This window comes from Mycobacterium sp. 5-140-3-2 (assembly GCF_035666375.1).
Lineage (GTDB): Bacteria > Actinomycetota > Actinomycetes > Mycobacteriales > Mycobacteriaceae > Mycobacterium > Mycobacterium intracellulare.
Genome location: NZ_CP142025.1, coordinates 2518294 through 2574424, shown reverse-complemented (window position 1 = coordinate 2574424; position 56131 = coordinate 2518294). Strand labels below are relative to the sequence as shown.

Here is a 56131-nt window from a genome sequence, read left to right as displayed (position 1 = left end):
GCAAACGTCATCTTCACGACGTTCTTGTACGTCTCGCCAGTGCAGATCATCCCGTCGTGATACCACACCGGAACGCCACGCCACTTCCACTCTTCAATTACGTCGGGGACGGCCTCCTTGATCAGTTGCCGGATCCGGGCGAGCGTCTCGCCGCGCCAATCCCCCAGTTCCTCGATCCTGGCATCGATCAACGAGGCGGGAGATTTGGCCGCGGCGTCGTGCTTGGAGTTGGTCATCGCGGTTCGCTTTCGTTCAGGCTGTCGCTCGCCGGACCGTATCAGGGGAGGTGAATCGCCGGTCGGGTGCAACGACCCCGTGTCCAGCGGCGAGTTCGACCGCAAGTAGTCTGCCGTCGACCAACATGACCGACACACATCCCTTCGACGAAGCCGTCCGCCTCGACACCGTCAGCGCGGACGTCCGACGCGGTCGCACGCACGCGGAGTGGGCCAACATGGTCGGGCCATTCGGCGGGATCACGGCCGCCGTCATGCTGGCCGCCGTCGAAGGGCAGCCCGACCGCATCGGCGAGCCGCTCGCCCTGACCGTCAACTTCGCCGCACCGATCGCCGACGGCGACTTCGACATCGCGCTTCGGGCCGCGCGCACCAACCGCACCAACCAGCATTGGATTGTCGAGCTCAGCCAGGATGGGGTGGTCAAGACCACGGCGACCGCGATCTTCGCGATCCGGCGCGAGAGCTGGGCCGACACGGAAGCGCACCCGCCGAGCGCGCCGGCCCCGGAGCAGTTGTCCGCCGTCGATCCGGGCCTCGTGCGATGGACCGGCCTCTACGACACGCGCTACGTCGAGGGGGCGATGCCCGGCAAAGGCGGGGACCCCAGCCCCTCTTCGACCACCACGCTGTGGGTGCGCGACCGCGCGCGCCGCCCGGTCGACTACGCGGCGCTCGCGGCGCTGTGCGACATCTTCTACCCGCGGGTGTTCCTGCGTCACGGCGGCTTCCTCCCGTCCGGAACGATCTCACTGACCACGTACTTTCACGCCGATCAGCAGCTACTCGAGGCCGTCGGAGACGACTTCGTGCTGGCCACCGCCCACGCCAACCGCTTCGCAAACGGCTATTTCGATCAGAGCGCGCAGGTGTGGACCCGGGCGGGCGGACTGCTGGCCACCACACATCAGATCGTCTACTTCAAGGGCTGACAGGTTTACACTTCGCCAGTGAAACGTCACGCCGGGGCCCTTACGGGCAGAATCGAGCCGCAATGACAGAGCGCGCGGAAAACCTGGTCACCGACGGCTTGCCCGCGATCGAGTCCATCAAGCAGCTCAAAGCGCGCTACTGCCGCTACCTGGACACCAAGGATTGGGCGGCCTGGCGAACGATCTTTGCCGACGACTTCGTCAGTGACACCTCCGAAGCGGGCGGCAAGGTGATCGCCGGCGCCGACGACTTCGTCGCCTTTACCCGCCAGGCCCTGGGCCGACCCACCCAGGCCACCGCGCACCAGGTGCACACCCCCGAAATCGAGCTCACGTCGGCAACGACGGCGCGTGGGATATGGGCGCTGCAAGACGTCGTTCGGTTCGGGCCCGGGGCAACCTTGGTCGGCTACGGCCATTACCACGAAACCTATGAAAACGTCGCGGGCCGCTGGCTTATCAAGAGCTCCAAGCTAACTCGGCTCCGCGAGGACATCGTGACCCCGCTATTCTCGATTTACGTGTCCCCCCGAATCCGCACGGCGATCGCCAAAATCGCCGGCCGGCTGATGGATCGGTGACGCGTCGTGGCTGTCGACACCGTTCTGGTCACGGGCGCATTCGGACAAGTCGGTAGGCGCTGCACGCAGCTCCTGCTCGACCGGGGGCACACCGTCGTCGCGATGGATCTGCGCAACGACAACACCGTGGCCGTCGAGAAAGAACTGGCCGCCGCGGGCCAATCCGGGACGCTGATCCCCGCCTACACCGATCTATTGGACGCCGACGCGGTGCGTGATCTGGTCGCGGCCCACCGTCCCGGGGCCGTCGTCCACCTGGCCGCCATCGTCTCTCCGCCGTCGTATCGCAACCCTGCATTGGCCCGGCGCGTCAACGTCGGCGGCACCGAGAATCTCTTGGCCGCCTGCGCCACGCTCCCCCGCCCACCGCTGTTCCTCATGGCGTCCAGCGCAGCGGTGTACGGATCGCGGAATCCCTTCCGCCAGCCCGAGCGGATCACCCCGGATACCCCGGTGAATCCCATCGATCAATACGGCCAGGACAAGGTGCTTGCCGAGGCGGCGATCCGTGCCAGTGGCCTGCCCTACGCGCTCTACCGGCTCGCGGGTGTCATCTCGCCGGACACCCAGGCCGGTATCAACGGTGACTATCTCGTCCTGATGCGGTCGATGCCGAGCGATAACCGCATTCACGCGGTGGATGCGCGCGACGTGGCACTGGCGTTCGCCAACGGCGTCGACCGCGAAACGGCCATCTCCGGCAAGGTGTTGCTCATCGGCGGCAACGAGACGTATGTGATGCTGCAGCACCGGCTGCAAGACGACCTCATGACCGCGGCGGGGCTGGGCCCGCTCGGCCCCTCGGCCGGCCTGCCCGGCGACCCGGGCGACGATCGCGGCTGGAGTTTCACCGGCTGGTACGACACCACCGAAGCGCAGGCGCTGCTCGAGTTTCAAGAGCATGACTGGCAGCAGACGGTGGCCTGGCTCGCCGACTCGCAGGGCCCTGTGCGCAACGTGCTGCGGCTGCTTGGCCCGCTATTGCGGCCGATTCTGCGCGCCGTCTTCGTGGTGCAGCGCCGGCTGGAAGGGCGCGGCCCCTACGCCGACCCCTGGGGATTGATCGAAAAGAAGTACGGCACGGCGGCATTGGCCAGCGTCGACTAGCGCGACGCAAACCAGACGGCGGCCTTACGGATCGAGTCCTCGACGGGTTCGGGCGTCCATCCCAGTTCGCGGGTGGCCTTGGAGTGGTCCAGCGGCGACATCAGTTCGGCCATCCGGATTCCCGCGTAGGCGAACGGCAGGTCGCGGCCCAGCAGCCAAGCCGCCGCGTCGTTCACCCGCGCCCCGGCCCGCAGCACCGACATCGGGATGCCGATGCGCGGCGATCGCCTTCCGACGGCGGTGGCGGCGATCTCATGCAGCTCCCGGATGCTCATGTACCTGTCGGACACGATGTAGCGTTCGCCGTCGCGCGCGTGCTCGGCGGCGAGAAGCATTGCCCGGGCGGCGTCTTCGATGCCCACCACTTCGGACGAGTAATCGAAATAGAACGGAAAACGGCCCTTGGCGACCAGGGCGAGCAGCGCACCGTGCGGGGTCGGCGCCCAGTCGCCCGGCCCGTAGGTGGTGGAGATGCACATCGCCACGCCCGGCAGGCCCTTGTCCCGCGCGTACGACAGCAGCAGGTCTTCGCCGGCCACCCGCGCTTCGATGTAGGCGCCGCCCTGATCCCAGTTGTGCGGGTCCTCCTCGGTGACCGGCTTGCCGTCGCTGATCGCCAAAGAGCCTGTGGTGCTGGTGTATACGAACCGCTTAAGGTCGGCGCCCAGAGCCGCGTCCAGAACATGGCGCAGGCCCTCGACATTGGTGCGGAACAGCGGCGCCGGATCACGCAGCCACATTCTGGCGTCGACGACGCAGTAGTAGACGACGTCGCAGCCCGCCATCGCGGCGCGCAGCGCGGCGTCGTCGAACACGTCGCCGTAGCAGCGCTCGACGTCGAGATCGTCGATGCCCGCGGTGGAGCTGGTGTGGCGCAACATGACTCGCACGTCTTCACCCGCCGCCACCAGTTGCCGTGTGACATGTGATCCCAGAAACCCGCTCGCGCCGATCACCAGCTTCTTGTCGGCCACTAGCGGTCTATCCATGCCATTTGCGCCTCGGCGTGATGCCCTCCCACGGGTGGGGTGAGGCGGTCGAGCCGCGCCAGTTGGTCCGGGGTCAGCTCTAGCGCGTCGGCCCCGACGTTTTCTTCCAGGCGGGTGACCCGTTTGGTGCCCGGGATGGGCACGATGTCGGGCCCTTTCGCGAGCAGCCACGCCAATGCGACCTGGGCCGCCGTGGCGCCGACGTCAGCGCCGATCTCGCGCACTTCGTCCGCGCATCGCAGGTTGTGCTGGAAGTTCTCGTCGAAGAACCGCGGATTGGTCTTGCGGTAGTCGCTGTCGGGGAGCTCCTCGGTGGAGCGGACCGTACCGGTGAGGAAGCCGCGGCCCAGCGGTGAGTAGGCGACGAAACCGATGCCCAGCTCGCGCAGCAACGGCAAGATCGCCGGTTCTTGGTCGCGCGTCCACAGCGAATACTCCGATTGGACGGCCGTGACGGGATGCACCGCGTGCGCGCGGCGGATGGTGTCGACGCCGACTTCGGAAAGGCCGATGTGCCGGATCTTCCCTTCGGAAACCAGCTCGGCCAGCGCGGACATCGTTTCTTCGATCGGGGTCTGTCGGTCGAGGCGATGCTGGTAGTACAGATCGATGTAATCGGTTTCCAGCCGCCGCAGCGAACCGTCCACGGCCAGGCGGATATTGGCGGGGCTGCTGTCGAGCCCGTCACGGCCGGTATGCGAGATGAGACCGAACTTGGTTGCCACCACCACCTGATCGCGACGGCCCCGCAGGGCACGCGCCAGAAGTTCCTCGTTGACGTAAGGGCCGTAAACCTCGGCGGTGTCGATCAGGGTGACACCCAGGTCGATGGCGCGATGGACGGTGCGGATCGATTCGGCGTCGTCGCTTCCGGCGCCGGCATAGGCGACCGACATTCCCATCGCGCCCAGTCCCAGGCGCCCGACCCGCAGCTCACCGAGTTGAGCCTGTTTCATGGCCCTTCTCCTCTTCTTGACGTGGTTCAGCGAGGCCTCGCTGAGCGCTGGACGGTACCGTGGCGCTGTGTCCCGCGTCGAGCTTCCCCCGATCTGATGGGCGGCGCAATCAGCCCGCGCCCGGCCCGCGATCTGGCGGTTGACTATTACCGCGTATCCGGAGTGGTGCTGATCGTGCTGGGACACTGGCTGGCCGGGTCGGTGACCTACCACGACGGACAGTTCGGCCGGCAGAACCCGCTCGTCGACATGCCCTGGACCCAGTGGCTGACCTGGCCCTTCCAAGCGGTTCCGACGTTCTTTTTGGTGGCGGGTTACGCCGGCGCGGTGTCGTGGACGCATCGGCGCGACACCGGCGGAGTCTCGCGCCAGACCTGGTTACAACACCGGCTGGCCCGGGTGCTCGGGCCGACCGCGGCGTACACCGCGTTGGTGTCGGTGGCGGTGGTTGTGCTGGGCGCGTGCGGTGTCGCGGGTTCGGTGCTCGAGTACGCCGGCTGGGCGGTGGCGATGCACCTCTGGTTCCTGGCGGTGTATCTGGTGGTGGTGTCGCTGACGCCGGTTGGGATTGCCGCACACCGCCGTTGGGGCCTTCGGGCGCCCGCGGCGCTCGTGTTGGGGGTCGCGGTCGTCGATGCCGCCAGGCTCAGCACTCACGTGCACTACCTCGACTGGCTGAACTACCTGTTGGGCTGGGGAGCCCTGTATCAGCTCGGAATCGCCTGGCGCGGTGGGCTATTGACGGGCCGCAGGCCCTGGTTGCTGGCCGGTGCCTCGGCGGCGGGGCTGGCGGGGTTGATCTGGCTGCGAGTCTATCCGGTCAGCATGATCGGCGTTCCCGGCCAGACCATCGACAACACGACACCGCCTACCGTGGCGCTGATGGGCTTTGGTGGCGCGCAAACGGGCATCGTCATGGCGCTCGCGCCCATGCTCAACCGCGCGCTGCGCGCGGCCCGCGTCGAGCGGGCTCTGTCCATCGCCAACAACAACATCATGGCCCTCTATCTGTGGCACATGATTCCCGTCGTGATCGTGGCGATCGTCGGGTATCCGGCCGGACTCTTGCCGCAACCCCCGGAAGGAAGTGCCGCCTGGTGGCTGGCCCGGCTGGAATGGGTGGCCATCCTCAGCGTCGTGACGGCAGCCGAGATCGCGCTGTTATGGTGGGCGCGAAGGGTTTTCGCCGCTCCCCTGCCACTGCTCGGTGTCCCGCTCAGCGAGCGCCGGGCCGAGCCCGTGATGCTCACCGGCGCCGCGATGACCGCCTACGCCCTGGCCGTGGTCGCCGCCAAGGGCTTCGCCCCAGACGGGCGGTTTCCGTGGGTGATCGCGGTGGTCTTCGCCGCCGGGGCGCTCTTCGCGGCGTTGCGCCCCACGGCCCGGCGCACGAACGCTACATGACGACGCCGGCAATCAGATTTGGCGGTGCTGCAGCCGCGCGATGATCCAGAACGGCAGCGCCACGAAAACCGTACCCCCGATGAGGTTGCCGACGGTGGTGATGCCGATGTTGGTGAGCAAGCCGTGCGCGCCGAACCCCCAGCCGATCGCGCCGCGGGGCGCGGTCGGATGGAAGAGGTTGAGCAACAACGGAAGACCGAGGAATCCGACATTGGCAATCACGTGCTGGGTGCCGCCGATCACGAATGCGAACGGGCCATAGAACGCGAACGTCATCCTCGCGACGTCGCTGCGGGCCTTGAAGAACATGCACATCGAGGTCTGCAGGAACCACGTGCAGACGACGGCGAGCAGGAGCGCGGTCCAGAAGGGCTGGCCCGCCTTGAGGGTGCCGACGGTCGCGGCGCGCTCGGCAAAGGCGCCCAGGTAGGGACCGCCGGCCGCGGCGCAAATGGTGACGAATATCAGTGCGCCGGCGATGTTTCCGACGAGTCCGACGGTCACCAGGAGGGCGTAGTTACCGACGCTGAGTGTGCGTTTGAGCACGGCGAGGAAACCGGCGGCCATGTCCGCGGTGATCAGCGACATGCCCGACACCAGGATGAGGACGAAGGACATGCCGAACGCCAGGCCCATCAACAGGCTCGCCACCCCGGGCGTCTTGACGCCGGTACTGACCACCAGGGCCAGCAGTGCCCCGAACGCCACCATCACGCCACCGACCAGGGAGCGCATCAAAAAGGCCCACGGATGCGCGGCTTTTTCCACTGCCATGGCCGCTACCCGATCCACCATCGCTCCCACCGTCAGCGGCTCGAAGGGATCCTCGGGGGCGCGGTCAGTGGTGACGACGCCGGTGGGCAACGCGGTGACCGTGCCCGCCGTTGCCGAGCTCGGCAGCGGCTGCGCTGGAGCGTTGATGGTCATCCGTGTTCGCCTTTCCGTAAGGTGTTGATCGCGTGGAGGACTCCAGAGACGTGGTCCTCGGTGAGGCGCTCGCCGTCGAAGACGTGGCTGAGCAGGATCTTGAGGTCGAGCATCTGTTGCAGGTAGACCAGGCACGGGGGGCATTCGTCGAGGTGCTTGGCCACGATCGGTCCCCATTGCCGCGGGTCGGAGTCGACGAGGTCGTCAACCAGGCGGACGAAGTCGACGCAATCGATGGCGGGGACGGTGTTGTCGTGAACGGTCATCGTTGATACCGCTTTTCCAGTTCGTTTCGGAGATTTCCGCGGGCGCGGTACAGCAGCGCCCGCTGCGCCTCGGAGGTCAGATCGAGGAGCTCGGCCGCCTCGTCGGCGGGGGCGCCGACGATGTCGCGCAGGATGACCAGTTGCCGTTGCCGCTCGGGCAAGGCGTCCAGCGCCGCACGGACGTACCCGACGAGTTCGCTTTGGACCGTGTGATCTTCCGGCAGAAAGCGCCGCGACGGCGGCTCGCGCCAGTGTCCGGCATCGGGGTGGCCGTCGGGGTGCATGCGGCCCGATAGGGGGTCAGCATCCGCGGTCGCCAGCATCTCGTGATGACGGATCCGCGATTCCCGGCGCCGGTGGCGCGACGCGGTGTGCTTGACAATCCCGAACAGCCAGGTGCTCACCGACGAGCGCCCCTGGAACGAATCCGGCGATTGCAGCACCTGCACCCACGCCTCCTGCACGGCTTCTTCGGCGACGGCCGGCGAATCCACCATGGTCCGGGCGAAATTCACCATGGGGCGGTGGTAGTCGCGCACCAGGCTGGCCAGCGGAACCCCGCCGACCAGCCGTTGTGATCGGGTGCCCTCGGGCGGCACCGCCACCGGGGTCACCATCGGTCCATGCTCAGGCGCATCGGGCCAACTCCCAGCGCAGCTGGCCCTCGGACGGCGACTGGACGGGGATGAACGCGGCCTCCCGGTAGCGGCGACTCACCGAGGTCCGGCTCGCATATCCCTTCCCACCAGCGGTTCGCATCTCCAAATCAGTGCTGGCGCTGGATAATTCGGCCGCGGTGAGCCTCAGCGACAGCAGCTCCTTCTTGACCGGCGACCGGGGGCCGCCCACCGCGGCGGCCAAGTGGGCCAACGTCGCCTCGGCGTCGGTGAGCCTTTCGCAGACGCGGTCGACGTCGGTGCCGAACACCGCGTTGACACCGCCGAGCCCCAGCCTGGCGTGGTCGATTGCCGCCCTGGCCAGCCCCAGACACATCGCCGACTGCAGCACAAGGAAAGTCGGGCGGACCGCGTGCAAAAAGCCTTCGAAATCGCGCGACAGCACCTGGCCGTCGGGCACGTGAGCGCCGTCCAGGTTCAGATACGACGAGGCCGTGCTCCCCATGGCCAACAGCTCGAAGTGCTCACCCAGGAGCACCCCGGGTGTGTCCAACGTCATCGCGACGATCAATCTCTCGCCGGCATCGGTGCGCACCGCCGTCACCATGGTCGAGTCGGGGTAGAGGTTGCTGGCCCACCTGATCGGGCCGGACACCCGGTAGCCGCCGGCTACCGGTGTGGCGGTCAACTCCACGCTGCCACAGCCCGCGGCCTCTTTGAAGGCCGCGGCCATGCCGGTGACTCCCAGCACGGTTCCCGAAAGCAGCCGGTCGGCGGCGGCCGCGCCGAACGGTGTTGCGGCCGTCAGCAAATACTCGACCGCCATGCGATGGGCCCACAGCGAAAAGCCTGTGCTCATGCACGTCCCCGAGATCAACCGGATCACCTCGGCCATCGCCGGGAGCCGGCCGTCGGCGTTGGCCGGGGCGCCGATGCCGAGCAGACCGGCCTCCCCCAGCGCCGTGAAGCTGCGACGGGACCGGTGCTCGCCGCCGTCCAATGCCGCGGCGTGGGCCCGAATGTCTTCCAACAGGCCGACATCCAGCCGGCCGGCCGCGGGATCCAGGGTCGCCGTCATTTCGCCACCTCCTGCGCCTGCTCGGCGGAGTGTTGCCACGCGTAATCGAGGAACTTGCCGTCGAATGTGACGACGACTCTGTCGCCCTGGGGGTGCGGACGGCGCTGCACGCTGAGCTGAAAGTTGATCGCGCTCATGATGCCGTCCCCGAATTCTTCATGGATGAGTTCTTTGATCGCCGGACCGTAGACCGCCAGCGCCTCGTGGAACCGGTAGATCGTCGGATCTTTCGCTATGGTCGCATCGGATCCCCGGTGCGGCATCATTTGCAGAACGGCCACCGCCTCCTCGTCGAGGCCGAGGAGCGATGCCACCGCCCGGGCGTCGCCGGCCGAGAGCGGATGCTGCCCGAGCAGCGCGGCGACGGTCCATGCCGGGTCCTTGCCGATGGTTTCGGCGATTTTCGCCCAGCTCAGTCCGTGCTTGACGCGGGCGAGCCTGATCGTCTCGGCAAGGTCGGATTTGGTCAATGTTTTTGCCATGGTTCTGGTTTGAGGTTGCGATGCTTATCCGGCGCGCAGCGTCGATTCGAGGCTCACCGGGTTGCGAAACGTGTTCACGACCGGCGACCACGCGATGGCGTTGTCGTGGATCTCCTTGAGCGTGGCTTCGTCGGCGTCGCCGGCGAGGCTCACCGTGCAACGGACCGCGCTGAACCCGAGGCGCTTTCGTTCGGGGGTGTCCCCCACGCCCCACACCGCGGAGATGTCGATGTCGCCTTCCATCTCGACCTCGATTTTGGTGAGGGTCACGCCACGATGTGTGGCGTTGGCCAACAGCCCCACGGACACGCACGAGCCCAGCGCGGCCAGGGCGGTTTCGGAGGGGTTGGGTGCCGAGTCGTCACCGAGCAGCGCGGGCGGCTCCCCCACCAGCATCGGCGCCAGGTCGCGGACGTAGGTCATGTTGCGAAATCCGGTCTCACACACCGTCTTGGCCTTGAGCGTTTTCTTGCCGGTCTCGGGGTTGGCCTTGGCGTTACACGACAGCCGGTCGAGGCCTTCGGCGTCGATGACGAGCGCGTCGGTCATGGGTGTTCTCCGTTTCTCGCTGATTGTGCGGTTTCACGGAATTAGTGTTTGGCGGGCACCGATGCGTGACGGCGGGTGGGATTGATTTACCCGCGCGCCACGAAACGTCACATGGGTGAAACGCGGCGGCCCTCAGCGGCCGTCACGGCGCGGCGAAGTTTGCTCAGCGGAACAGGCTTTGCCCGATGTAGTGGCCTTCAGCGGGCGCGGGAGGAACCGCGAAGATAGCTGATCCGATGTGGCGGATGTATTCGTTGAGTAGGTCGTGGGCGCCCAGGCGGTTCTGGAGGCGGATAAAATCTTGCGGATCGTTTTGGTAGGAGATGAACAGCAGACCGGCGTTGAGTTGGCCGTTGGCGTCCAGACCGTCCGTGTAGTTGTAGGACCGCCGGCGGATCATGATGCCGTCGTTGTTTTCGCGGGCGGCCAGGCCGACGTGGGACATCGGATCGATGAGCGGGTTGCCGTCGGCGCCCTTGGCGGTGAAGTCGGGTGTATCGAATTCGGCCTTGCCGCTCAGCGGTGCGCCTTCGTCCTTGGTTCGGCCGAAGATCCTCTGCTGGTTGCCGATCCGGTCGACGTCCCATGTTTCGAGCAGCATTCGGATCTTGCGGACGACCTGGTAGGTCCCGCCGTTCATCCAGGGCTGGTCGCTGTTATCGGCCCAGACGAATTTGTGGTATTCGGCATCGGTGGCGACATTGCGGGTTCCGTCTTTGAATCCCAACAGGTTTCGCGGCGTGTGCTGGCCCGGCCCTGCTGAGGCGCGGCCGAATCCCAGCACCGCCCAGAACGGGGAGACGATGTTGCGTCCGAGCCGGGCCAAGTTGCGCACGGCGTGGTAGCAGACCTGGGGGTCGTCGGCGCACGCCTGCACGGACAGGTCGCCGCCGTGCAGGCGGGGATCGAGGTTGTCCCCGTTGAGCGGTGGCAGGTCGGTGAATTTGGTGGGGCGTCGCGCGGCCAGTCCGAATCGGTCACCGAACAGTGCCGGGCCCAGGCCGATGGTGACGGTCAGGCTGGCCGGGCTCAGCCCGTAAGCCTCTCCCGTGTCGGCGGGTGGCTGCACATCGACCTGCGGCTGCACGGTACCGACCGGCTTCCCCTGCTGCAGGATTGCGGCCGCGGCCGACCATCGCGCCAAGAGGGTTTGCAGCTCGGCGCGGCCGGCGCCGGCGGCCAGGGAGAACGACATGAACATGGCGTAACGCTGTGGCGGGGTGTCGATTCCGCCCTGGTGCGCCTGCCCGTAGAACGGGTAACTGCGACGCAGGTCGACGGTGTCGTCGTCATCGCCGCGCTGTCCGGCCGCCATCGCGTGCCCGGCGAGGCCTCCCCCGACGGCGCCGAGGGCCGCGCCGCCGAGCCCGGCCAGCATGGCGCCGCCGAGCGCGCGCCGGCGCGACACCGCTGCCGAGTCCGGCTGTGCCCCAATGCCGTCCGGGCCGTCGTCGGCCAAACCGGTGCTGTCGTCGGTCACGATCAGCCGCCCGCGACGACTTTTTGGGCGACGGTGGACAGGCTCTGATGGAGCGGCTGGATGACCGCGGTCAGCTTGGGCGCATCGCTGGCCTTCAGCGCGGGGGTGTAGGTCCGGTAGCCGCCCAGGGCGGTGGGGTCGCGGTACCCGTCGAGCGTGGCGAGCACGTTGCGAAACTGCTGATCGATCTGCTTGACGAGATTGGCGTCGATCCTGTCCAGGCCCGGGCGCAGCGACGCGTACGCCTGCTGGGCGCCTTCGATGTTGCCCGAAAAGTCCATCAGGTCAATGTGACTGAACGCCTCTTCCTCGCCGGTGATCTTGGTGTTCTGGATCTCTTCGATCAGGTCGCTGGCGCCGTTGGCCAAGTCCTCGGGTTTATACGTCAGGGTGGTGATGATGCCGTTCAATTTGCCGACGTTGCCGACCAATTCCGTGCTGAACGCCTTCGTTGCGGGGGTGATCGCACCGCCCTGCCACAGGTCACGCTCGATGGCGTGGAAACCCCTCCACCCGACCCTGGCGTCGACCGGGGTGGACTCGCGCATGTCGATCAGATAGTCGAGGCTGCCGGCATTGTCACCGACCGCATAGCCTGGCAGCACGAAGCCCTCGACGGTGGACTCCGAACGCTCCCAGAACAACCGGGCTTTGGCGTAGGACGTCTTCGCGGCGTCGAGGTCGCCCGACTGCACCGCGGCGTCGAGGACCTTCACGCCGTCGTTGAGTTGGGCGATCTGATTGACGACGTAGGCCGCATAGTCCTTGGTGCCCTGGCTGAGGATGCTGGCCACGGTGCCCGTCGGCGTCGCCGGCGCGGTACCCGTCACCGTCAGGGTCTGGTATTCGGTGCTCGCCCCCGGGCAATAGAGCTGGTAGGCGCCGCCGTCCAGTGTGACGGTGAACGACACCGGGTCCAGGCCCGGCGCAAGGTTCTCCTTCTCGCCGATAATCCGCTGGTCCCTGAGCAACTCGACTTCGTTGATCCCGGGGGCGTTCGCGTTGGCCACCGTGAAGGTCACCGGGCCGGCGGGCACGGTGGCGGTGTCCAGCGCGCAGCCGTCCTTGCCGGCGTCGTTGGTCATGGTGACCTTGACGGCGCTGGTGCCACCCGGCCTCGGTTGCGCCGCGGGGCCCGAGTTAGTGCCCGGGTGGCTGCAGCCGGTCGTAGCCGACAGTATGCCGGCTACCAAAGCCATTGCTGCCAAACGCATCTCAAAGATGTGGTGCCTCGCGGTACGCTTCACCATCAATCGTTCCCTCTCGTGTTGCCGGCGTGCCGGCGCCGCATCGAGGCTATAGCGCCGAGACCGCAGAGCAGGGCGAAACCGCCGAGCGCCAACGGAAGCCAGACATTCCAGAGCTGCCGGTCCGCGCGATTGCGTCCGCTGGTGGCGATCTCGGCCGCGGTCGAGTGGTCTTCGGCGCAGGACGTGGACCAGTCGGTCGCCAGCCCGCCCAGACTGACGGTCTTGGCGCCGGTCAGCCCGCCGCCGGTCAAGATCGCCGTGCGGTTGCTCGTCGCTTGCGCACTTACCACGACATCACCCCGGGCGAGCACGGTGTACACCGTGGTCGTCGACCATTGACCCTGAAACGGCCCTGGAGTGCGGCCGACCCCGAGACCGACGGGCAGCCGACCCCCCGTCATGCTCAGCAACTGATCCAGCGTGACGTCCGGCGCACCGTCGGCACCGGCGGCCTCGGAAGCCTGCCATACCTGTACGGGCACGCCGTCCACGGTTTGGTGGTCCGCCGGGACGAGCACGACGCTGTGGACGGTCGCGGCGCCCGCGGGGGCCACGGTCAGCTCGCGTCCGTGCGGCCCGGTCCCCATCGACACCGCGGCGGTGTGGCCCGAACGGTCGGTGACGGTGCGCGGCCGCGCGTTCGGCGACGAGCCACCGGCGGGCGCCATGATCGCCAGCCCCGCCGCCGCGACGAGCAGCAGCGTCGAGGCGGTCGCCAGCAGCCGGCTCCGGGCTCGCGGGGCGGCGGCGACGCCGGCGGGCCACAGGAACACGATGAGCACTGGCACGGTATACAGCAGCCAGCCCAGCACCTCGATCAGGCGCGGGTCGGCGGGGATGCCGAATACGCCGGCGGTCACCGCGCCCAGGACGGAATTGCTCGGTATCCACCCGGACAGGTCGAGCACCTGCTGCTGGCCGATGCTTACCCAGCCCGCCTCGTGTGCGGTGCGCAGGCCGCCCACCACCAGCCCGGCGGCGATCAGCACCAAGAACACCCCGGTCACCCGGAAGAATCGGCCGAGGTTGAGTCGCACGCCACCGAAGTACAGGCCCACGCCGAGCCCGATCGCCGTCGCGATGCCCGCGGCGCCGCCGAGCAGGGCGAACCACCGGTTGCCGTGCGACGTCTCGGCGGCGGCCAGCAGGAACACCGACGTCTCGAAGCCCTCCTTGAGGACGGCGAGAAACGCCATCGCGGCCAGCGCCAGCGCGCCGCCACGATGGACCGCCCGCCCGGCGTCGCGCTCGAGTTCGCCCTTGAGCTGCGCGGCGTTGCCGTTCATCCAGATGATCATCGACGTCACGAACACCACGGCGATGGCGTTGATGACGGTTTCCATCATCTCTTGCTGGACCTGCGGCAGGCTCGCGGCGAACAGGTCGAGGCCGACACCCACCGCGACGCTGAGCACCACGGCCACCGCCACGCCGGCGAACATCGGCCGGATCGTCTGGCCGTTGCGCTTGAGGAAGGCGGCGACGATGCTCACGATGAGCGAAGCCTCGAGGCCTTCGCGGAGGCCGATGAGGAACGTGCCTACAAATACGCCGAATACGCCCTGCATGCGCCCTGTTTCTGTCCCGCCGATCTGCGGCTTAGCGTAGCCGACCCGAAAGGCCCCTGGCGGCCTGGCCGTTCGGGCGCCGAGGTCAGCGGGCCGGATGCGTCACGAAGTCGATGAGTTCCTCGACCCGGCTGATCAGCGCCGGCTCCAGATCGTTCCAGTCGCGTACCCGCGAACGGATATGCCGCCACGCCCGGGCGATGTCGGCCTGATCGGCGTGCGGCAGGCGCAGCGCCTGGCACGCGCCGTGTTTCCAGTCCACCTGCCGCGGCACGTCCGGCCAGGCGGCCAGCCCCAGCCGCTGCGGCTTCACGGCCTGCCAGATGTCGACGTACGGGTGACCGACGACGAGGGTCTCGGCGCCACCCGGGCCCCGCCGCACCGCGTCGGCGATGCGGGCTTCCTTGGAGCCGGTGACAAGGTGGTCGACGAGCACTCCGAGACGCCGCCCCGGCCCGGGAGCGAATTCGGCGACGATGTCCACCAAATCGTCGACGCCGCCGAGTTGCTCGACGACGACACCTTCGATCTTCAAGTCCTCGCCCCACACCTGCGCGATGAGTTCGGCGTCGTGACGGCCCTCGACATAGATTCGGCTGGCGCGGGCGACCCGGGCCCGGGCACCGGGCACCGCGACCGAACCCGACGCCGTCCTGGTCGCGGCGGCGGGCGCCGCCCGTCGCGGCGCGGTGAGGATGACGGGCCGGCCTTCGAGCAAATACCCAGGGCCCAAAGGAAAGCCGCGCACATGACCTCGCCGGTCTTCCAGATCCACCCGACCGTATTCGACGCGCACCACCGCGCCCACGTAGCCGGATTCGACGTCCTCGACAACCAGGCCCAGGTCGGCCGGGTGTTCGGTCGACCGCGGCTTGCGTCGCCCCGCGGCCAGCACATCGGTCCCATAACGATCCACCACGCGGCAATCCTAGAAAGCCTTGCGGCCAAACAGTGTTACGGCGCGCCAGGGGGTGTGGCGATAGTCGGCAAGATCACTCTCGGCGCACCAGCGCGGGCACGCCGCAAAAACCTGCGTTTAACTGTGTGGCGTTACCTGGCTGATCGCGTCGGCGATGGTACGTTGCTAGCTAAGGCAAGCACTGCCGCTCATGCGCAACTTGCGGCGGTTAGCGAGGTGGACGTATGGACTTGTCGCATTGGGTGACAAGCATTGTCGCGTTTGTGCGGGCCGGCTACCCTACCGGCATGCCGGCCCCCGGTCACGTGCCGTTGGTGGCCCTGACGCGCCGACGACTCTGCGGCCACGACATCAGCGCCATCGCAAGCGATCTCATCGCGCGTCGCGTCTGGCCGACCAACCCGATCGACATCGGGGTGGAGATCACCCGGATCACCAACCAGCTGCCGACACCCGAGGACGTCGAGCGTGTCCAGCGTCGCGTTCATGTGATGCGATGCTCGCGCGGGTAGCCACGTCCGAATTCAGCGCCCTCATGTTGATTTAGGCACCGGGCCGCCGCACGCGGCGAGATAGTCGGCGTAGTTCCAGGTCTGCAGAAACTGTTGGCCCGCTTGCAATCCTCGTTGGTAGAGGGCCTCACGCTGCTGCACGGTGATGTCGAAGTCGATCGGGCTGACTTCGTCGGCGGCCACGAAGACGGTGCGCCGGACGGTGCAGGGATCGTCAATGTAGGCGTTGTCCTGGTTACTCACCAGCGTCTCTATCGCGGCGAGCCCCAACGACACCGGGCCGTGGACGGGATGCGTGGGCGGGATGCCGGGACGTGCCGACAGCCGGATTCCGAATGTGGGCCACCGTGGTTGGCCATCCGGCCGGTCAAACAACTGCACCGGAAAGTCCGACAGCAATCCGCCGTCCACCCATGTGGCGCCGGCGACCCGAACCGGTTCGAACACGTACGGGATGGCCGACGACGCGTGCACCGCGCGCGCGACCGAAAAGTCATCGGGGTCGATGCCATACGTGCTGAGGTCCCAGGGGATTCGCACCAGCCGGCGCCGTGACAGGTCGCTGGCCGTCACCACCAGGGACCACGCGAACTGTTCGGGCTGTTCGCCGGTGCGCAGGTCGCCAAACGTCCGCACGCCCAGATCACCGAGCAGCCCGGCGAGCAGCTGCTCGAGATAGGCCCCCCGATACACACCGTCCGACGTCAGCAGGGACAGGGCGCCGCCGATCAGTGGAACCCGCCCGATCAGGTTGCGGTCGAGGAACTTCCGGTAATCGATGGAGCGCATCATGTCGGCCAACCGGCTGATCGGCTCACCGGCGACCTGCAGGGCGGCCACCAGCGAGGCGACGATCGCGCCCGCGCTGCTTCCCGCGACCCGGGGAAACCGGTACCCGGCCTGGTCGAGCGCGTCCACCGCTCCCACCAGTCCGATCCCCCGGACACCGCCGCCTTCGCACACCAGGTCGGCACGCACGTCACTCACTGCCACCAGCCTAGCCGGACCGGGCGGGGCTGTCCCGGCGCGGCACGCCGAAAACCGCGAGCACGATCAACACAGTCGGCGACCATCCACGCCGAAGAAATGCACGTGTCCCGGCTCCGGGCGCAGGCGCACCCTGCTGCCCCTTGCCGGTGGATTGCGTCCGTCGGCGCGCGCCACGATCGGCGCATCGATTACCTTGCCGGAGCCGGTGATTCGCCCGTACAGGTAGGCGTCCGCACCCAGTTCTTCCACCACGTCGACCTCCATTTCGACACCGAGGCCGCCCACCTCGAAGTGTTCGGGACGGACCCCGACGACGACCTCCCCCGCGGCACCGGCGATCTCCCGCGGCACCGCGACGGGCCAATCACCAAGCGACACGGCGGAATCCACAAGCGGCAGGGTGAACAAATTCATTGCCGGCGACCCGATGAAACCCGCCACAAAGACGTTGGCCGGGTTTCGGTAGAGCTCCCGGGGCGGGGCGAACTGCTGCAGCACGCCGTCGCGCAGCACGGCGACGCGGTCACCCATGGTCATCGCCTCGACCTGATCGTGGGTGACGTAGACGGTCGTCGTACCCAGCCGCCGTTGCAATGCGGCGATCTGGTTGCGGGTCTGCACCCGCAGTTTCGCATCGAGATTGGACAGCGGTTCGTCCATCAGGAACACCTGCGGCCGGCGCACGATCGCGCGCCCCATCGCCACTCGCTGACGCTGGCCGCCGGACAGGTCCTTCGGTTTGCGATCGAGAAACGGTTGCAGGTCAAGCAATTTCGCCGCGTCCAACACCCGTTCACGGATCTGCGCCTTCGGGGTTTTGGCGATCTTCATGGCAAAGCCCATGTTTTCGGCCACCGTCATGTGCGGGTAGAGCGCATAGTTCTGAAAGACCATCGCGACGTCGCGGTTCTTGGGATCGACACGGGTGACGTCCCGGTCACCGATCCGAATGCGTCCGGAGTCCACGGTTTCCAGCCCGGCCACCATCCGCAGCGAGGTGGTCTTGCCGCATCCGGATGGCCCCACCAGAACGACGAACTCGCCGTCGCCGACAACGAGATCCAGGTTGTCCAGCGCCGGGCGATCCGCTCCGGGATAGCGCCGCGTCGCCTGCTCGAAGCTCACCGAGGCCACGATCAGCCACCCATCCCGGTGACCGCGATGCCGCGGACAAACGAGCGTTGCGCGAACGCGTAGATGACGACCAACGGCAGCATGATGAGTATCGAGGTTGCCATCAGGACCGGCCACCGGGCAACGTATTCACCCTTCATCCGGACCAGCCCCAGCGTCAGCGTGGCCAGGCTGTTGCGCTGAATCATCAACAAGGGCCAGAGAAAATCGTTCCAGACGTTGACCCAGGTGAGCACCGCGAGCACCATGACCGCCGGCCGGGCGTGGGGCAGCAGGATGCGCCAATAGACCTGCCATGGCGAACAACCGTCGAGTATCGCCGCCTCCTCCAGATCGGTCGGTAGGGTCCGGAAGAATTGCCGCATCAGGTACGTGCCGAACGCGCTACCGAAGAAGCCCGGCACGATCATTGCCCACGGAGTGTCGACCCATCCCAGGGTCCGCATGACGAGGAACTGCGGGATCACCGTCACCGTCAACGGCACCATCAACGTCCCCAAATACACCACAAACAGCGCGTCGCGGCCGCGGAAATCCAGTCGCGCGAACGCATATCCGGCCAGCGAGCAAAAGAACACGTGCCCCGCGGTGACGCACCCCGCGTACAGCACGGTGTTGAAGAACATCCGCCCGAACGGCAGCAGCGCGAACACTTCGGTGTAGTTGGACCACCGCGGGTGCGCCGGCAGCAGGGTGGGCTCGCTGACCTCGCCCTCGGTTTTCAGCGAGCCCGACACCGCCCACGCGATCGGGAACAGCGCGCACCAGGCGATGCCGAGCAGCGCGGCATAGACCATGCCGCCGCGCAACGCGGTGCGCCTGATGACCCCCTCACTTAAGCCCACGCGAAGTCTCCAAAGAACGTCGATGGCTCACTTTCAACTGCACCACGGTCAGCACCAGCAGGACGGCGAACATCACCCACGCCAGCGCGGACGCGTATCCGAACTCGAGGAACGAAAACGCGTGCTGGAACAGCATGATGCCCAGGACGTAGGTCGCCGATTCCGGTCCGCCGTTGGCGCCGGTGAGGACGTAGACCATGTCGAACGCCTGAAAGGCGTGGATCACCGAGATGATGACCACAAAAGAGATCGATCCCCGGATCAACGGCACCGTGATCGAGACGAATTGCCTTATCTCGCTTGCTCCGTCGATTTTGGCCGCCTCGTACACCGTCCCCGGGACGCCCTGCATCGCGGCCAACAAGACGACGGCGGCGAACGGTACACTGCGCCACACGCTGACGATGCACAGCGAGACCATGGCCCAGTGGGGCTCGACCAACCATGGGACGGGGCCGAGCCCCACCCAGCCGAGCATGATGTTCAGCAAGCCGTTGTCGGTGTTGAAAACGAACTGCCACACCACCGCCATGACCACCGACGAGATGGCCAATGGGAGGAAGACAATGGTGCGGAAAATGCCGATGCCCCTGGCCTTCTGGTTCAGCACACCTGCGACAACCAAACTGATGACGACCGTGGGCACCACCGTCCCCAGGGTGAAGATCACCGTGTTGCGGATCGCGATCAGGAACAGCGGATCCGCGGTGAACAGCTCCCCGAAGTTCTTCAGCCCCACGAATTTCGGCGGTGTGAACACGTCCCACCGCTGAAAGCTCATGTACAGCGAGAAGCCCAGCGGAAAGAGCATGAACACGGCGACGGCCACCAAGTTGGGAGCGACGAACAGCCGGCCCGCCCACGCGTGGCGGCGCCATGGGCTCGGGTTTTCCGGGGCCGTTGCGCCCGCCTTCGGCGCAGGGGCGGCGGCCGCGCCACCCGAATGAATCGCGGTCATGGGCTGCGCAGCACTTCGTCGACGGAGCGGGACAGGCCGGCCAAGGACGTCGCCGGTTGGCGTCCGCGCAGGACGGGGCCAAAGTTGCGGTCGATCAACGCGTTCACCTTCTCCCAGGCCGGGGTGATCGGCAGACCCTGCGAATACGCCGGGCCCTCGGTGAGCACGCTGAGATTGCCGATCCGCCGATGGGCGTTGGCGAATCCTTCCGAATTGAGCGCCGACCGCAGCACGGGAACGAACAGGCAGGATTCACCGATCAGCGCCTGGCCGACCGGACCCGTCGCGAATTTCACGAACTCCCAGGCCTGCTCCTTGCGTGGACTGGTCGACGAGATGCCCAGCCCGGTGGCGCCGATGTCCGAACACGCCGCACGCCCGTTGGCGAGCGCCGGGCCGACCGGCAACGGCGCGACATCGAAATCGAGGTCCTCGGCGCGAAGGTAGGTCTGGTAGCGCCAGTGCCCGCCCAGCGCGATCGCCGCCCGCCCCACCGCGAACAGGTTGGGGGTGGACATCGACTGCGTCTCCGATGCATTGGGCGCGACCCGGTGTTCGTTGGCCAGGTCGGCGTAGAACTGCACCGCCTCCTGGAAGGCGGCATCATCGAAATTGAGGTGGGTCGGATTCAGCCGCGGGTTGGACCAGGGGACGCCGTTGTTCATCGCGAACAGTCCCGCCGAGTAGGTCGACACCCAGGTGTTGACGAAGCCATACTGCGCCGCCCGCCCGGAGGTGTCGCGCTTGGTCAGCGCGCGGGCGGTGTCCAGGAATCCGCTGAAATCCCAAGGCCGTTGCCACGTGGTGGGCGGGGCGGGCACCCCAGCGTCGGCGAACAGCCGCTTGTTGTAGAACAGGTAGTTTCCCGACCATTGTTCGGGAAGGGCGAACTGGCTTCCGTTGAACGCAAACGTCTCATACAGCGCCGGGATGCTGTCCGCCTTGAGCTGCTGGGCGAACGCTTTGTCCCGCGCCAACAGAGGATTCAGATCCAGCAGCACACCGCGGTCGGCGAGTTCGGCGTAGGACAGTTCCCACGTCATCAGCACGTCGGGGCATTTGCCGCCGACACAGAACGTCGAAAGCTGTTGCATGACGCCCGGCCCGGACAGCACCGCACGCACCTTGATGTCGGGATGGCGGCGCGCGAACTCGTCGATGATGCGCATCCTCGCCTCACGCTCGTCCGGATTGGCCGCGAAGAAGAAGGTCAGCGCGTCGTCGTCGGGAGCGCAGCCGGCGGACCACGGTGCCAGCGCGACGGCGGACAGCGCGCCGGCGCCCCGCAGCAGGCTGCGCCGTCCGAACGGCTTGTCGAGCATGGCTCTCCCGGTCTAGCCCCGTTCCCGGCCGCTGGCCGGTTGTATCTGACGTCCTTGGTACCCGACGAGCTTGTGATGTTCCTGGATCGGCCTGGCCGGCAGCGTAAGCGCCGCCCGGCGGATGCGCTCGGCATCGCCGGTGATGTCGATCGTGTGGATGCGGTCGTCGGCTCCGATGCCGATCACCAGCAGGACCTGAGCGCGCCCATGGGTGGCGATCACGATGCCCGGTGCCCCGTCGATGAGCATGACAGCGCCGGCGCGCGCCCGCCGGGCGAAGCGGCGGGTCTCCTCGGCGACCTGCCGGGCGCCGCGCACCGTGGTGGGCACGTCCGCGGGGACCAGGGAGCGGTCAACCGTGCGCACGACGTCGGGTGCGAGCAGCTCGAGCAGGCTGGCGATGTCGCCACCGCGGGAGGCCGCCAGGAACGCCTCCACCACCTCGAGGTGACCGGCCGTGCTGCGGGGCTGGGCGGCCGGGGCGGCCTGCAGCCGGCCGCGGGCCCGGCTGGCGAGTTTCTTCGCCGCGTCCGGCGACCGATGCAACAACTCGGCGATCGTCTCGAACGACATGGCGAACACGTCGTGCAGCACGAAAGCGACGCGCTGTGCCGGTGAGAGGCGGTCGAGCACGACGAGCAGGGCGCTGCTCACCGACTCCGCCAGCAGCGCGTCCTCGTCGGCAGGCGCCGACGCCGCCTCGGCCAGCCGGTCCAGCTCGTCGGGTTCGGCGAGGGGTTGCTCGGCGCGGCGCTTGCGCGCCCGCAGCTGGTCCAGCGCCTCGCGCGCGGTGATCGTCGTGAACCAACCGGAGAGGTTGTCGACGGCCCGAAAGTCCGCGCGGCTGGCCTTCAGCCACGCCGACTGCACCGCGTCGTCCGCGTCGGCCACCGAACCCAGCAGCTGGAACGCGACCGATCGCAGGTGCCGCCGATCCGCGTCGAAACGCTCCGCGAGAGCCACCAAATCCGTTGTTGCGCCCATGGGTCACCTTTTCTGCACGGGAATCGTCAAGGAGATGACCGCATCCACTGGACTTCCTGTTGCGAAGGAGACCAACACCATGACCCTACCGATTGTGCGCCGCGGCGCGCTCAGTAACCAGACAATTCGCCGCGGAACTCGCTGCGCGACAAGGGATTGATCCACATGAACACCGCACTTGTCGTGGTCACCCTGTCGACCGCGGCCGTCACCGCCGCGATCGCCATCGCCGATCTCGTTCCGGCTCGATTCGTGCTGGCGAACTCCGCCCAAGTCGGGGTGCCGCGTTCGTGGTTACCGGCGTTGGGCGCCGTGAAGCTGGCCGGAGCCGCCGGTATCGTGGTCGGGCTGCTGGGCGCACGCGAACTGGGCATCGCCGCCGCCGCAGGCCTGGTCCTGTTCTTCGTCGGCGCGGTGTTGACGCATGTGAAGGCGCGGGTCCTGTACAACATCGCGTTCCCCGGGGCCTACTTGTGCCTGTCCGCAACGTCGCTGGCGCTGATGCTCGCCCGCTGAACATCGTCGGATCAGCAGGGAAAGTACCGGATCCGCTCGATCGCGTCGCCGCGCCGCGTCACATCGGCGAACATGATGGCGCGCCCGTGGTCCGAGTTGATGGAGACCGCGACCGTCGGGCCGGCGCTCTTGGTCTTGGTCGCGCCGGCCCCGTCCAGTTGTTCCACCAATTCGGCCAGCTCGAGCGGATCGCGATCACCCAAAGTTATTGCGGCCGTTGATGATAGCGCACGTGCCGCAGCGAATGCGTCTCCTCGCGCGGCGGCGGCGAGGAAAGTCCGCACCAGCCGTTGGTGGCGCGCCCCCGCCCGACGGAATCCGGCCATGAATCCCGCGCTCCCCCGCCATCCCTGATTGGTCAGCAGGCCTTTGGACAGGTGCAGCGCCGGGCTCACCGCGCCCGGTCCGGTGCGCAGGAACTGCGCCATCATGGCGGGCAGTTCCCAATACGCCCGTAGTTCGCCGATCAGCCACTCGCCGTTGGCTTCTCGGAGGTCGTAGCGCAGGAATGCGGGGATGTACATGGTCACGGCGGGGCCCATGGCGACCTCGAGCTCGAGATCGCGCAAGACCGTCGTGCCGACGACGATGTCGAGATCGCGGTGGAATTTGATGTCACGCGGGCCGATGAACGTGTCGTAGAAACGGCCGATCTGTTCATGCCCCACGTGGGGCCGCGAGCCCACCGGATCCTCGACGCGGCCGTCGCCGGTGAACAGCCCCACCCATCCGGCCCGATCGTGCGCGGCGGCCGCCTGCGGTGAGCGCTCCACCGCCGCGAGTAGACGTTCCCGGTCCAGCGGCACCACCATTACGATCCCCCCACCAATTCGACGCCGACGGATTCCAATTCCGCCAGCGCCTGGGCGGCCGCATCCGCTGTTGTGGCCGCGGTCAGGTCGACGAGCACCCGGGTCTTCAGGCCCGCCCGCGCCGCGTCCTCGGCGGTCCGCCGGACGCAATGGTCGGTGGCGATGCCGGCCACGTCGACGTCGTCAATGCCGCGCTGCCGCAACCACTCCAGGAGGGGGGTCCCGTTCTCGTCGGCACCTTCGAACCCGCTGTACCCCGCGGAGTACGCGCCTTTGCGAAAGACGGCATCGATGCGCGCGGTGTCCAAGTCGGGCCGAAATTCCGCGCCCGCGCTTCCGGCGACGCAGTGCGGTGGCCAGGTCGAGGAATAGTCCGGCCGGTCGGAGAAATGCCCGCCCGGGTCGATGTGGAAGTCCTGGGTGGCCACCACGTGGCGATAGCCCGGCGCGCTAGACAGGTAGGCGTTGATGGCGGGCGCCACGGCGCCGCCGCCGGCCACCGGCACGGCGCCGCCCTCGCAGAAATCGTTTTGCACGTCGACGATGATCAACGCTCGCACGAGCTCCACACTATCCCGCTGGGCCGGAGCGCCGCCCTAGCTGCGCAAATCGGCGTCACGGTTTGCTCGACAGGCAGTCGGGTAATACACCGGCCATGGTGATCAGGAGAATCGCGCGACCTCTGTTGTCAGTCGCATTCATCGGGCAAGGAGTCAATTCACTACTCAACCCCAAATCGGCGGCCCAGGCGGCGGCGCCGGCAGTGGACGGCTTGCAGGCGTTGCCGGATTCGGTGAGCGCCAACATTCCGAGCGACCCCGAGACGGTCGCCCAAATCACCGCGGCCGTCCAGATCGGTGGTGGCCTGCTGCTCGCCAGCGGAAAGCTTCCGCGCATCGCTTCGGCCGCGCTGGCGGTGACGGTGTTACCGGCCAACATTGGGGCGCACTCGTTCTGGAACGAAAGCGATCCGGCGGTCAAAGCCCAGAAACGGCAGCAGTTTCTGACCGACCTGAGCCTGTTGGGCGGATTGTTGATCGCCTCGGCCGACACCGCGGGCAAGCCGTCGCTGGGGTGGCGTGGACGCCGCGCGGCCGAACGGCTCTCCGAGCGGGTGTCGTCGGCGTGGCCCGGATCCGACGATTCGGCCTTCGACGGCGACTTGTCGGAGCTGGGCGACCGGATCGCGCACGGCCTGCACGTCGGCGCCGAACGCGGCCGCGAGCTGGCCAGCACCGCGGCGGAACGGGGTGCGCCCTACGCCGAAGCCGCGCTGGAACGCGGCCGCGAGTTGGCCAGCACCGCGGCCGAGCGCAGCAAGCCGCTGGCGAAGAAGGCCCGCAAGCGTGGGGAGGAATGGGCCGACGAGGCCGCCGACCGCGCGGCCTATCTGGCCGAGAAGGCGCGTAAGCGCGGCGAAGAGCTCGCCGATGAGGCCGCCGATCGGGCCGCACCGCTGGCAAAGAAGGCGCGCAAACGCAGCGAGAAGCTCGCCAAGAAGGCGCGCAAGCGCAGTGAGAAGCTGGCCGACACGGCGCGGGCGCGCTCCGAGGAACTCGCCGAGACCGCGCGCAAGCGCGGCGGCCACTTGGCCGACACCGCGCGCAAGCGCGGCGGCGGTCAGGTCGAGACCGGTCGGCGCAAGCTGTCCTGGTGATTACGTCGGACTGGTGCAGCTAGTCCGGCCAGTGTGACCGCAAGATCTCCGGAGCCCACGCCGGCCAGTCCGGTGAACCGATCGTCATGCCGCCGCTGAGGCGGGCGACAATGCGCGGCCCGCGCAGCCGGCTGTTGTCGTAGACGGTGGCGACGTCGGAAAGCGCGATGGCGTCGGTGACCGGTGTCCACAAGCGACGATGGCGCTCGCGAACCTTGGTTTCCGGTACGTCGTGGCCGCCGGCCCGCACGCGGTGCCGGACACGTTCGACGGCAAGGTCTTCCGGGATGAGCATCGCGTGCAGGACGGCGGTGAAGCCCGCTCGGTGGGCGGTGCGGATGAGGTCCAGCTTCGACGGGTGGGAGAACACGGTCTCCGCGATGAACGACCGCCCCAGGTCGATCAACTTCGCCCGCGTGGCGGCGGCGATTTTCGCGGCGTCGTAGGCGCGCCCCGCCGACTCCCCCGGCCAGCGCTGCCTTGCGATCTCGTCGGCGTTGACGACCGGGCTGCCGGGCAACAGCGGCGCCAGGGTGAACGCGATGAAGGTCGACTTGCCGGCACCGTTCGGCCCGACCACCAGGTCAAGTCGCTGCATCGGACCGCGCCGGCGAACGCCGGGTCAGCGCCCGCGCGCCAGCACCACGGCGGCGCCATCGGGCCGGTGCTCGACGATGTCGCCGTCCTCGTTGAGGGCGACCGTGGTGACGCCATGCCCGGCCAGCGTCGCCCCGTAGTTGGCGTGCACCAGGCTTTCGTCGATGGCCGCGGAGACCTCGGCGTTGAACACCACGCCTTCTTCGACGGTGAGTTCGCCGGTCGCCAGCTGGCCGGCCAGCGCGGCCTCGACCCGCCGACGCGAGGCGGTGTGCTGGCTGGACACCGCGCGCCCGACACGCGCCCAGTGGTCGAGTTGCTGCTTGGCCGAACGGCTCTGGCGGGCGCCTTCGGAGGCCGCGCTGTCCATCAGGTCGGACGCCACGCGGGTCACACGATCGGGAGCGTCGGCCATGACTTCCTCCGTGATGCAGCACCCCGTTACAACTTGTAGCAAGATGCTACACGGGTGTCACCGGATCTGTCGCTGCCCGTACCACACCCCCTCCGGGGCGGCGATCGCGCCGGCTTTTTCGCGGGCTGTGGCCAGTTCCCGCGAGGTGGCGAATTCGCGTGCCTTGTCGAGGTCGTGCATGTCCATGACGACGATGACCGTCCTGGCATCGGCGGCATCCACGTAGGTCCCGGTGACCACCAAACCGTGATCGCGGCGCACGGCATCGAGCGCCGGATCGCGGAAGACGGCGCTCCATTGCTCGACGCTGGCAACTTGTTGTATGACGAGCATTACCCCGGCCATGACGAATCCTCCTGACAGCGTTGGCTTTTACGGCGTGGTTTTCGCTGCGGTGACCAGCCAGGCGCGGCTGGTCCCGTCGCGGCCGGATTCGAAGGCGGGCGGCGCGTTGCGGCCGTAATCGGCGGCGACCTGACCGACGTCGCGGATGTCGCCGCGCCAACCATGTTGATTCAGCCAAGGGCCGAGATCACCCGACGGGCCGCCCCGCCACATCGAGACGAGCTCGGGTGAGATCGCCGCGCGCGCGGCGCGAAGGAGCTCGGAGTCCTCGTTGTGATCCAGCGCCAGGATGCTGCCGAGGATCGAGCAGGAGCTGATCCGACCGAGCAAGCCGTCCGCGGCATCGGCGTCCAGAGCGTAGAGGATCCCTTCGGCGAGCCAGGCCGTCCGCTTCGCGGGTTCGAACCCCGCTCCCACCAAGCGTGCCGGCCAATCGGTCCTCAAATCCGCCGGCACGACGACATGACGGCAGCGCGGCTGGGCGTGCATCTCTTGCAGCACATCGGATTTGAAGGCCAGAACCTCGGGCTGATCAATTTCGTAGACCGTGGTGCCGGCCGGCCAAGGCAGACGAAATGCCCTGCTATCCATGCCGCAGGCGAGCAGGACGACCTGGCCGATGCCGGTCGCCGCGCCATCGAGAAGCGCTTGATCGAAGAATCGGGTGCGCACCGCGACTTGCCCGGCCATGAGCCGGAAAAAGTCACGGGCCAGACCCGCGGTGTCCCACATAGATCCGTCAGGATCAGCGCGGTCGATGAATGCGCGCGCGTACGGGTCGTTGAACAATCGGTCCGTGCGTGAGCTTTCCTCGGCCCGCAGCACCGCCACACCGAGGGAAGTCGCGCCAATGCCCGTTGGTCCTGAACCCGTTTGCGGACGCTCAGCCATACGGTCACCCGCCTTCGATGCCCGGCCGCCGGCCTCACCGGCGGCATGTCTACAAACGTAGACATTGCCAATGTTATGCCGCGCCGGCCCATCATGTCTACAGTTGTAGATAAATTTCTGAGGGAGCACGATGAAGCGCACGTCGACCGGCGTCGGCCCGGACGCGAGCCCGCCGCGGCGCGATGCCGCCGCCACAAAAGCGCGCCTGCTGACGGCGGCGCGCGAACAGTTCTTGCGACACGGTTATCGGGCCACCTCGCTGCGTGCGATCGCGGCCCAAGCCGGCGTCGACGTGATGCTCATCAGGCGCTACTTCGGTTCCAAGCAACAGCTATTCGACGAAGCCACGAACATTTCCGGCAACGTCGAAGCCATCCGCCGGGCCACCGACAGCGCGGTGGGCCAGACCCTGATCGAACGAGTGCTGCAAGCCCGGCAAGACAGCGACGCCCCGCTGTTCGCGCTCCTGCGCTCCAGCGGGGACCCCGACGTCGTCGCACGCCTCAACGCCCAGCTCGAAAACGGCTTGACCCGCAACCTCTCCCGCCGGATCCGGGCCGACGGACCGCGACTCCGCGCCGATATGGTCGCCGCCCTGCTTCTGGGCATTGGCGTCTTGCGCGTCCTCCTGCACAAGGAGCCGATCGCCACCGCCAGCGACCGCGACATCGCCGCCCTGTTCATGGAGGCATTCGAGGCATTGACCGAACTGCCCCAGGACGCCGGGGGCGCCGACCACTAGCGGCGGCGGAATGTCGCCGCGCATCGACGCGAATCGCTATGACCGGTAGGCATTTCGATCGGCCGCGTCGTCAGGGGTCCCGCCGTGACCTCAAGACGGCGTCGATGATCGCCTCGACGTCTTGGCCGGCGTCGACGGTCATGCCCGCCTCGTCCGGGCCGAGGGCCTCCAGCGTGTCCAGTTGCGAGCGCAGCAGCGCGGCCGGCATGAAGTGGTCGGCCCGGGCCGCCAGCCGGCCGGCGATCAGTTCCGCCGAACCGGACAGATGCAGGAACTCGACGCCCGGGCAGTGCGCCCGCAGCCGGTCGCGGTACTCCTTTTTCAGCGCCGAACAGCTCACGACACCGCCGTCGCGGTGAGCCGCCAGCCATTCGCCGACCTTGTCCAACCAGGGATAGCGGTCGTCGTCGTCGAGCGGTTCGCCGGCCGCCATTTTCGCGATGTTGGCGGCCGGGTGCAGCGTGTCGGCGTCAACGAACGGGACCCGCGTGCGTCGCGCGAGCGCCGCCCCGACCGTCGACTTGCCCGATCCGGATGCGCCCATCACCACGACGGGAGCCGATCGGCTCACCCGGATTGTTCGCCGAGGTTGCGGTTCCATTCCAGCCAGCCGACGCCGCTGCGCCCGTCGGCGGTGGTGATCGTGGCCCAGACGCGGGGGAACTGGCTGACCCGCCCGTCGGCGGCGACAAGCCGGACCGGCGCCTGGCCGCGGACGTCCACGTTGGCGGTGATCTCCCCCGGGTTGAGCGTCAGCGTCGCCTCCAGCGGTAACCCGTTGTCGTCGAAGGACTCTCGTGAGTCGACGGTCTGCAGCTCGGTGACCCGGCCGTCGGCGCGCTGGGTGTAGCCGATGCTGAATGCCGGTGCACCCGGGATGCGGATGTTGACGCCGTGCAGATGGGTGCCGTCGTTCAGGTGCAGTGCGCTCCAGATCCAATCCATGCTCCACCAATCGCGAACACCCCAGGAGTGATCGCGCTGGCCGGGCACCGCGTCGAGGCGGTAGCTGGTGTCGCCGACGGTGACGGTGCCCGAGACGGTGCAGGGAATCTCATATCGCGTCGTGAGCCCATACTGGTACGGGGTGCCGTCGGTGTCCCACACCAGGTTCATGGACATCGCGACGGGCGTGCCGGATTCCCCACGCAACAGCGCAGCCGGGTCGGGGTAAGCCTGAGCCCTCGCCCGCACATCGACGCGGTAGCTCTGCAACGGCGTACCGGCGGAATGTCCGAGCTCGAACTCGTCGGTGCGCACCGTCCACGGGTCCGCCGGCAGCGGGACCTGCGCGTCGACCGCGACGGTTGGCATGTCGGGGCCGCACAGCAGCACGTGTACCCATGCGGTTTGCTCGTTGGCCACCAGGCCGAGGCGGAACCAGCCGCCCAATCCCTGTGCGGTGTCGGCGAAGTCGGCGTACCAGCTCTCGCTCCACAGCGGTTCGGCGGTCGGATCGTGGGCGAGCTCATCCTCCGGCACCGGTTGCAACGGCTCGGATGCCACCGCCGCCGGCAGCGTCGCCAGCGCGTCCGTGTCAAGGACGTGATCGCAGTGCCGGCGCAGCATCGTCATGAACATCTGGTCACCACGGTCGGTGCGCTCCACCAGCATCGAGGAGACGATCGCCATCATCACGCCGAAAAAGCTCTGCCGGCGCACGCCGTCGGCGACGTCGGCCAGGGTCAGGGGCGCGTCGGGTCCCAGCGCCTCGTGGTATGCCCGCAGCAGCGCGTCGTAGTGCTCGCGGCGGTCCTCGGTGGGCAGCGCGCACCCGAGGAAATAGGACAGGTCGGTCAGTGCCGGTCCCCACGACACCGTCTGCCAGTCGACCACCGTCAGCGCGCGGTCGGCGCCCGAGGTACCGAACAGCATGTTGTCCAACCGGTAGTCGCCGTGCACCAGGCCCTGTATCCCGGACGCCTGGGCCTCCTGGTCGAGGTAGGCGTCGAACGCGGCAACCAGGCGCTCGCACACCACGCGGTGCTCCGGTGCGATCTGGTCGCCGTAACGGTCGACGAACCCCGCGTACAGCGGGGTGATCATCGCCTGGTTCAGCGGCGCGTCACGGTTGAGCCACGGCGCTTCGGCCAGCGAGACATCGCCGAGCAGCGGGCCGTGCAGCCGTCCCAGCTCGACGGCGCCGAGGCGGGCCTGTTCGATTGTGGCGCCGGCGATTTCATCGCCGACCACGGCCGGGCCCGCGTCGCCCAGCAGCAGGTCGAACACGCCCGTGGAGGTGTCGACCGCCGCGTGATAGCAGGGCGCGATGGGCCCGCCCAGCCGCGGCGCGATGTCGCCGTAGAAGCGGACCTCCCGCTCGTAGAGTCCCAAAGCCAGCCCGGTCTGCCGGCTCACCGGGTCGGTGGCGGCGACCTTGAGCACCACCGACGCGGGCCCGCCGTCGGCCTGCGCGTAGTTGAGCCGGATGCGGTAGCACTCGCTCATCTGCCCGGTGCCGATGCGCTCGACCGAGAAGTCGGCGATGGGTCCGGCGCCGATCACCGCGGCCAACCAGGAGGCGGTGAGGTCACTCGGGGTTTCGATGACTTGCTCGGTCTCGGCGTGCATGAGGGTTAGCGTGCCAGGTCAGTGCGCGAGTGAGAAGCCGTCCCAGGCCATCCGGCGGTGCGGGTGTGGATCGAACTCGACCCGCGATTTGCGGTCGAAGACCATCACGGCGCGGTCGGTGGCGTTGTAGCGGGGCCAATCCTCGCCCGGGACGCCGGTGCGGCTGAAGGCGCGCCACCGCCGTTGCACCTGGTTGCTGACCCGCAACGCGGCGCGCCGGTCGGCCGCCGCGGTCAGCAGGGCGCCGAATCTGGTGCGGTAGACGTCGAAGACGGCCAACAACTCGGTGGCATGGGTGGCGCCGAAACCCGACCAGCGCAACGTGCGCGGGGCGTAGTCATACCGGTAGAGGTAGGTCGGCGCGTGCGCGCTGTGGGCCTCGGCGATCTGCCAGGCCGCCGATCCGAACGCGAAGTCGCCGCCGAGCTGGATGCACGCCGCCCGCTCGGGGTAGTCCGGGTACGCGGCGGTAATGCGTTCGCGGATAGCGGGGTCCGCCTCGGCCAGCAGCTCTTCGACCATCGATTCGTTGGTCGGCAACATCGCCAGGAACCGGGTGAACAGCCGGCCCTCTTCGGCGTTGGTGCCGACGATCAGCGGTACCGGGTGCGCGTCACCGCGCCGCATCGCCTCAACGGGATCCATCGGCAGCACGTCGTCCCCGACGACCGGGCCAATCGGGAAGGCGCCCAGCCTGTTCTGCATGCCCTCGTCGATCAATGCGTGCTGGGTTTTCACCAGTTGGGCGGCCGACGCCCGCATCAGAGCGTCGGCGGCGTCCTGCTTGCGCACGCCCAGCAGGCCGGCGAAGCGGTTCGCGAACTCGGCGGCAACCTCTTTGGATCGCGTCAGGCCCGATGCGGGACTCTCCGAAATGGCCCGGGCGAACAGGCCTTTGGCGGACGGCACGGCCAGCAGGGAGGCGGTGATGCACGCGCCGGCGCTCTCGCCGAAGATCGTCACATTGTCCGGGTCACCGCCGAATCCGGCGATGTTGTCGCGCACCCACTGCAACGCCAGCACCAGATCGCGCAGATACAGGTTGCTGTCAATGGTGATGTCGGGCGTCGACAGCGACGAGAAGTCCACACATCCCAGCGCGCCCAGCCGGTAGTTCACCGACACGTACACGCATCCCCGGCGTGCCAGGGCCGCGCCGTCGTAGAGCGGTGTCGCCGAGCTGCCCAGGAAGTACCCGCCGCCGTGGATGAAGACCATCACCGGCAGCGGCCCCTCCATGGCACCCTCGGGCGCTACGACGTTGAGGGTGAGGCAGTCCTCGCTCATCGGCTGATAGCGGCCGCCCAGCCCGGACAGGCCGAGCAGGGTGTAACGGCGCTGCTGGGGTGCGCAATTGGCGAAGCCGTGGCAGTGCCGCACTCCCGACCACGGTGCCGCCGGCTGCGGCGCCCGGAAGCGCAGGTTTCCCACCGGTGGACGGGCATACGGGATCGACCGCCACCGATTGACCCCGTCCCGGGTGAAGCCCTCGACGGTGCCGGTGGCCGTGTGTGCGCGGACAGTCCGGTGATGCATAAACCCGACGGTAACCGACATGACGGCGTTAACGCGCGCGCAGCGCCTTACTGCCCGGCGCGGCGGTTAGCCTGACTGGATGCGGATAGCTGCGATGATCGCCGCGTCGGTACTGGTCGCCGGCTGCTCACACACCACGGGCAACCATTCCGAGCCGACGCCGAGTTCCACCCAGACCTCCGTTGGGCCGTCCGGAAGCAAGACGCCAGGAGCATCCGCCGCGCCGGCCGCCGGCGCCGCGGTCTCCGACGTCATCGCGTGGATAGAGGCGGCCCACCCCGCCGATCCTGGCCGCTACCACACGGCGGCCCGCGACGGTGTGGCCACACCCCTGGGCAGCGACATCGCCCTGGCGGCGGTGGGCGGCAAAGTCTCCTGCATGACGGATGCCGCGCACACCGACGGCGCGCTGAATTGCCTGGTGAACCTGGCCACTCCGGCGCCGGCTCCCGCGACCGCCTATGGCGAATGGCAGGGAGGTTGGGTCACCTTCGACGGGGTGCACCTGCAGGTGGGAGCCGCGCGGGCCGACCCCGGCCCCTTCGTCAACGGCAACGGACCGGAGCTGGCGAATGGGGACTCGGTGTCGTTCGGCGACTATCGGTGCCGCGCCGACCAGGCCGGCCTGTATTGCGTGAACTACGCGCATCAGTCGGCGGCGCGTTTTGCGCCCGCCGGCATTCAGCCCTTCGGCTGCCTGAAGTCGGTGCCGCCGCCCGACGGGGTCGGCGCGGTGTTCAGCTGCTGAGGATTTCGCTGCCCAACGTCGAGTTGTTGCGTGAAATCGCGGCATTCGACACCAACACTCCACGTTCGGCGGTTCACCAGGTGACCGGAAGCTCTTTCATGCCGTAGATGTCGGCCTCTTTGAACCGCAACTCCTCCGGCGGAACGGCCAGCTTCAGCCCGGGCAGCCGTCGCGCGAGGGTGGCGAACGCGACCTGCATTTCCACGCGGGCCAGGTTGGCCCCGATGCACTGGTGCACGCCGTACCCGAAACCCAAGTGTCCGCGCGTGTTTCGATGGATGTCGAAACTCTCTGGGTCGTCGACGAATTCGGTGTCCCAGTTTCCGGCGGGCAGGTTCATCATCACGAACTCCCCCGCCCGGATCAACTGGCCACCGATCACCAGATCTTCGGTCGCCACGCGGTCGACCTGGCTGTGCACGATGCTCAGATAGCGCATCAGCTCTTCGACGACGTTCGCGATGAGGGCGGGATCGTCGGTCTGGCCGAGCCGCTCGAAGGCGCTCGGATGTTGCAGCAGCGCAACCGTTCCCAGTGAGATCATATTGGCGGTGGTCTCGTGACCCGCCTGCATCATGATCACACTGTTCATCGCCGCGGTCGCGTGGTCGAGTTGACCCGTCGCGACGTACTCGGTGATCATGCGGCTGATCAGATCGTCACCGGGCTCGCGCTCCTTGCGTTGCACCAACTCCTGGATGTAGGCGTACATCGCCCCGAAGGCCTGTCCCTTTTCCGCCTCGGACGTCTTCTGGTCGAGCCCGGCAGTGGTGTTGCGCTGAAAAAGCTCGAGATCTTCGGGCGGCACGCCCAGCAGCAGCGCAATCACCAATGATGGCACCGGCAAGGCGAATTCACGCACCAGATCGGCAGGCGGCCCCACCGCGATCATCTCGTCAAGAAAATGGTCGACCATCTCCTGGATCTGCGGCCGCATCGATTCGCAACGCCTGAAGGTGAAGTTGCCGGTCATCATCCGCCGGATCCGGTGATGCTCGGGATCGTCGGTGCGCGCAAACATCACCGGGACCTCGTTGTCGGCGTTGGTGGGCATGATGGAGTCCGGAATGGTCTTCGCGGACAGCCGCGGATCGACCAGCGCTGCCCTGATGTCGGAGTAGCGGCTCACCACCCAGACCGGATTGCCGTGGAACATCGCCTGTCGTAGCCCGGGCTCTTCCCGCCAGCTCGCGAACTCTACCGGCGTTGCGAGCGGACAGTGGGCGGGACGCGGCACGGGCAGTGCCGGAAGCTCCGCGTCCGAGCAGGAGTCGGACGCCTCGAAAGATATTGACATAAGCCGCGTTTCCCATTAACTGTCAGTTATCTGCCAGTTGTAGAGCGTAAAGGGACCGTTGTCGGTAGTCAACTGTCGGTTACGCTGTCACGATGACCGCGGTGGAGGACCGGCCGTTGCGGGCGGACGCGGCGCGCAACGTCGAGCGCATACTGCGCGCGGCGCGCGAGGTCTACGGCGAGTTGGGCCCGGACGCCCCGGTGGAGGCGGTCGCTCGCCGGGCCGGCGTCGGCGAACGAACCCTCTACCGCAGGTTTCCCACCAAGGCGGATCTCGTCCTGGCGGCGCTGGAACAGAGCATCGCCGAGGATCTCACGCCGGTGATCGACGCCGCCCGCCGCGCGAAGGATCCTCTGCGCGGTCTGACCCAATTGATCGAAGCGGCGATCTCGCTCGGCGCGCGCGAACACAGCCTGCTGGCCGCCGCCCGCCGGGCCGGGTCCCTCACGTCCGACATCTCCATGTCGCTCAATGCCGCGCTCGCCGAGCTTGCCCGCGAGGGCCAGCGTCTCGGCAGGATTCGCGCCGACCTGGTCAGCGACGACCTGCCTCGGCTGATCGCCATGCTCTTCAGCGTGCTCTCGACGATGGATTCCGACAGCGACGGCTGGCGACGCTACGTCGCCCTGGTCGTCGATGCCATATCGGTCGATGAGCGGCGGCCATTGCCCCCGGCGGCCGAACTGCGCTACACACTGCAGCCGGACGGCTGGCCGCTGTGAAGGAACGGCCGCTCAGCTAGCCGGCAGACCCGCCTTGACCGCGGCGTCCTGTTTGCCCGCGAGATCGAGCAGGATGTCGGCTGGCGTGGGATTGCCTATGACACAGTCGAATTCCATATCGACCATGGCCCTGCCCTCGACGAATACCGCCTCAGAGATCTCCATCGGATTGGCCGGGTCGGTGCTCTGCCCGATCACCATGAATCCGTTGGTGCCGACGTCGATGGGCTGCTGCTCGCCGCTGACCTTCTTGCCGACGACGTCGCGCATGTTCGCGGCCGTCTTGTCGGCCGTCGCCGCGTCGGGAAAGACCGCGATCGTGTCGATGATGGTGCGCTTGCCGTCGGGGTTCTTGAAGACCTGCCCCACGCCGACGATGCCGCCCGGATTCTGGCTGGGCGGCCCGTCAGCGGTGGCGTGCGGGCCGACGTCGGCGGCCTGGATGAGCAAGGAGCTGTAGTTCGCCGGCGCCCCGGGTGAAGACGGGGCGCTCGACGAGACGGCCGCGCTCGACGACGCGGCCGGACCCGATGGCGCAGTCGAGTTCTTGTCCTCGCCGCAGCCGGCGATCGCGGCGCTGAGCAGCATCGCGGCGGCAGCCAGGCCGACCGCGGACGTCCGGACCTTTGTCATGAGCCCTCCTTTGTGAGGTCAGCTATTTGTAACCCGTACCCGGGCCACCCGCAGTGTGAACACGCAAACTATGTGGGCCGGCGGGCAAATCGCCATCGGACGAGTTTCGCTTCAGTTGATGGTGACGCCCGCGTCGACCTTGAACTCCAGCCCGGTCACGTATCTGGACTCGTCGGAAAGCAGGAACAGCACTGCGCTGCTGACGTCGGCGGGCTCGACAGCCGGCGCGGGCATCGCATTGACGAAGATGGGAATGAGATCGGAACGCTGCTCTCCCAGGAGAGGCCCGAACGACGGCGGAACCATCCCGGTGGGCACGCCCGTGGGAAGCACGGCGTTGACACGCACGTTCTGCGCCGCCAGCTCGTTGGCCAAGGCCAGCGTCAAGCCGACGACGCCGTGCTTGGCCGCCGTGTAGGGCGTCTGCAGCGGGAATCCCTTGATGGCGCCGGCGGAGCTGATGTTGACCAGGCTGCCTCCACCTTGCTCGAGCAGGTGCGGTATCGCGGCCGCACAGGTGTTCCAGACGCCGATCAGGTTCACGTCGACCACCGTGCGCCACTGTTCGGCAGTGGTCTTGTCCCACGGCGCCACCGTGAGCACGCCGGCGTTGGCGACCGCGCCGTCCAGGCCGCCCAGCTCGCCGACTCCCTCGTCGACCGCGGAACACAGTTGCGCCTCGTCGCGGACATCGACAACGCGACTCACGCATCGGCGACCGAAATCCCGTACCAGCCTTACTGTTTCGGTGAGGTCATCCTCGGTGGCCAACGGATATTCAATCTGCGGCATGGATTGGCAGATGTCGACGAGGATGAGGTCCGCGCCCTCCTGCGCAAGCCGCAGCGCATGGCCGCGCCCCATGCCGCGGGCGGCGCCGGTGATCAGAATGCGTTTACCGGCAACGCGTCCTGGAGCCGGGGTGGTCAGTTCAGTGCTCGTTCCACATCAATCCGCGCATCGTCGCTGACAATGGGATGTCCTCGACCCCGATCAGCCCTTGGGGCGCGCGGCACACCCAGTCGATCGCGTTGACCGCCCGGCCGGCGGTGGAGATGCAGCCGGCATCGGTGGAATCGTAAAGGGGGTGGGATACATGGGTGTTGATCTCCACCCGCGGCTCGCCCTCCACGACGACGCGGTGCACACCGGTGTGGCCATCGGGCGGGAATTCCCAGTCGGGCGCGGCGGCCGGGGTGAGCCTGGTGACGTGCTCGAGGGTGATGACCGGCTTGCCGTCGCGCACGCCCTCGGTGGCGAATCGGACCGCGGCCATCTGCCCCGGCTGGACGGTCATCATCGTGCATTCGATGCGTTCGGGCGTGTACCACGGCTCGCAGCGCTGGCGCACGTCGTCGAGCGTGATCCCGAGATGGTCGGCCAGACTGCGGACCTGACCGCCCCACATCGCCACGATCACCCCGGGCAAGAACATCATCGGCGAGTCGTCGTCGGGCGTGGTTCCGAACCCCATTGCCGCACCGGTGAACTCGGCATCGTCGTAGTTTCCGTAGTCGAAGATCTCCTGCACGGTGATCGACGAGATCCGCGTGGTCAGGCTGGCCGCCGAATGCACCAGCGTATCGCCGGAGAAGCCGGGGTCGATGCCGTTGACGTAGAGCGAGGCGTTGCCTGCCGCGCACGCGCGCTCCAACGGCTCGCGCAACCAATCGTCGGCATGGCGGGGTGTCACCAGCCAGACCATCGATGTGCCAACGACGTTGATGCCCGCCGCGAGGAACTTGGCCATCTGTTCGATGGCTTCCATGGGTCGCGTCTCACCCTGAGACGTGTAGACGACGCAATCGGCGCCAAGATTGAGCAGTGCGTCGATATCGTCGGTGGCGATGATGCCGGTCGGCTCGTCCAGCCCGCAGAGCTGCGCCGCGTCCTTGCCGATCTTGTCGGCGCTGGCGGCGTGCACGCCGACCAGTTCCAGATCCGGTCGGCCGATGATGGCCCGCAACGAGTGCCGGCCCACATTCCCGGTGGAAAACTGTATGACTCTACGCACTTACCCTCATCCTTCCGACCGTGGGCGATGACCCATCATGGCGCGTTGCGTCGCGGCCCAGGTCAGTAATCGGGGATTGGAAGCGGCGAGTTGTTCGAGTCGATGCCGCCGTCGACGTGGAAGATCGCGTTCGTCGCGTAGCAGTCGCGCGTGCACAGGTACACCGTCAGCCGCCCGAGATCCTCGACGTCACCGAGCCGATGTAGCGGGGTGGCCTCCTGCATTTTCTCCAGCGATCCGGGCATCAAGTCCAGGCTGCCCCGCAGGCCGTCGGTGGCGAACGATCCCAACGCAATGGCGTTGACGCGGATCTTCGGCGCGAGTTCCTGTGCCATCGCGCGGGTGAGCGCCTCGAGGCCGCCCTTCGCGACGCAGTAGGCCGTCAACGCGCGGATGCCGAACCGGGCGGAACCGGACGAGATGTTGACGATGGATCCGCGTCCCGCGCTGATCATGTGCGGGGCGACGAGCTGGCTCATGATGAACGCTGATGTCACGCACCAGTCGAAGGTGTGCCGGAAGTCTTCGTCGGTGATGTCCAGAAAGCGCGCATAGGTGGAGCCGCCGACGTTGTTGACGAGAATGTCGATGCGCCCGAAGCGTTCCATGGCCGTGTTCACGACGCGCTCGCCGTCCGGGCGGCTCATCGCGTCCGCGACGAGCGCCAGCCCTTTGCCGCCCGAGGCCTCGATGCCCTCAATCGTGCCAACGATATCCGCCTCGGTACGCGCGGTCCCCACAACCGTGGCCCCGGCCTCCCCCAACACCCGGGCAATGCCCGCCCCGACGCCTTTCCCGGCGCCCGTCACGATCGCGACCTGCCCATCAAGCTGGAACTGTTCCAACGCCATGCCGAGCTCCTTCGATCGCGCGTGGGGTGCGCCGTTCAATCTATGAACTGGGCTGACTAAAGTCAACGAATTCGCGTGATCGGCGTCCGCGGTACCGTTGAGTGTCTGAGAATGATCAAGTTATGCAAGCGTTTTTGGCGCGGACACGGCATAATGAGCCGTTGAGCCCCGCAACTCTCGCATGAGTCGGGTCAACTGTGAGGAAACACATGGCTGTGACGGATCGGCTGTCGACCCGAGAAGCAAAGCGTCTGCAGACGAGGGAGCGTTTGATGGGGGCCGCGATCGCGGAGTTCGCCCGGGCCGGCATGGCCGAGGCGGACGTCAGTGCCATCGTGGCCGCCGCGGGCGTGGCGCACGGGACGTTCTTCTTCCATTTCCCCACCAAGGAGCATGTGCTGCTGGAGCTCGAGCGCCGCGAAGAGGACCGCATAGCCAAGCAGTTCGCCCAATTCCTGAAGTCCAAGCACGATCTCGCTTCCGCGTTGGGCGAGGCGGTCCGCCTCGTGGCCGGGTTGGAACGCCGGCTGGGCGATCGGCTCTTCAATGACTTTCTCGCGCTGCATTTCTCGCAGACCCGTCCGCAGACCGAGGACGGCCGCGATCACCCGTTGATCGTCTTGGTCGCCCAGGAAATCGCGCTTGCGCAGGAACGCGGTGAGACGGATCCGCACGTCAATCCCATGAACAGTGCGGTGTTCTTCTTGCTGGGTCTCTACGCCCTGTTGATCACCACCAACCACTGGCCGACCGGCCATGCGCTGCTGGAAGACTACGTCGCGAGGACGTTGCGAAGTTTGAAGCCCTGACCCGCCGCTAGGGGCGTATGACGCCGCGCAGCGGCATCAGGCCGAGTTCCTTGTGGGACATGAACCCCGGCGGAGCGTCGCAGACCGCGGGAATGGCGTTCGCGGGGCCCATCGCGGTCCAGGTGTATCCGGGCAGCGCGTATCCGCCGTTGGGGTCCTGCGCGCCCTGCAGGATCAGCTCGGTGGAGGAATCGCCCTCGATCACAATGCGGTAGTGGTAGTGCTGGGGCCAATCCTCCTGCGGTTCAATGGCGTCGAAGGTGTCCATCGTGTAGATCTCGTGAAAGACGATGAGGGGTCTGCCGTCCACCCACGCCGTCCACTTGTGGTGCTGGCGGGCGACAGTCCCCTTTTTGATCACGCCCTTGAAGCCCGGCATGTCGCTGGTCTCCCCTCCCTCGAAGGGGATGTCGCGGGTGGCGGTCCCGAGCTCCACCTCGGTCGTGTATCGCTCGACTGTTTTGCCCAGTCCCTCGACGACCATCGCCATCGACTGGGCGAACAACGGCCATGCCTGTCCCAGCAGATTCGGGCCATCTTCGAACCCGGCCGGGTCGCTGCCCATCCCCATCTCGAACAGGTACTTCAGGGTGTCGCGCCCGAAATTCACCACCTCGTAGATGTGAATTGTGTCGATCTGACTGATGATTCGGGCCAGCGTCAGGACGAGCAGGTCTCCGGCGAACCCAGGGTTGACACCACCCGCATGAAACGACGTGCCGCCCTCGTGGCACGCGGCATCGATCTTGTCGATGTCCGCCTGACTGTGCTCGGTCCGATACCACCACGCCCCACCCGATGCGACGACATTCTTGCCGCCGCGCAGCAGGCGGCACACCTCGTCGGGGTCGGACCATAGCGGCGCATAGAACACGCAATCGGCGTCGAGTGCCTCGATGGCATCCTTGTCGGTGGTCGCCCGCACGCCGGTCGGCGGTTTGCCGCAGAGCTCACCGGCGTCCTTGCCGACTTTCTCCGGTCGATTGCACAGGACGCCGACCAGTTCGTAGGCAGGGTTGTGCACAAAATGACGCAGCGCGATCGTTCCGACATTGCCGACGCCCCATTGGATTACACGATATTTCTTCTCGGCCGGCGACTTGAGCGTCATCGCTACTCCTTTGCATGGCCAGAATGCCTGAGCGCTCGCTGAGCGTAGGCGTCTGGCAACGGGCGTGTCAACGAATACCAGCTGACTTTCGTCAGTACTGTCGCTCCGCTGGTGGGGCGTGGACAGGCGGCGTGAACTCCGCATTAGCCCTGTGGCACGCACGAACTGCGGGAATTGGGGCGAATCTCGCTGCCGGTTCGTCGCCGACCCCGTGGGCGTCTTCTGCTGACTGTAGTCAGCCTGTTATAGTGCACTCGCCGGTCCAATCAGTGTCGATGGCGGGGAGGGTTCGTGAATTTGCCGAAGCTGCATCAGCGCGACGCCGGGATAGGTGCAGCCACGCGCTCGCCCGGCTCTGCCCCATCGCCGGGTCTGGCCATCGACGAGCACATGGAACGCTCACGGCTCGCGCAGCAGCGGGCGGACAAATGGCTTATCTCCGGCAGCCTCCTGATCGGCACGGCAGCCCTGGGTGTTTTCGGGCTGCCGCTGTTCCTCTGGGGGGTGCGGCTGCTGCGCCGGGCGCAACGCGACGGCCTCGCGGTCCGGCCGATGCTGGTCACCCTGCTCGGCTATCTCGTCATCATCGACGCCGCCATCAACACCGTAGGGTGGGCGCTTGATCTGGTGGCGAACCACACCATCCTCGCGCGCGTGCTGCTCAACGGGTGGGGCAACATGTTCGACGCCGGCTACTTCTGGCACTACAACGAGCTGTGGGTCGGCGGCGCGGCGGGGCCCGGCGAGAAGGCCCTGGAGGTCGGGCTGATCCTGACCGTCTTCACCATGCGGATCGCCGCCGCCATCGGGTTTCTGCAGATGAAGCGGTGGGGCCACCAGTGGATGGTCATCACCTGCTGGATGGGCGTGGTCATTTGGATCACCTACGTGTTCAACATGACGATGTTCGCCGACGTGCGCTTCGCCGGCGTCGTGCTCCCGGTCGTCGGCTGGTGGCTCTACGACATCTTCTACATCACCCCGTTTTTGGCCATCCCCTATCTGCACACCGTCAACCGCGAACTCTTCTCCGACTGAAATGCCCGACGCGCCTTCGGTTCACGAGAGTTCTCGACATCTCAGCACGCATCAACTGACCACGGCACCGAGGAGGTCACATCGTGGGCTATCTGTGGGAGATCCTTCGCTATGTCGCCGCGTGGGGCGGCACCGGACTGATCATCTGGTTCTGGTACTGGCTGTTCTCCAACATCGGCACGTTCTGAGCCGGGGTTCGCGGAGCGCGGGATTGGGCCGATGACTGAGCATTCCGACGGCCATGCGATGGCGCTGGAACGCAGTTGCGCGGTGACGGCGGTCGCGCTGAGCGAGCAACGCCGAGAAGGCGTGCGGCTCGTCACCGGCGAGCGGCGGGGCTTCGGGTTGAACGCGGGGCTCACGTTCGTCCACGTCCCCTACCCCGCCCCCTCCGACTGGACACGCAGAACCCTGACCTGCGGGGTGGCCCTGCAATGCTCGCCATCGAAGGAACGCGTCACCGAATTTCGGCTGAACGAGCTGTCCGCGCGCGAACTGCGCGCGCTCACGCTCGTCGAAGGCGGCGTCGCGCTCGGCTGGATCGCGTCGCGCTGGCCCGGCCTGCTTCCCGAGGTCCAACGGCTGCTCCCCGACGTCCACCCCGAGGCCGCGGACATGGACGGCACCCAGATGCTCGACAGGGCAATCGGATTGGCGGCCACCGGCCGGGAGTTGGCGGTCCCGCCGCTGCTGGGCGCTTTGCCGCTGGCCTACACGGCGCCGCAGGGATTGACCGATAGGTTGCGACGCAGCTTCGGGAGGATGCCGTGGACCACGACGCAGAAGCGTCTTCCGCGGCCATACTCAGTTCCGGTCGGTGGTGACGGGGGCGTCCGCAACCCGAACCTGCCGCCGCCGAGCCGGCCGCAGGACAACGATCTCGACGTCACACCCCAACACCGGCCCGGGATTCCCTATCCCGAGTGGAACATGTGGACACAGCGATTCATGCACGACCACGTCGCTGTCGTCGAGCACGCCGACGGCCGGCGCCTGCGCCGTCCGGTGCCGGTGGCCGTCGACGTCCGCAAGTGGTTCGAAGAACACACCCACCGTGCAATGACCAGCCGACTCGAAGACGGCTCGGACCTCGACGTCGACCAATACGTCAGCCACTACATCGACCTGACGACGGGCGAGGCCAAGGAGCCGAGGGTGTTTCGCGACCTGCTGCCCAGCAGTCGCGACGTCACCACCGCATTGCTGCTCGACGGCAGCTCGTCGCTGGGGGTGCACGGGGGCCGGGTGTTCCAGCTCGAATTGGCCTGTGCCGACGCGCTTTCGCGTGCCATGACGCTGGCGCGCGAACGCCATGGCGTTTTCGTGTTCACCGGCAACACCCGGCACCGGGTCGAGGTGCGGTGCCTGAAGGACTTCGAAGACCGCCGGTTCGTGCCGCCGAGCGGGCTGGGCCTGTCCACCCGCGGCTACACCAGACTCGGTGCGCCGCTGCGCCATTTGACCAGCCGCCTGCTGGCCCAGGCCTCCGAGCGGCGCCTGCTGATCATCATCGGGGACGGGCTGATCTCCGATGAAGGCTACGAGGGCCGTTACGCCTGGGCCGATGCCGCGCACGCCGTCGAGGAGGCCAACGAGGCCGGGGTGTCGATGTATTACGTGGGCGTCGGGCCGACCCGGGTCGACCCCCTCCCGGAGGTGTTCGGGCCGCGCCGGTCGCAACGGATCCGGCGCATCGAGGAATTACCCCGGGTATTGGCCCATGTCCATCGCGAACTGGTCGCAGCGTGAATGCCGACCGATTGAGGAAGAGATGACCACCGACACATATTTCGCCAACGGCAACGAAGTTCAGCTGTTCGAACAGGCCTTTCAACGGCGCCTGCCGGTGATGCTGACCGGCCCGACCGGGTGCGGCAAAACCCGGTTCGTCGAACACATGGGCTCGCTGCTGCAGCGACCGGTAGTCACGATCAGTTGCCACGACGACCTCACCAGCTCCGACCTCGTCGGCCGCTTCATGGTGACCGGCGGCGACGTCGTCTGGACCGACGGCCCGCTCACTCGGGCCGTCAAAGCCGGCGCGATCTGCTACCTCGACGAAGTCGTCGAGGCCCGCCACGACTCCTTGGCGATCCTGCACTCGCTCACCGATCACCGACGATCGTTGTACCTGGACCGCGCCGGCGAGGTGGTGAAAGCCCCCGAAGAGTTCATGCTGGTGTGTTCGTACAACCCGGCCTATCGCAGCTCACTCAAGGAGCTCAAACCCTCGTTCCGCCAACGGTTCGTCACGCTGGCGATGCACTATCTGCCGCCCGACCGCGAGGCCGACGTGATCGTCGCCGAATCCGGAATCCCGTTGGCCACCGCCCAGCGGCTGGTCGGGTGCGCGGTCGCGATCCGCACGGCCGACGAAGCCTTCCACTTCGAGCCGCCGTCGACCAGGGTGCTGGTCACCGCCGCCCAGCTGATCGCAGCCGGCGCAACCGAATTGGACGCCGCCGACGCGTGCATACTCGCGCCGCTGAGCACCGATGGCGCGGTCACCGACGGTCTGCGTGAAGTCGCGGCAGCCAGCCTGGCCACCTCGAACAGTTCGCCCTAGGGAAAGGAGCAACCGGCATGGACCGACAGGAGGCGAAGCGCAAAAGGGCGCTCATCATCTTCCAGATCTTCATCTACGGCTATCTGCTCGCGATGTTCGGAGTCCAGCTTTACATGTCGTTCGCGCGGGGCTGGTGGGATCTGTGAATGTGCCGCTGCTGAAACGGAATTCGGGAGACGCGCCGGAACGTGCCGACGGGTCGCGCAGCCTTGAGGATCACCACGACGAATCACGCCAGGCCCAGCGCCACGCCGACAAGTGGATGATCGTCGGCGCCGCCCTGATGGGCATGTGGGCACCGGGCCTGATCGGATTTCCCATCTTCATGCGCGGGGTATGGCTGCAGCGCCAGGCCCTGCGCGCCGGGCTGTCGGTGCGGCCCATGATCGTGACCCTCATCGGCTATCTCGTCCTGATCGACGGGATGCTCAACAGTCTGGGCTGGGCACTTGACCTGGTCGCCAACCACACATTGATCAACAGGGTGCTGATGGTCGGGTGGGGCAACATGTTCGACGCCGGCTACTTCTGGCATTACAACGAGTTGTGGATCGGCGGCGCGGCGGGCCCGGGCGAAAAGGCCTATGTGGCAGGCCTGATCCTCACCGTATTCTCGATGCGGGTCGCGGCGGCCATCGGGTTTTTACAGATGAAGCGTTGGGGCCATCAGTGGATGGTCGTCACCTGCTGGATGGGCGTGGTGATCTGGTCGGCCTACGTCTTCAACATGACCATGTTCGCCGACGTGCGCTACGCCGGTGTCGTGTTCCCGGTCATCGGCTGGTGGCTCTACGACATCTTCTACATCACCCCGTTCCTCGCGATCCCGTACCTGCACACCGTCAATCGCGAAATCTTCTCCGACTAAAAGGAGCAGTGCCATGACTAGTCCGTCCGTACCGTCCCCCACCGAAGACAAGGACCCGGCAGCCGATCTCGAGCCCGGGACGACGCCGTACTACGCGCGCATGCACACCTGGATCAAGCGCGCCGTGTTGGTGTGCCTGGTAGCGCTCGTGATCGAGGGCGCCTTCACGCTGCCGTTCATGGCGGTCTACTACGGGTACCCGACGCTGAGCCTCACCCAAATCTGCAGTGAGCTGCTTAAGATCCGGTACTCCAACGACACCTTGGAGTGTAAGTACCCCTACCCGCCGTTCGGGCCCCCGGAGGGCGCCGAGGGCAAAGCCACCGCGCAGGACGTCTGGGGCATCCAACCGATACCGAAGTACCACCGGCTGGGGTTCCGCGAACTCGTCAAGATCCACGACGAACGACTCGCCCGCCAAGCGCAGGCGGCGACGCACCCATGACGGGGCCGGCACGGTGACCTATCGGGTCGTCCAATGGACGACCGGTAACGTCGGCAAGAGCTCGGTCCGGGCGATCGCCGCGAACGCGACGCTGGAGCTGGTCGGATGCTATGCCTTCTCGCCGGAGAAGGCAGGGCGCGACGTCGGCGAGCTGTGCGGGATCGAGCCACTGAATATCAAGGCCACCAACGACATCGAGGCGCTGCTCGCGCTCAAGCCGGACTGCGTGGTCTACAACCCGATGTTCGCCGACGTCGACGAGCTGGTCCGCATCCTCAAGGCCGGCATCAATGTGGTGGGCACCGCCGAGTTCATCACCGGCCACTTTCTCGGCGCGGGACGCGAGCGCATCGCCCAGGCCTGCGAGGCGGGCGGATCGAGCATCTTCGGCACCGGCATCAACCCAGGCTTCGTCCAACTGTTCACCATCGTGTCGGCGGGACTCTCGGAGCGGGTGGACAAGGTGTCGGTGCTGGAGTCCTTTGATACCACGATCTACAACTCGCCGGCGACCGAAATCCCTATGGGCTTCGGCTATCCCATCGACCGTCCGGACCTGCCGGCTGTCACCGAGAAAGGATCCGGCATCTTCCGCGACGGCGTGTTGCTGCTCGCCGACGCCCTCGGCGTCGAGCTCGACGAGGTCCGTTGTGAAGCCGAGTACGCCCAGACCACAGAGGATCTGCACCTGCCCGGGGACTGGACCATCGCGACGGGCTGCGTGGCGGGCATCCACGTTCGCTGGAAAGGGATTGTTGCCGGCCGAGAGGTCATCGAAATCGGCGGGCAATGGCGGAAGGGGCAAGCGCTGGAACCGGATTGGCCGCTGGACATGGGCTACACCGTCGAGGTGCAGGGCCGACCGACGATCAAGACCACGCTGAGCTTCCTGCCACCGCCGGACTTCGAGGGCACCACCTTGGACGACTACATCATGTTGGGCCTCACTATCACCGCCGTGCCGGCGATCACCGCGATACCCGCCGTCGTCGCCGCACCTCCCGGCATCGTCACCTACAACGACCTGCCCCTGCTACTTCCCCGTGGAGTCCTGACGACATGACGACAACACAAGAACCCTCCCTCCATCACGTCGTGTTCGCCGTGGCACCGGAACGACATGCGGCCGTGACCCAGATGTTCAGCGATCTGGGGTTCGTCTTCGAGCCGCTGCAGCTGGCCGAGCTCGGTCTGGACATTCACCTCGACTGGAATCGGGGCATCGAGCTGATCAGCCCGATCCCGGGATCGACCGGGGAGGTCGCCGTTTCGGTGACCGAGTTCCTCGAGCGCCACGGCGACGGCGTGTTCACCGTGGTCATCGGGGTCCCGGAAGCTTCCAGGGCCGACGCCGTCGCCGAGCGCTACGGTGCGACAACGCGTTTCCGGCAACGCATGGAGGGCGAGGGCACCTTTCTCGACGAAAACGACGTGTCGATCCTGGGACTGCCACTGACATTCCTGGCGACCAACATTCCGTGATTGGAGACGGCATGGCCCAACATCGTGAGCCGAACGGAGTTTGCGAGCTCGCCTCGGACGAGCTGCCCATGGCTCTGGGCCGCGGCGTCGTGACCGAGTGGTCAAGGCGGATACCCCATTCCAAGCTGCCACTGGGACCCGGGAACACGTGGCCGTCCCCGACGTGCACCCTGCCGCTATTGCCGCTGCGGATACTCGCCACGGAGAGGTCATGACCGAGCTCCGGTTCGACGGGCGGGTCGCGATCGTCACCGGGGCCGGCGGCCAGGAGCCGAGCCTGGGGCGCTCGCACGCCAAGCTGCTCGCTCAGCGAGGGGCCAAGGTCGTGGTCAACGACCTCGGCGTCGGGCCCGACGGCCGAAACATCCTGCGGGCCAATGCGGAACAGGTGGCCGACGAGATCTGCGCGGCCGGTGGTGAGGCGGTTGCCGACCTGCACAGCGTCGCCGACGAGGACGGCGCGCGCCGGGTCGTCCAGACCGCGATGGACGTGTGGGGCCGCGTTGACATCCTGGTGAACAATGCCGGTGTCTGCTTCATGGCGCACTTCGACGAGATCTCCGACGCCGACATTCGCAATGTCATCGACGTGCACCTGATGGGGACCGTGTGGATGTGCCGGGCGGCGTGGCCCCACATGCGCGATGCGGGTTACGGCCGCATTGTGAACACCACCTCCGGGGCGATGTTCGGACTGGAAAATCTTTCCATCTACGGTGCGGCAAAGGGCGGAATCTTCGGGCTGACACGCGGTCTCGCCGTCGAAGGGGCACCGCTGGGCATCAAGGTCAATGCGTTGGGGCCTGCCGCCGACACGACCGCCGTGCGCCATTTCAACAACCCGTCCGCGTTCACCAGGCTGATGGAGGATCACTTTCCGACCGGCCTGGTGTCACCCGCGGTGGCGTTCCTGGTTCACGAGAGTTGCCCGGTATCCGGAGCCAACCTCGAGGCGGGTGGGGGAAACGTGGGCATCCGGGTGTTCGGTCAGACGACGGGTATATACGACGCCGATCTCACCATCGAGAAGGTGCGGGACACCTTCGCGGCGATCACCGACACGTCGACGGCCAGGTTGATACCGGATTTGCCCGACTCCGGTGAGTTAGCCCCGGGCGAGGCCATTTCGGCGCCTATCGAGGTACTACCGAAGCGCTACCAACCGAGTTGATTTCGGCCAAGGAGACATCATGACCGTCGACACCGCAGCACCCAGCGTCTTCGACGCAGGCCTGCCCACACTGCACTACGACATCGCCGACACCGTGCACCAGGTCGCCCCGCGGATCCACGAGGCGCGCAAGCGATCTCCGATCGCCCTCGGGCCGTTGGGACCCGAGGTGCTCGGCTACGAACTCGCCCGAGGGATACTTCGCGATCCCCGGTTCGTCTTCCCGCCCGGCATGCACATGACGGCTCGCGGGATAACCTCCGGCCCGCTTTATGACCGGGTGCTGGGCACCATCCTCGGCATGGAAGGCGAGGAACATCGGCGCCTGCGCGGTCTGGTGTCCAGGGCCTTCACGCCGCGGGCGTCCGCGCGCATGGAAGACACCATCGACAGGGTGATCAACGATTTGATCGATCAGGTCGCCGGGGCCGGCCGCTGCGACTTCGTCGCCGACATCGCCCGGCCCTACCCGATCCCGATCATCTGCGCGTTGTTGGGCGCACCACCTGAGGACTGGGAGCAGTTTTCCCTATGGGCGGAGGACATTTTCAAGATCGTGCGGTTCGACTCCGACCTGGCGAACGAGCAGCACATCGTGATGCGGGCGTGGGACGAGTTCGACGCCTACATCGACGACATGATCGCCGAACGGCGGAGCCGGTTGACCGACGACTTGATCTCCGAACTGATCCGCGCGCAGGACGACGGCGACCGGCTGAGCAACGCGGAGATGCGCATGCTGGCGTTCAGCATCCTGTCCGCCGGCACCGACACCACCCGCAATCAGCTGGCCGCGTGCATGCACGCGCTGTGCGATCACCCCGAGCAACTGGCGATGCTCCGCAAAAACCCCAACCTCGCGATGCCGGCCGTCGAGGAATGCATGCGCCATTCGCCCGCGGTCTGTACCACCCTGCGCACCGTCCTCGACGATGTCACATTCGCCGATTACACCTTTCCGGCCGGCACCTTCATTTCAGTGAATACCTTTGCCGCCAACTGCGATCCGGAGGTCTATGCGCACCCGGGCAGGTTCGACATCACCCGCGAGGACCCGCCGCCCATTCTGACGTTCGGCGGCGGTGCCCACTATTGCCTGGGCGCGAACCTCGCCCGAACGGAACTCGCCGGAGCGCTCAAAGTCCTCGCCCGGCGCATGACCAACCCGCGGCGCGTGGCGACGGCGCAGTGGAAACCGATGCTGGGACTGAGCGGGCCGGTCGGTCTGGAGATGGAATTCGACTAGCTCAGCGCGTCGTCCGCGGCCAGCTCCAGGACGTGGATTTCGCCCGTCGCGCCGTCGACCTCGACCAGGGCGCCCGGTGGCAACGACTTGGTCGCCCCCTGAACGTCGACGACACAGGGGAAGCCGAATTCGCGGGCCACCACCGCGGCGTGGGACATCGGGCCGCCCAGTTCGGTCACGACGGCGGCGGCGTAACAGAACGCCGCCGTGTATCCGACGTCGGTGACCTCGGCGACGAGGATCTCGCCGGGCTGCAGGTCGTCGATGGTGTCGGGGCGCACGATGCGTACCCGGCCGCGCACCCGCCCGCCGCACACCCCGACCCCGCGCAGGGTGTCCCCGCCGGCCAGGGCGGGCGACGAGGGCGCGGTTGGCTGCCAGCTTCCGCTGAACACCGTCGGCGGCGCCACCGCGACCAGCCGGCGTTGCTCGGCCCGGCGCCGGGCCACTAGCGCGCCCACATCCGCCGGCAGGGCATCCAGTTCGTCGACGAGCAGATAGAAGACATCATCGGCGGCTTCGAAGACGCCCGACTCGACCGCCCTGCGCCCGTACTCGCGCAGCAGCGTGCGCAGAACCCAGTTGGCCCGCACCACCTTGTCGCGGCGGACCTCACGGTCGCGCAGTTGCTGGGTGGCCAGCACCGCAATTGGCTTGGCGTGCAACGGAATCTGGGGGCGCTGGGGTTGCTGCGCCGACGGCGCGCTCATCGCCCTGGTCACCATCCGGACCAGCAGCTCGGGGTCGTCGGCGTAGCTGGTTGACAGCATCTCGAGCTCGGCGGGCCCACGGTGGCCGATGAGCGCCAGCTCGGCCAGCAGCGCGGCATGGAATTCCGGTGCCTCGACGGCCAGCTTGTCCAGCCGGTCCCCCGGTTCTGCCAGTAGCGCCGTCACTTTCGGATCGCGCTGCGCGGCAACCACCAACCGCTGCATCGCCTCGACCGAACGCGCGCTGACCAATTCGGGCCCACCGGGGGCGGCGACGTCCCGCCCGCACAGACCACGCAGCAGCACGTTGAACGCCGCGCACAGCAGGAATGAGCCGGCGGCCAGCACCCAGCCGTGCACCACCTGGTCCCGCGCCAGAAAGATCAGGCTCAGCAGGCGGCGATCGTCGATTCCGGCGAGGTCGCCTTCGGTCAGGCGTTCCAGGCGATCGACGTCGGCAACGAATTCGCGGGTGTCCAGGGGCGCGCCGGCCGACAGGCCGATCAGGTTGACGCCGAATACCCCGATGTTGCGGACGGTGCGCAGTCGCTTGCGGATTCGATCGGTGTCGGAGTGCGGATGTTCCTCACCGAAGATCGGCAGGGCGGCCATGCTGGGGCCGAAAAATCCGCTGTTGCTCACCACCGTCGTGGGCTTCACGAAAGGCACCGTCTCGGCCATGAAGTGCGCGGTCGTGATCGCGCCGTACAGGCGGTGGGCGAACACCGCGACCATGCGCATCGCGATTTCGCGCTGGATCGTGCCCCCCGGGCGCAACCGCTCGGCAACGCACACCGCGCTGGCCCGCAGTCCCCGGACCGTCGCCGACGCCGACGCCGGCGAGAACGGGCCGGGTAGTGCCTCCGACAGGTTCGTGGCCAAAAACGTCGGAAAGCGCGGGTCGATCGGTGTGTCGAATTCCCCGTTATCCCCCGCTGCGCCCGCCAAATTCGGCTTGACGCCGTCGTCGCTCGGCGCGTCGACCGAGGGTAGGTCCTGGATGGTGGCCAGGCGCCAGGGCAGCGATATCACCCGCTTGCCCACGGTGACCCGGCCGCGCACGGCCAGCGCGAAATCGTCGATGCATTCGGCGGATTCCCACGCGGGCCGAAATCCCCACTCGTGCTGCAATCGCGAGAGATCCATGAGCGGGGCGCAATGCGCCCGTTGCAGTTCGCCCGGCTCGAAGCCCAGCCTCACGACCGGGCGCCCGAGAGCGGCGGCGATCTGCCGCAAGGTCACCTGTCCGGCAGCGGCGAGATTGACCGGGCCGCTGTCGATTCCACCGTCCACGATCGCCTGGTTGAACAGCCGAAGCGCGTCGTCGAGATGGACGACTTGCATGCGGTGATCGCTGGACCGGGTGGGAAACACCGGTAGCGCCAGCATCCGGCGCACCCAGTTGTCGACGCTTCGGCCGAGGATCAGCGCGGAGCGGATCGCGACCCATTCCGTGCCCGCTTCCGCGACCATGCGTTCGACCTGGGCGTTGAGTTGGCCGTCGACGGTGACCGGGGTCAAGGCATCGTGTTCGGCCTTGGGCGCACCGCGGCCGCCGTAGACGTGCGCCGTCGACGCGAAAACGATTCGCCTGGACCCGGTCTCGACCATCGCGTCGAGCACGTTGCGGGCGCCGTCGATGTTGACCTCGTGACCGATCCGTTCGTCTGGTCCGGGAGTGTTCGCCCACGCGCAGTGCGCAACCACTTCCGCGCCCGCCAGGGCGCGCTTGACCGCGGCGGCATCACGGATGTCGGCGTCGACGAAGTCGGCTGCGCTCGGCCAGCTTTCGGGGCGGTGGCGGGCAAGGCCGACGACATCGTGGCCCTGGGTGAGCAGCCGCATGGCGAGTCCGCGGCCGAGCACTCCGCTGGCCCCGGTGACAGCAATTCTCACTGAATGCCTTTGGTGGTCATAGGTGGCTAGTCGTCGTCGTCCAGCAGCGCCGCGTTGACCAGGTCGTCGAGGTCCATGTCGGCGATGTCCTTTTCGGTGGTCGCCGGCGCCGCGGACTGCGCGTTGCCGTTGGATTCGTCGGCCAGCGCCAGCAGCAGTTCCAACACGCCGGCCTGTCGGAGCCGCTTGACCGGAATCGACCCGACGACGCGCTGGATCTCGGCTTCGCCCGGCGCCGCGCCCCCCGGGGTTTGTTCCGACGCCCCCACGAGTTCTCGGTGCATGTAGCCCGCCAGCGCCGCGGAGTTCGGATAGTCGAAGATGAGCGTGGGTGAAAGCGCCAGCCCGGTCGCGGCTTTGAGCCGGTTGCGCATCTCGACTGCGGTCAGGGAGTCGAAGCCAAGCTCCTGGAACGCCCGGTCCGGGTGGATCGCCTCCGGGCTGGAGCTGCCGAGCACGGTGGCGATGTGCGAACGCACCAAGTCCAGCAGTATCGCCTGCTGCTCGTCCTCGGGGAGCCCCTCGAGGCGTTGCAGCAGAGCGGATTTCGACTTGGCGGCGGCCAGCGAGTCGTCGACCTGGCGTCGCGTCGGCGCGTTGATCAGATCGACGAACATGGGCGGCAGCGTGCCCGAGTCGAACTTGACCCGCAGCGCCGCGAGGTCGATGTGGGCGGGCAGCATGAACGGCTCGTCGACGATGAGCGCGGTGTCCATCAGCTCCAGCGCCTGCTCCGAGGACATCGCGACGATCCCGTCCCGGCCGAACCGGGCGAGGTCGGCGGCGCCCAGCCCACCGGTCATGGCGCTGGCCTGATCCCACAGCCCCCAGCCCAGCGAGATCGCCGGCAGGCCGTGGGCGCGTCGATGCGCGGCCAACCCGTCCAGGAACGAGTTGCCGGCGGCGTAGTTGGCCTGTCCCGAGGCGCCCGCCAGGCCGGCGATCGACGAAAACATCACGAAGGCCGACACATCCAGGTCGCGGGTCAACTCGTGCAAGTTCCATGCCGCATCGACCTTGGAACGCAGCACCGCGGCCATCCGCTCGGGATTCAGCGACGTCACCACCGCGTCGTCCAAGACGCCGGCGGCATGGATCACCCCCGTCAGCGGGCGTTGCATCGGGATGTCGGCGATCACCTTGGCCAAGGCCTCGCGGTCGGCGGCATCGCAGGCCACCGCCTCCGCGTGCGCGCCGGCCGCCCTCAGCTCGGCCACCAGCTCCGCCGCCCCCGGCGCATCAAGACCGCGCCGGCTGACCAACACCACGTTCCGCGCGCCGTGGCGGGTCACGACGCGCCGCGCGACCGCCGAACCGGCCATCCCGGTGGCGCCGGTGATCAACACGGTGCCCGCCGTCCACGCGTCCGGCATGGTCATGACGACCTTGCCGACGTGGCGGGCCTGGCTCAGATAGCGCAGCGCGGCGGGCGCACGGCGCACGTCGAATCGGGTCACCGGCAGCGGCCTCAGCACGTCTTCGGCGAACATGGCGGCCAGCTCGTCGAGCATCTGGGCGATGCGGTCCGGTCCGGCTTCGAAGAGATCGAAGGCGCGGTAACGCACCCCGGAGTGGTCGCGCGCGACGACCTCGGGGTCGCGGATGTCGGTCTTGCCCATCTCCAGGAACACCCCGCCCGGCGCGACCAGCCGCAAGGAGGCGTCCACGAATTCGCCGGACAGCGAGTCGAGCACGATATCCATCCCGGCCGTGCCGGTCCTGCCGGTGACCGCGCGGAACTTGTCCTCGAACTCAAGGCTGCGCGAATCGCCGATGTGGTCGTCGTCGAACCCCATGGCCCGCAGCGTGTCCCACTTGCCACGGCTTGCCGTCGCGAACACTTCCAGCCCGATCTGGCGGGCCAGCTGGACCGCGGCCATTCCTACCCCGCCGGCGGCGGCGTGCACCAGCACCCGCTGACCGGGCTTCGCGGCGGCCAGATCCACCAGGGCGTAGCGCGCCGTGGCGAACACCACCGAAGCAGTCGCCGCGGCGGTGTGTGACCATCCCGCCGGCACCTTGACAAGCAGGCGCTCGTCGGTTTTGGCGATCGTTCCGGTGCCGTCAGGGAACAGCCCCATGACGCGGTCGCCGACCTCGAAACGCCCGTCCTGCGAGGCGGTTTCGGTGATCACGCCGGCTGCCTCGATGCCCATGATCGCGTCCGGGTCGGGATAGAGGCCCAACGCGATCATGACGTCACGGAAGTTAGCGGCGATGGCCGACAGCGCCACCCGCACCTGCCCGGGTCCCAGCGGCGCGTCGGCGTCGGGAATCCGCTCTATCCGCAGATTCTCGATCGTGCCGTAGCTGCTCATGCCCAACCGCCACGGGCCCTGCTCGGGCGGCGTCAGCAGGCCGCCGACCGCGCGGCTGCCGAGCACCCGCGCGGTGTAGACCATCCCGTTGCGCCGCAACGCCTGCGGCTCGCCGACCGCCAACACGGCGGCGATCGCGTCGGGATCCAGCGGCGCGTCCGTGTCGACGAGCACGATGCGGCCGGGGTGTTCGGTCTGCGCCGACCGCACCAGGCCCCACACCGCCGCGCCGGCCAAATCGGTGACGTCCTCCCCGGGCAACGTCATCGCGCCCCGGGTCGCCACCACCAGCGTCCCCGTGACGTCGCGGGACAACCAGGACTGCAGCACCGGCAGCACCGCTCGCGTCGCCGCGTACACCTCGGTGATCACGTCGCCCGACACCGGCTCCGATTCGAACAGCACCACGGATAGTCCGGCCTCGCCGTTGTCGGATTCCGCGGATTCCGGTGCACCCCAAGCGCTTACCGACACCGGCTGCACCGTCGATGTCGGCTGAGCGGACCAAATCAGCTCGAAGAGCCGGTCCGGTCCCGAGTTAGACACCGCGGCCAGGAGCTGCTGATCGGTCACCGGACGGGCCACCATCGATGCCACCGAGAGCACCGGCAGTCCGAGCCCATCGGCCAGTTCGATCGATACCGCCGAGGCGCCCACGGGCATGATCCGGGCGCGCACCGCCGCCGCCCCCGCGGCGTGCAACGACACCTGCTGCCAGGAGAACGGCACCAGTATCGAACCCGGGGCGAGCTCGTCGCTCTCGGACGACAAGATGACCGCGTGCAGCGCCGCGTCCAGCAGCACCGGGTGGACCCCGAACCCGCTCACCGACACCCCGGCGTCGGACGGCAGGGTCACTTCGGCGAAGATTTCGTCGCCACGGCGCCACATCGAGGTCAGGCCACGGAACGCGGGCCCGTACCCGTAACCACGCTCGGCCAGTTGCTCGTACCCGTCGCCGACCTCCACCGGGACCGCACCCGCGGGCGGCCACGCGGACAGGTCCGCGCCCGGCTCCACCGACCCCGCGCGCAGCACGCCTTCGGCGTGCAACGACCAGCCCGAGCCCGCTTCGGCGCGTGAGAACACGGACACCGCGCGCGCGCCCGAGTCGTCCGGGCCACCGACCACGACCTGAACCGCGACCGAGCCACCGGCCGGGAGCACCAGCGGCGCGGCCAGATTCAACTCGTCGAGGATTCCGCAGCCCACCTCGTCGCCGGCGCGGATGGCCAACTCGACGAATCCCGCACCCGGGAACAGCACGACACCGCCGACGGCATGATCGGTCAGCCAGCCTTGCGTACCCGGCGACAACCGACCGGTCAACACCACCCCACCCGACGCCGGCAGTTCGACCACCGCGCCCAGCAGGGCGTGTTCGCCGGGGGCCAGGCCCAGGCCCGCGGCATCGGCGGGGGCATCGTCGCGCGAGAGCCAAAAGCGCCGCCGGTCAAAGGCATACGTGGGCAGTTCGACGAGATTCGCCGTGCCGATGGCGCCGCGCCAGTCCACCGCCATGCCGGCGACGAACCCGTGCGCGACGGCGTTGACCAGGGCCGTCGGCTCCGGCCGGTCCTTGCGGAGCGCGGACATCGTCGTCACCGGGTTGTCGGCCAGCGTTTCCTCGATCGACGCCGTCAGACCGCTGCTCGGGCCGACTTCGAGGAATCGGTTGCCGCCGGCCGCATGGACGAATCGGACGCTGTCGGCGAATCGCACCGCCTCGCGGACGTGCCGCTTCCAGTACGCCGCGGTTCCGAAGTCATCGGTGGCCAGCCCGCCGGTCACGTTGGACACGATCGGGATGGTCGGCTTGCCGATGGTCAGTCCCGCCGCCACGGTGCCGAATTCGTCGATCATGGCGTCCATCAACGGGGAGTGGAACGCGTGCGAGACGGCGAGTTGATGGACGCGGCGGCCCTCGGCGCGGAGCTGGTCGGCGATCGCGGTCACCGCGCCTTGCGTTCCCGAAATCACCACGGAGGCAGGCCCGTTGACGGCAGCGATGCCCACGCTGTCTTGTTCGGAGGGCACG

Annotated in this window: 57 protein-coding genes (2 of these 57 running past the window's edge); 21 read left to right on the top strand and 36 right to left on the bottom strand. The window is 67.5% G+C overall.

All coding sequences use genetic code 11. From position 1 onward, the window contains the following. Positions 1–236 carry the 5' portion of a DUF1801 domain-containing protein gene (locus P6281_RS12100; RefSeq protein WP_008256496.1) on the bottom strand. It extends 154 nt beyond the left edge of the window, so only the first 236 of its 390 coding nucleotides appear in the window; its start codon is at positions 234–236; its stop codon lies beyond the left edge, outside the window. Between the two features lie 125 nt (positions 237–361). Here P6281_RS12100 and P6281_RS12095 point away from each other — a divergent pair, with 125 nt between their 5' ends. The 3 genes from P6281_RS12095 (at position 362) to P6281_RS12085 (ending at position 2856) form a co-directional block, all read left to right on the top strand. Continuing rightward, a complete protein-coding gene (locus P6281_RS12095) occupies positions 362–1168 on the top strand; it encodes an acyl-CoA thioesterase (RefSeq protein WP_008256489.1) in 807 nt (268 codons plus the stop codon). A gap of 62 nt (positions 1169–1230) precedes the next feature. Next, the gene (locus P6281_RS12090; RefSeq protein WP_008256487.1) at positions 1231–1749 is read left to right on the top strand and encodes a nuclear transport factor 2 family protein; all 519 of its coding nucleotides are present in this window, start codon (positions 1231–1233) and stop codon (positions 1747–1749) included. 6 nt (positions 1750–1755) lie between these two features. After that, a complete protein-coding gene (locus P6281_RS12085; RefSeq protein ID WP_008256485.1) occupies positions 1756–2856 on the top strand; it encodes an NAD-dependent epimerase/dehydratase family protein in 1101 nt (366 codons plus the stop codon). Here the strand turns inward: P6281_RS12085 and P6281_RS12080 are convergent. Next, positions 2853–3830 carry an NAD-dependent epimerase/dehydratase family protein gene (locus P6281_RS12080; protein ID WP_095763203.1) on the bottom strand — a complete coding sequence of 326 codons (978 nt, stop codon included), beginning with the start codon at positions 3828–3830 and terminating at the stop codon, positions 2853–2855. The genes P6281_RS12085 and P6281_RS12080 overlap by 4 nt on opposite strands. Next, positions 3830–4801: an aldo/keto reductase gene (locus P6281_RS12075; protein ID WP_008256480.1), complete on the bottom strand. Its 972-nt coding sequence runs from the start codon at positions 4799–4801 to the stop codon at positions 3830–3832. The genes P6281_RS12080 and P6281_RS12075 overlap by 1 nt, the downstream gene beginning before the upstream one ends. Before the next feature lie 96 nt (positions 4802–4897). Here P6281_RS12075 and P6281_RS12070 point away from each other — a divergent pair, with 96 nt between their 5' ends. Further along, positions 4898–6205 (top strand): acyltransferase family protein, encoded by a 1308-nt coding sequence (locus P6281_RS12070; RefSeq protein WP_014384658.1) that lies wholly within the window; start codon positions 4898–4900, stop codon positions 6203–6205. A 12-nt stretch (positions 6206–6217) separates the two neighbouring features. Here the strand turns inward: P6281_RS12070 and P6281_RS12065 are convergent, their stop codons facing one another. From P6281_RS12065 to P6281_RS12020, 10 genes are all read right to left on the bottom strand, one after another. Further along, positions 6218–7132 carry a formate/nitrite transporter family protein gene (locus P6281_RS12065; RefSeq protein WP_014382505.1) on the bottom strand — a complete coding sequence of 305 codons (915 nt, stop codon included), beginning with the start codon at positions 7130–7132 and terminating at the stop codon, positions 6218–6220. After that, a complete protein-coding gene (locus P6281_RS12060; RefSeq protein WP_008256475.1) occupies positions 7129–7398 on the bottom strand; it encodes a hypothetical protein in 270 nt (89 codons plus the stop codon). Before P6281_RS12060 ends, P6281_RS12065 begins: the two co-directional genes overlap by 4 nt. After that, a complete protein-coding gene (locus P6281_RS12055) occupies positions 7395–8015 on the bottom strand; it encodes an RNA polymerase sigma factor (RefSeq protein WP_014384657.1) in 621 nt (206 codons plus the stop codon). The genes P6281_RS12060 and P6281_RS12055 overlap by 4 nt, the downstream gene beginning before the upstream one ends. A gap of 10 nt (positions 8016–8025) precedes the next feature. After that, on the bottom strand, positions 8026–9093 hold the full coding sequence (locus P6281_RS12050) for an acyl-CoA dehydrogenase family protein (protein WP_014384656.1): 1068 nt from the start codon (positions 9091–9093) through the stop codon (positions 8026–8028). Next, on the bottom strand, positions 9090–9575 hold the full coding sequence (gene cynS / locus P6281_RS12045; RefSeq protein ID WP_014380078.1) for a cyanase: 486 nt from the start codon (positions 9573–9575) through the stop codon (positions 9090–9092). Before cynS ends, P6281_RS12050 begins: the two co-directional genes overlap by 4 nt. A gap of 24 nt (positions 9576–9599) precedes the next feature. Next, on the bottom strand, positions 9600–10124 hold the full coding sequence (locus P6281_RS12040) for an OsmC family protein (RefSeq protein WP_014384655.1): 525 nt from the start codon (positions 10122–10124) through the stop codon (positions 9600–9602). Between the two features lie 163 nt (positions 10125–10287). Beyond that, entirely contained in the window at positions 10288–11604 is a 1317-nt protein-coding gene (gene efeB, locus P6281_RS12035; RefSeq protein WP_324738910.1) for an iron uptake transporter deferrochelatase/peroxidase subunit, read from the bottom strand. Positions 11605–11606: 2 nt separating this feature from the next. Then, positions 11607–12803 (bottom strand): iron uptake system protein EfeO, encoded by a 1197-nt coding sequence (gene efeO, locus P6281_RS12030; protein WP_373307926.1) that lies wholly within the window; start codon positions 12801–12803, stop codon positions 11607–11609. Between the two features lie 50 nt (positions 12804–12853). Further along, positions 12854–14347 carry an FTR1 family iron permease gene (locus P6281_RS12025; RefSeq protein WP_232065596.1) on the bottom strand — a complete coding sequence of 498 codons (1494 nt, stop codon included), beginning with the start codon at positions 14345–14347 and terminating at the stop codon, positions 12854–12856. Between the two features lie 160 nt (positions 14348–14507). Then, positions 14508–15341: a DUF3097 family protein gene (locus P6281_RS12020; RefSeq protein ID WP_324738909.1), complete on the bottom strand. Its 834-nt coding sequence runs from the start codon at positions 15339–15341 to the stop codon at positions 14508–14510. Between the two features lie 224 nt (positions 15342–15565). Between P6281_RS12020 and P6281_RS12015 the strand changes: the two genes are divergently transcribed. Further along, positions 15566–15853 carry a DUF3349 domain-containing protein gene (locus P6281_RS12015; RefSeq protein ID WP_009956367.1) on the top strand — a complete coding sequence of 96 codons (288 nt, stop codon included), beginning with the start codon at positions 15566–15568 and terminating at the stop codon, positions 15851–15853. Between the two features lie 21 nt (positions 15854–15874). Here the strand turns inward: P6281_RS12015 and P6281_RS12010 are convergent, their stop codons facing one another. From P6281_RS12010 to P6281_RS11985, 6 genes are all read right to left on the bottom strand, one after another. Then, positions 15875–16840, bottom strand: a complete 966-nt coding sequence (locus tag P6281_RS12010) for a patatin-like phospholipase family protein (protein WP_043954831.1) — start codon at positions 16838–16840, stop codon at positions 15875–15877. A gap of 66 nt (positions 16841–16906) precedes the next feature. Beyond that, positions 16907–17977 (bottom strand): ABC transporter ATP-binding protein, encoded by a 1071-nt coding sequence (locus P6281_RS12005; protein WP_014941871.1) that lies wholly within the window; start codon positions 17975–17977, stop codon positions 16907–16909. Between the two features lie 2 nt (positions 17978–17979). Next, positions 17980–18774, bottom strand: coding sequence for a carbohydrate ABC transporter permease (locus P6281_RS12000; RefSeq protein WP_014384650.1), 795 nt, complete (start codon positions 18772–18774; stop codon positions 17980–17982). A gap of 34 nt (positions 18775–18808) precedes the next feature. Next, positions 18809–19780 (bottom strand): carbohydrate ABC transporter permease, encoded by a 972-nt coding sequence (locus P6281_RS11995; RefSeq protein WP_009956371.1) that lies wholly within the window; start codon positions 19778–19780, stop codon positions 18809–18811. After that, complete coding sequence (locus tag P6281_RS11990) at positions 19777–21102, bottom strand: ABC transporter substrate-binding protein (protein ID WP_009956372.1); 1326 nt, start codon at positions 21100–21102, stop codon at positions 19777–19779. Before P6281_RS11990 ends, P6281_RS11995 begins: the two co-directional genes overlap by 4 nt. A 12-nt stretch (positions 21103–21114) precedes the next feature. Next, positions 21115–22086 (bottom strand): sigma-70 family RNA polymerase sigma factor, encoded by a 972-nt coding sequence (locus P6281_RS11985; protein ID WP_014941870.1) that lies wholly within the window; start codon positions 22084–22086, stop codon positions 21115–21117. A 165-nt stretch (positions 22087–22251) separates the two neighbouring features. Between P6281_RS11985 and P6281_RS11980 the strand changes: the two genes are divergently transcribed. Continuing rightward, entirely contained in the window at positions 22252–22602 is a 351-nt protein-coding gene (locus tag P6281_RS11980) for a DoxX family protein (protein ID WP_009956374.1), read from the top strand. Positions 22603–22613: 11 nt separating this feature from the next. On the opposite strand, the gene P6281_RS11975 is transcribed toward P6281_RS11980, so the two are convergent. Both P6281_RS11975 and pncA read right to left on the bottom strand, forming a co-directional pair. Continuing rightward, complete coding sequence (locus P6281_RS11975; protein WP_009956375.1) at positions 22614–23414, bottom strand: nuclear transport factor 2 family protein; 801 nt, start codon at positions 23412–23414, stop codon at positions 22614–22616. Further along, the gene (gene pncA / locus P6281_RS11970) at positions 23414–23974 is read right to left on the bottom strand and encodes a pyrazinamidase PncA (RefSeq protein ID WP_324738907.1); all 561 of its coding nucleotides are present in this window, start codon (positions 23972–23974) and stop codon (positions 23414–23416) included. The genes P6281_RS11975 and pncA overlap by 1 nt, the downstream gene beginning before the upstream one ends. A gap of 95 nt (positions 23975–24069) precedes the next feature. Here pncA and P6281_RS11965 point away from each other — a divergent pair, with 95 nt between their 5' ends. Then, on the top strand, positions 24070–25071 hold the full coding sequence (locus tag P6281_RS11965) for a DoxX family protein (protein ID WP_324738906.1): 1002 nt from the start codon (positions 24070–24072) through the stop codon (positions 25069–25071). 19 nt (positions 25072–25090) lie between these two features. On the opposite strand, the gene P6281_RS11960 is transcribed toward P6281_RS11965, so the two are convergent. The 4 genes from P6281_RS11960 to P6281_RS11945 are packed head-to-tail and all read right to left on the bottom strand — an operon-like array spanning position 25091 to position 27460. Beyond that, the gene (locus P6281_RS11960; RefSeq protein ID WP_202377311.1) at positions 25091–25669 is read right to left on the bottom strand and encodes a zeta toxin family protein; all 579 of its coding nucleotides are present in this window, start codon (positions 25667–25669) and stop codon (positions 25091–25093) included. Positions 25670–25693: 24 nt separating this feature from the next. Continuing rightward, on the bottom strand, positions 25694–26083 hold the full coding sequence (locus tag P6281_RS11955) for a TA system antitoxin ParD family protein (RefSeq protein WP_201408208.1): 390 nt from the start codon (positions 26081–26083) through the stop codon (positions 25694–25696). Between the two features lie 57 nt (positions 26084–26140). Then, positions 26141–26428 (bottom strand): hypothetical protein, encoded by a 288-nt coding sequence (locus P6281_RS11950; RefSeq protein WP_236591187.1) that lies wholly within the window; start codon positions 26426–26428, stop codon positions 26141–26143. Between the two features lie 27 nt (positions 26429–26455). Next, complete coding sequence (locus P6281_RS11945) at positions 26456–27460, bottom strand: SAM-dependent methyltransferase (RefSeq protein ID WP_237394264.1); 1005 nt, start codon at positions 27458–27460, stop codon at positions 26456–26458. Between P6281_RS11945 and P6281_RS11940 the strand changes: the two genes are divergently transcribed. Further along, positions 27450–28061: a TetR/AcrR family transcriptional regulator gene (locus P6281_RS11940; protein ID WP_324738904.1), complete on the top strand. Its 612-nt coding sequence runs from the start codon at positions 27450–27452 to the stop codon at positions 28059–28061. The genes P6281_RS11945 and P6281_RS11940 overlap by 11 nt on opposite strands. 70 nt (positions 28062–28131) lie before the next feature. Here P6281_RS11940 and P6281_RS11935 read toward each other — a convergent pair whose 3' ends face one another. From P6281_RS11935 to P6281_RS11925, 3 genes are read right to left on the bottom strand one after another with little or no spacing between them, the layout of a single operon-like run. Then, positions 28132–28632, bottom strand: a complete 501-nt coding sequence (locus P6281_RS11935) for a gluconokinase (protein WP_324738903.1) — start codon at positions 28630–28632, stop codon at positions 28132–28134. Continuing rightward, positions 28629–30632 (bottom strand): DUF7064 domain-containing protein, encoded by a 2004-nt coding sequence (locus P6281_RS11930; RefSeq protein WP_324738902.1) that lies wholly within the window; start codon positions 30630–30632, stop codon positions 28629–28631. Before P6281_RS11930 ends, P6281_RS11935 begins: the two co-directional genes overlap by 4 nt. Positions 30633–30650: 18 nt before the next feature. Continuing rightward, on the bottom strand, positions 30651–32168 hold the full coding sequence (locus tag P6281_RS11925) for a carboxylesterase/lipase family protein (protein ID WP_041784972.1): 1518 nt from the start codon (positions 32166–32168) through the stop codon (positions 30651–30653). 79 nt (positions 32169–32247) lie between these two features. Between P6281_RS11925 and P6281_RS11920 the strand changes: the two genes are divergently transcribed. Continuing rightward, positions 32248–32916, top strand: a complete 669-nt coding sequence (locus P6281_RS11920; protein ID WP_179960073.1) for a hypothetical protein — start codon at positions 32248–32250, stop codon at positions 32914–32916. Positions 32917–32989: 73 nt separating this feature from the next. On the opposite strand, the gene P6281_RS11915 is transcribed toward P6281_RS11920, so the two are convergent. Beyond that, a complete protein-coding gene (locus P6281_RS11915) occupies positions 32990–34213 on the bottom strand; it encodes a cytochrome P450 (protein WP_026071599.1) in 1224 nt (407 codons plus the stop codon). A 92-nt stretch (positions 34214–34305) separates the two neighbouring features. Here P6281_RS11915 and P6281_RS11910 point away from each other — a divergent pair, with 92 nt between their 5' ends. After that, positions 34306–34935 (top strand): TetR/AcrR family transcriptional regulator, encoded by a 630-nt coding sequence (locus P6281_RS11910; protein WP_014384636.1) that lies wholly within the window; start codon positions 34306–34308, stop codon positions 34933–34935. A 12-nt stretch (positions 34936–34947) separates the two neighbouring features. Here P6281_RS11910 and P6281_RS11905 read toward each other — a convergent pair whose 3' ends face one another. The 4 genes from P6281_RS11905 to P6281_RS11890 all read right to left on the bottom strand — a co-directional run bounded on the left by P6281_RS11905 (position 34948) and on the right by P6281_RS11890 (position 38433). Beyond that, positions 34948–35568, bottom strand: coding sequence for a hypothetical protein (locus tag P6281_RS11905; protein ID WP_014384635.1), 621 nt, complete (start codon positions 35566–35568; stop codon positions 34948–34950). A gap of 111 nt (positions 35569–35679) precedes the next feature. Further along, a complete protein-coding gene (locus P6281_RS11900) occupies positions 35680–36498 on the bottom strand; it encodes a mycofactocin-coupled SDR family oxidoreductase (RefSeq protein WP_041784971.1) in 819 nt (272 codons plus the stop codon). A 1-nt stretch (position 36499) separates the two neighbouring features. Next, positions 36500–37582 carry an NAD(P)H-dependent amine dehydrogenase family protein gene (locus P6281_RS11895; protein ID WP_036458891.1) on the bottom strand — a complete coding sequence of 361 codons (1083 nt, stop codon included), beginning with the start codon at positions 37580–37582 and terminating at the stop codon, positions 36500–36502. A 62-nt stretch (positions 37583–37644) separates the two neighbouring features. Beyond that, on the bottom strand, positions 37645–38433 hold the full coding sequence (locus tag P6281_RS11890) for an SDR family NAD(P)-dependent oxidoreductase (RefSeq protein WP_009956396.1): 789 nt from the start codon (positions 38431–38433) through the stop codon (positions 37645–37647). 209 nt (positions 38434–38642) lie between these two features. Here P6281_RS11890 and P6281_RS11885 point away from each other — a divergent pair, with 209 nt between their 5' ends. Beyond that, positions 38643–39242 carry a TetR/AcrR family transcriptional regulator gene (locus P6281_RS11885; RefSeq protein ID WP_026071596.1) on the top strand — a complete coding sequence of 200 codons (600 nt, stop codon included), beginning with the start codon at positions 38643–38645 and terminating at the stop codon, positions 39240–39242. A 7-nt stretch (positions 39243–39249) separates the two neighbouring features. On the opposite strand, the gene P6281_RS11880 is transcribed toward P6281_RS11885, so the two are convergent. After that, the gene (locus tag P6281_RS11880) at positions 39250–40353 is read right to left on the bottom strand and encodes an NAD(P)H-dependent amine dehydrogenase family protein (protein ID WP_042911745.1); all 1104 of its coding nucleotides are present in this window, start codon (positions 40351–40353) and stop codon (positions 39250–39252) included. Positions 40354–40743: 390 nt separating this feature from the next. Here P6281_RS11880 and P6281_RS11875 point away from each other — a divergent pair, with 390 nt between their 5' ends. The 10 genes from P6281_RS11875 to P6281_RS11830 all read left to right on the top strand — a co-directional run bounded on the left by P6281_RS11875 (position 40744) and on the right by P6281_RS11830 (position 49169). Next, positions 40744–41391, top strand: coding sequence for a hypothetical protein (locus tag P6281_RS11875; RefSeq protein WP_179293451.1), 648 nt, complete (start codon positions 40744–40746; stop codon positions 41389–41391). Between the two features lie 219 nt (positions 41392–41610). Continuing rightward, the gene (locus P6281_RS11870; RefSeq protein ID WP_014941860.1) at positions 41611–43140 is read left to right on the top strand and encodes a nitric oxide reductase activation protein NorD; all 1530 of its coding nucleotides are present in this window, start codon (positions 41611–41613) and stop codon (positions 43138–43140) included. Between the two features lie 22 nt (positions 43141–43162). Further along, positions 43163–43957, top strand: coding sequence for a CbbQ/NirQ/NorQ/GpvN family protein (locus tag P6281_RS11865; protein ID WP_014384630.1), 795 nt, complete (start codon positions 43163–43165; stop codon positions 43955–43957). A 17-nt stretch (positions 43958–43974) separates the two neighbouring features. Then, positions 43975–44103 carry a hypothetical protein gene (locus P6281_RS11860; protein WP_009956405.1) on the top strand — a complete coding sequence of 43 codons (129 nt, stop codon included), beginning with the start codon at positions 43975–43977 and terminating at the stop codon, positions 44101–44103. After that, a complete protein-coding gene (locus P6281_RS11855) occupies positions 44100–44825 on the top strand; it encodes a hypothetical protein (protein ID WP_009956407.1) in 726 nt (241 codons plus the stop codon). Before P6281_RS11860 ends, P6281_RS11855 begins: the two co-directional genes overlap by 4 nt. A 13-nt stretch (positions 44826–44838) precedes the next feature. Further along, positions 44839–45270, top strand: a complete 432-nt coding sequence (locus P6281_RS11850) for a hypothetical protein (protein ID WP_014380057.1) — start codon at positions 44839–44841, stop codon at positions 45268–45270. A 13-nt stretch (positions 45271–45283) separates the two neighbouring features. Then, entirely contained in the window at positions 45284–46333 is a 1050-nt protein-coding gene (locus P6281_RS11845; RefSeq protein ID WP_014941859.1) for an NAD(P)H-dependent amine dehydrogenase family protein, read from the top strand. Then, positions 46330–46752, top strand: a complete 423-nt coding sequence (locus P6281_RS11840; RefSeq protein ID WP_008256385.1) for a hypothetical protein — start codon at positions 46330–46332, stop codon at positions 46750–46752. The genes P6281_RS11845 and P6281_RS11840 overlap by 4 nt, the downstream gene beginning before the upstream one ends. Positions 46753–46963: 211 nt before the next feature. Next, positions 46964–47923: an SDR family NAD(P)-dependent oxidoreductase gene (locus P6281_RS11835; RefSeq protein ID WP_014384628.1), complete on the top strand. Its 960-nt coding sequence runs from the start codon at positions 46964–46966 to the stop codon at positions 47921–47923. Positions 47924–47942: 19 nt separating this feature from the next. Further along, positions 47943–49169, top strand: coding sequence for a cytochrome P450 (locus tag P6281_RS11830; RefSeq protein WP_014384627.1), 1227 nt, complete (start codon positions 47943–47945; stop codon positions 49167–49169). Here P6281_RS11830 and P6281_RS11825 read toward each other — a convergent pair. Both P6281_RS11825 and P6281_RS11820 read right to left on the bottom strand, forming a co-directional pair. Next, positions 49166–51775 carry a sugar epimerase family protein gene (locus P6281_RS11825; RefSeq protein WP_324738901.1) on the bottom strand — a complete coding sequence of 870 codons (2610 nt, stop codon included), beginning with the start codon at positions 51773–51775 and terminating at the stop codon, positions 49166–49168. The two genes, P6281_RS11830 and P6281_RS11825, sit on opposite strands and share 4 nt — an antisense overlap. A 26-nt stretch (positions 51776–51801) precedes the next feature. Then, positions 51802–56131, bottom strand: the 3' portion of a protein-coding gene (locus P6281_RS11820; protein ID WP_324738900.1) for a type I polyketide synthase. It continues 8213 nt past the right edge of the window; the window shows 4330 of its 12543 coding nt (coding positions 8214–12543); its start codon lies beyond the right edge, outside the window — the gene reads right to left on this strand; it ends in the stop codon at positions 51802–51804.

What these genes read in the sequence shown, in the direction of transcription:
- P6281_RS12095 (WP_008256489.1), top strand. Translation starts at nt 362, where the DNA reads ATGACCGACACACATCCCTTCGACGAAGCCGTCCGCCTCGACACCGTC.
- P6281_RS12090 (WP_008256487.1), top strand. Translation starts at nt 1,231, where the DNA reads ATGACAGAGCGCGCGGAAAACCTGGTCACCGACGGCTTGCCCGCGATC.
- P6281_RS12075 (WP_008256480.1), bottom strand. Translation starts at nt 4,801, where the DNA reads ATGAAACAGGCTCAACTCGGTGAGCTGCGGGTCGGGCGCCTGGGACTG.
- P6281_RS12070 (WP_014384658.1), top strand. Translation starts at nt 4,898, where the DNA reads ATGGGCGGCGCAATCAGCCCGCGCCCGGCCCGCGATCTGGCGGTTGAC.
- P6281_RS12065 (WP_014382505.1), bottom strand. Translation starts at nt 7,132, where the DNA reads ATGACCATCAACGCTCCAGCGCAGCCGCTGCCGAGCTCGGCAACGGCG.
- P6281_RS12060 (WP_008256475.1), bottom strand. Translation starts at nt 7,398, where the DNA reads ATGACCGTTCACGACAACACCGTCCCCGCCATCGATTGCGTCGACTTC.
- P6281_RS12055 (WP_014384657.1), bottom strand. Translation starts at nt 8,015, where the DNA reads ATGGTGACCCCGGTGGCGGTGCCGCCCGAGGGCACCCGATCACAACGG.
- P6281_RS12050 (WP_014384656.1), bottom strand. Translation starts at nt 9,093, where the DNA reads ATGACGGCGACCCTGGATCCCGCGGCCGGCCGGCTGGATGTCGGCCTG.
- cynS (WP_014380078.1), bottom strand. Translation starts at nt 9,575, where the DNA reads ATGGCAAAAACATTGACCAAATCCGACCTTGCCGAGACGATCAGGCTC.
- P6281_RS12040 (WP_014384655.1), bottom strand. Translation starts at nt 10,124, where the DNA reads ATGACCGACGCGCTCGTCATCGACGCCGAAGGCCTCGACCGGCTGTCG.
- efeO (WP_373307926.1), bottom strand. Translation starts at nt 12,803, where the DNA reads ATGGCTTTGGTAGCCGGCATACTGTCGGCTACGACCGGCTGCAGCCAC.
- P6281_RS12015 (WP_009956367.1), top strand. Translation starts at nt 15,566, where the DNA reads ATGGACTTGTCGCATTGGGTGACAAGCATTGTCGCGTTTGTGCGGGCC.
- P6281_RS12000 (WP_014384650.1), bottom strand. Translation starts at nt 18,774, where the DNA reads ATGGTCTATGCCGCGCTGCTCGGCATCGCCTGGTGCGCGCTGTTCCCG.
- P6281_RS11995 (WP_009956371.1), bottom strand. Translation starts at nt 19,780, where the DNA reads ATGACCGCGATTCATTCGGGTGGCGCGGCCGCCGCCCCTGCGCCGAAG.
- P6281_RS11990 (WP_009956372.1), bottom strand. Translation starts at nt 21,102, where the DNA reads ATGCTCGACAAGCCGTTCGGACGGCGCAGCCTGCTGCGGGGCGCCGGC.
- P6281_RS11985 (WP_014941870.1), bottom strand. Translation starts at nt 22,086, where the DNA reads ATGGGCGCAACAACGGATTTGGTGGCTCTCGCGGAGCGTTTCGACGCG.
- P6281_RS11980 (WP_009956374.1), top strand. Translation starts at nt 22,252, where the DNA reads ATGAACACCGCACTTGTCGTGGTCACCCTGTCGACCGCGGCCGTCACC.
- P6281_RS11975 (WP_009956375.1), bottom strand. Translation starts at nt 23,414, where the DNA reads ATGGTGGTGCCGCTGGACCGGGAACGTCTACTCGCGGCGGTGGAGCGC.
- P6281_RS11965 (WP_324738906.1), top strand. Translation starts at nt 24,070, where the DNA reads ATGGTGATCAGGAGAATCGCGCGACCTCTGTTGTCAGTCGCATTCATC.
- P6281_RS11960 (WP_202377311.1), bottom strand. Translation starts at nt 25,669, where the DNA reads ATGCAGCGACTTGACCTGGTGGTCGGGCCGAACGGTGCCGGCAAGTCG.
- P6281_RS11955 (WP_201408208.1), bottom strand. Translation starts at nt 26,083, where the DNA reads ATGGCCGACGCTCCCGATCGTGTGACCCGCGTGGCGTCCGACCTGATG.
- P6281_RS11950 (WP_236591187.1), bottom strand. Translation starts at nt 26,428, where the DNA reads ATGGCCGGGGTAATGCTCGTCATACAACAAGTTGCCAGCGTCGAGCAA.
- P6281_RS11940 (WP_324738904.1), top strand. Translation starts at nt 27,450, where the DNA reads ATGAAGCGCACGTCGACCGGCGTCGGCCCGGACGCGAGCCCGCCGCGG.
- P6281_RS11930 (WP_324738902.1), bottom strand. Translation starts at nt 30,632, where the DNA reads ATGCACGCCGAGACCGAGCAAGTCATCGAAACCCCGAGTGACCTCACC.
- P6281_RS11925 (WP_041784972.1), bottom strand. Translation starts at nt 32,168, where the DNA reads ATGCATCACCGGACTGTCCGCGCACACACGGCCACCGGCACCGTCGAG.
- P6281_RS11920 (WP_179960073.1), top strand. Translation starts at nt 32,248, where the DNA reads ATGCGGATAGCTGCGATGATCGCCGCGTCGGTACTGGTCGCCGGCTGC.
- P6281_RS11915 (WP_026071599.1), bottom strand. Translation starts at nt 34,213, where the DNA reads ATGTCAATATCTTTCGAGGCGTCCGACTCCTGCTCGGACGCGGAGCTT.
- P6281_RS11910 (WP_014384636.1), top strand. Translation starts at nt 34,306, where the DNA reads ATGACCGCGGTGGAGGACCGGCCGTTGCGGGCGGACGCGGCGCGCAAC.
- P6281_RS11905 (WP_014384635.1), bottom strand. Translation starts at nt 35,568, where the DNA reads ATGACAAAGGTCCGGACGTCCGCGGTCGGCCTGGCTGCCGCCGCGATG.
- P6281_RS11890 (WP_009956396.1), bottom strand. Translation starts at nt 38,433, where the DNA reads ATGGCGTTGGAACAGTTCCAGCTTGATGGGCAGGTCGCGATCGTGACG.
- P6281_RS11885 (WP_026071596.1), top strand. Translation starts at nt 38,643, where the DNA reads ATGGCTGTGACGGATCGGCTGTCGACCCGAGAAGCAAAGCGTCTGCAG.
- P6281_RS11880 (WP_042911745.1), bottom strand. Translation starts at nt 40,353, where the DNA reads ATGACGCTCAAGTCGCCGGCCGAGAAGAAATATCGTGTAATCCAATGG.
- P6281_RS11875 (WP_179293451.1), top strand. Translation starts at nt 40,744, where the DNA reads ATGGAACGCTCACGGCTCGCGCAGCAGCGGGCGGACAAATGGCTTATC.
- P6281_RS11870 (WP_014941860.1), top strand. Translation starts at nt 41,611, where the DNA reads ATGACTGAGCATTCCGACGGCCATGCGATGGCGCTGGAACGCAGTTGC.
- P6281_RS11865 (WP_014384630.1), top strand. Translation starts at nt 43,163, where the DNA reads ATGACCACCGACACATATTTCGCCAACGGCAACGAAGTTCAGCTGTTC.
- P6281_RS11860 (WP_009956405.1), top strand. Translation starts at nt 43,975, where the DNA reads ATGGACCGACAGGAGGCGAAGCGCAAAAGGGCGCTCATCATCTTCCAG.
- P6281_RS11850 (WP_014380057.1), top strand. Translation starts at nt 44,839, where the DNA reads ATGACTAGTCCGTCCGTACCGTCCCCCACCGAAGACAAGGACCCGGCA.
- P6281_RS11840 (WP_008256385.1), top strand. Translation starts at nt 46,330, where the DNA reads ATGACGACAACACAAGAACCCTCCCTCCATCACGTCGTGTTCGCCGTG.
- P6281_RS11835 (WP_014384628.1), top strand. Translation starts at nt 46,964, where the DNA reads ATGACCGAGCTCCGGTTCGACGGGCGGGTCGCGATCGTCACCGGGGCC.
- P6281_RS11830 (WP_014384627.1), top strand. Translation starts at nt 47,943, where the DNA reads ATGACCGTCGACACCGCAGCACCCAGCGTCTTCGACGCAGGCCTGCCC.